This is a genomic window from Devosia limi DSM 17137 (assembly GCF_900128975.1).
Lineage (GTDB): Bacteria > Pseudomonadota > Alphaproteobacteria > Rhizobiales > Devosiaceae > Devosia > Devosia limi.
The window spans coordinates 513,776-569,300 of sequence record NZ_FQVC01000001.1 but is presented as its reverse complement, the minus strand read 5'-3'; the positions used below and the strand labels follow the sequence as shown (position 1 = coordinate 569,300).

The 55,525-nt window shown below is 63.2% G+C and carries 56 protein-coding genes and 2 tRNA genes (2 of these 58 cut by a window edge); 34 read left to right on the top strand and 24 right to left on the bottom strand.

Going from position 1 to position 55,525, the window contains the following annotated elements; all coding sequences use genetic code 11:
- The 3 genes from BUA69_RS02590 to BUA69_RS02580 all read left to right on the top strand — a co-directional run.
- Positions 1-1,239, top strand: partial view of an NAD(P)/FAD-dependent oxidoreductase gene (locus tag BUA69_RS02590; RefSeq protein ID WP_244468800.1) — the 3' portion only. 30 nt of this gene lie to the left of the window's left edge; 1,239 of the gene's 1,269 nt are visible here — the last part of the coding sequence; its start codon lies beyond the left edge, outside the window; its stop codon occupies positions 1,237-1,239.
- A gap of 145 nt (positions 1,240-1,384) precedes the next feature.
- The gene (locus BUA69_RS02585) at positions 1,385-2,104 is read left to right on the top strand and encodes a GntR family transcriptional regulator (protein ID WP_046136424.1); all 720 of its coding nucleotides are present in this window, start codon (positions 1,385-1,387) and stop codon (positions 2,102-2,104) included.
- Positions 2,105-2,126: 22 nt separating this feature from the next.
- A complete protein-coding gene (locus BUA69_RS02580; RefSeq protein ID WP_046136425.1) occupies positions 2,127-2,516 on the top strand; it encodes a RidA family protein in 390 nt (129 codons plus the stop codon).
- Between the two features lie 109 nt (positions 2,517-2,625).
- On the opposite strand, the gene BUA69_RS02575 is transcribed toward BUA69_RS02580, so the two are convergent.
- Complete coding sequence (locus tag BUA69_RS02575) at positions 2,626-3,015, bottom strand: RidA family protein (RefSeq protein WP_046136426.1); 390 nt, start codon at positions 3,013-3,015, stop codon at positions 2,626-2,628.
- A gap of 87 nt (positions 3,016-3,102) precedes the next feature.
- Between BUA69_RS02575 and BUA69_RS02570 the strand changes: the two genes are divergently transcribed.
- The 5 genes from BUA69_RS02570 (at position 3,103) to BUA69_RS02550 (ending at position 7,970) form a co-directional block, all read left to right on the top strand.
- Positions 3,103-3,912, top strand: a complete 810-nt coding sequence (locus tag BUA69_RS02570; protein WP_046136427.1) for an ABC transporter ATP-binding protein — start codon at positions 3,103-3,105, stop codon at positions 3,910-3,912.
- Complete coding sequence (locus BUA69_RS02565; RefSeq protein ID WP_046136428.1) at positions 3,909-4,640, top strand: ABC transporter ATP-binding protein; 732 nt, start codon at positions 3,909-3,911, stop codon at positions 4,638-4,640. Before BUA69_RS02570 ends, BUA69_RS02565 begins: the two co-directional genes overlap by 4 nt.
- On the top strand, positions 4,640-5,548 hold the full coding sequence (locus BUA69_RS02560; protein WP_052950703.1) for a branched-chain amino acid ABC transporter permease: 909 nt from the start codon (positions 4,640-4,642) through the stop codon (positions 5,546-5,548). Before BUA69_RS02565 ends, BUA69_RS02560 begins: the two co-directional genes overlap by 1 nt.
- Complete coding sequence (locus BUA69_RS02555; protein ID WP_046136430.1) at positions 5,545-6,495, top strand: branched-chain amino acid ABC transporter permease; 951 nt, start codon at positions 5,545-5,547, stop codon at positions 6,493-6,495. Before BUA69_RS02560 ends, BUA69_RS02555 begins: the two co-directional genes overlap by 4 nt.
- 203 nt (positions 6,496-6,698) lie before the next feature.
- A complete protein-coding gene (locus BUA69_RS02550; RefSeq protein ID WP_046136431.1) occupies positions 6,699-7,970 on the top strand; it encodes an ABC transporter substrate-binding protein in 1,272 nt (423 codons plus the stop codon).
- Here BUA69_RS02550 and BUA69_RS02545 read toward each other — a convergent pair.
- Positions 7,967-8,794, bottom strand: a complete 828-nt coding sequence (locus BUA69_RS02545) for an alpha/beta hydrolase (protein WP_052950704.1) — start codon at positions 8,792-8,794, stop codon at positions 7,967-7,969. The two genes, BUA69_RS02550 and BUA69_RS02545, sit on opposite strands and share 4 nt — an antisense overlap.
- A gap of 174 nt (positions 8,795-8,968) precedes the next feature.
- Here BUA69_RS02545 and BUA69_RS02540 point away from each other — a divergent pair, with 174 nt between their 5' ends.
- The 6 genes from BUA69_RS02540 to BUA69_RS02515 all read left to right on the top strand — a co-directional run bounded on the left by BUA69_RS02540 (position 8,969) and on the right by BUA69_RS02515 (position 14,962).
- On the top strand, positions 8,969-10,138 hold the full coding sequence (locus BUA69_RS02540) for a pyridoxal phosphate-dependent aminotransferase (protein WP_046136432.1): 1,170 nt from the start codon (positions 8,969-8,971) through the stop codon (positions 10,136-10,138).
- A 99-nt stretch (positions 10,139-10,237) separates the two neighbouring features.
- A complete protein-coding gene (locus BUA69_RS02535) occupies positions 10,238-10,933 on the top strand; it encodes a GntR family transcriptional regulator (RefSeq protein ID WP_046136488.1) in 696 nt (231 codons plus the stop codon).
- A 111-nt stretch (positions 10,934-11,044) separates the two neighbouring features.
- Positions 11,045-13,351, top strand: coding sequence for a bifunctional salicylyl-CoA 5-hydroxylase/oxidoreductase (locus tag BUA69_RS02530; protein WP_046136433.1), 2,307 nt, complete (start codon positions 11,045-11,047; stop codon positions 13,349-13,351).
- Positions 13,348-14,139, top strand: a complete 792-nt coding sequence (locus BUA69_RS02525) for an SDR family NAD(P)-dependent oxidoreductase (RefSeq protein ID WP_046136434.1) — start codon at positions 13,348-13,350, stop codon at positions 14,137-14,139. The genes BUA69_RS02530 and BUA69_RS02525 overlap by 4 nt, the downstream gene beginning before the upstream one ends.
- Before the next feature lie 14 nt (positions 14,140-14,153).
- Positions 14,154-14,567 (top strand): acyl-CoA thioesterase, encoded by a 414-nt coding sequence (locus BUA69_RS02520; protein WP_046136435.1) that lies wholly within the window; start codon positions 14,154-14,156, stop codon positions 14,565-14,567.
- Positions 14,564-14,962, top strand: a complete 399-nt coding sequence (locus BUA69_RS02515; protein WP_046136436.1) for a RidA family protein — start codon at positions 14,564-14,566, stop codon at positions 14,960-14,962. Before BUA69_RS02520 ends, BUA69_RS02515 begins: the two co-directional genes overlap by 4 nt.
- Here the strand turns inward: BUA69_RS02515 and BUA69_RS02510 are convergent, their stop codons facing one another.
- The gene (locus BUA69_RS02510; protein ID WP_046136437.1) at positions 14,963-15,463 is read right to left on the bottom strand and encodes a MarR family winged helix-turn-helix transcriptional regulator; all 501 of its coding nucleotides are present in this window, start codon (positions 15,461-15,463) and stop codon (positions 14,963-14,965) included. It abuts the gene before it with no gap.
- A gap of 153 nt (positions 15,464-15,616) precedes the next feature.
- Between BUA69_RS02510 and BUA69_RS02505 the strand changes: the two genes are divergently transcribed.
- Genes BUA69_RS02505 through BUA69_RS02495 form a run of 3 tightly spaced genes read left to right on the top strand, consistent with a single transcriptional unit; the run spans position 15,617 to position 17,680 of the window.
- Positions 15,617-16,042, top strand: a complete 426-nt coding sequence (locus tag BUA69_RS02505) for a cupin domain-containing protein (RefSeq protein ID WP_046136438.1) — start codon at positions 15,617-15,619, stop codon at positions 16,040-16,042.
- 3 nt (positions 16,043-16,045) lie between these two features.
- Positions 16,046-16,894 carry a fumarylacetoacetate hydrolase family protein gene (locus tag BUA69_RS02500; protein ID WP_046136439.1) on the top strand — a complete coding sequence of 283 codons (849 nt, stop codon included), beginning with the start codon at positions 16,046-16,048 and terminating at the stop codon, positions 16,892-16,894.
- A gap of 3 nt (positions 16,895-16,897) precedes the next feature.
- Positions 16,898-17,680 carry an SDR family NAD(P)-dependent oxidoreductase gene (locus BUA69_RS02495; RefSeq protein WP_046136440.1) on the top strand — a complete coding sequence of 261 codons (783 nt, stop codon included), beginning with the start codon at positions 16,898-16,900 and terminating at the stop codon, positions 17,678-17,680.
- Between the two features lie 158 nt (positions 17,681-17,838).
- Here the strand turns inward: BUA69_RS02495 and BUA69_RS02490 are convergent, their stop codons facing one another.
- The 5 genes from BUA69_RS02490 to BUA69_RS02470 are packed head-to-tail and all read right to left on the bottom strand — an operon-like array spanning position 17,839 to position 22,985.
- Positions 17,839-18,654, bottom strand: a complete 816-nt coding sequence (locus BUA69_RS02490; protein ID WP_046136441.1) for an ATP-binding cassette domain-containing protein — start codon at positions 18,652-18,654, stop codon at positions 17,839-17,841.
- Positions 18,647-19,519 (bottom strand): ABC transporter ATP-binding protein, encoded by an 873-nt coding sequence (locus BUA69_RS02485; protein ID WP_046136442.1) that lies wholly within the window; start codon positions 19,517-19,519, stop codon positions 18,647-18,649. The genes BUA69_RS02490 and BUA69_RS02485 overlap by 8 nt, the downstream gene beginning before the upstream one ends.
- Positions 19,516-20,403: an ABC transporter permease gene (locus BUA69_RS02480; RefSeq protein ID WP_082093932.1), complete on the bottom strand. Its 888-nt coding sequence runs from the start codon at positions 20,401-20,403 to the stop codon at positions 19,516-19,518. Before BUA69_RS02480 ends, BUA69_RS02485 begins: the two co-directional genes overlap by 4 nt.
- Complete coding sequence (locus BUA69_RS02475) at positions 20,396-21,400, bottom strand: ABC transporter permease (RefSeq protein WP_046136443.1); 1,005 nt, start codon at positions 21,398-21,400, stop codon at positions 20,396-20,398. Before BUA69_RS02475 ends, BUA69_RS02480 begins: the two co-directional genes overlap by 8 nt.
- Positions 21,401-21,455: 55 nt before the next feature.
- A complete protein-coding gene (locus BUA69_RS02470; RefSeq protein WP_143154384.1) occupies positions 21,456-22,985 on the bottom strand; it encodes an ABC transporter substrate-binding protein in 1,530 nt (509 codons plus the stop codon).
- Positions 22,986-23,344: 359 nt separating this feature from the next.
- On the opposite strand from BUA69_RS02470, the gene BUA69_RS02465 reads away from it, so the two are divergent.
- Both BUA69_RS02465 and BUA69_RS02460 read left to right on the top strand, forming a co-directional pair.
- Positions 23,345-25,498 (top strand): ferredoxin family protein, encoded by a 2,154-nt coding sequence (locus tag BUA69_RS02465; protein WP_046136491.1) that lies wholly within the window; start codon positions 23,345-23,347, stop codon positions 25,496-25,498.
- 7 nt (positions 25,499-25,505) lie between these two features.
- The gene (locus BUA69_RS02460) at positions 25,506-27,032 is read left to right on the top strand and encodes an indolepyruvate oxidoreductase subunit beta family protein (protein ID WP_046136444.1); all 1,527 of its coding nucleotides are present in this window, start codon (positions 25,506-25,508) and stop codon (positions 27,030-27,032) included.
- Here BUA69_RS02460 and BUA69_RS02455 read toward each other — a convergent pair.
- The 3 genes from BUA69_RS02455 to BUA69_RS02445 are packed head-to-tail and all read right to left on the bottom strand — an operon-like array spanning position 27,029 to position 29,998.
- Positions 27,029-27,574 carry a MarR family winged helix-turn-helix transcriptional regulator gene (locus tag BUA69_RS02455; protein WP_052950707.1) on the bottom strand — a complete coding sequence of 182 codons (546 nt, stop codon included), beginning with the start codon at positions 27,572-27,574 and terminating at the stop codon, positions 27,029-27,031. The two genes, BUA69_RS02460 and BUA69_RS02455, sit on opposite strands and share 4 nt — an antisense overlap.
- A 36-nt stretch (positions 27,575-27,610) precedes the next feature.
- Positions 27,611-29,191, bottom strand: a complete 1,581-nt coding sequence (locus BUA69_RS02450) for a phytoene desaturase family protein (protein ID WP_046136446.1) — start codon at positions 29,189-29,191, stop codon at positions 27,611-27,613.
- A 15-nt stretch (positions 29,192-29,206) separates the two neighbouring features.
- On the bottom strand, positions 29,207-29,998 hold the full coding sequence (locus BUA69_RS02445; RefSeq protein ID WP_046136447.1) for a cyclase family protein: 792 nt from the start codon (positions 29,996-29,998) through the stop codon (positions 29,207-29,209).
- A gap of 201 nt (positions 29,999-30,199) precedes the next feature.
- Between BUA69_RS02445 and BUA69_RS02440 the strand changes: the two genes are divergently transcribed.
- The gene (locus tag BUA69_RS02440) at positions 30,200-31,765 is read left to right on the top strand and encodes a phytoene desaturase family protein (protein WP_046136448.1); all 1,566 of its coding nucleotides are present in this window, start codon (positions 30,200-30,202) and stop codon (positions 31,763-31,765) included.
- Here BUA69_RS02440 and BUA69_RS02435 read toward each other — a convergent pair.
- From BUA69_RS02435 to BUA69_RS20690, 6 genes are all read right to left on the bottom strand, one after another.
- Entirely contained in the window at positions 31,762-33,006 is a 1,245-nt protein-coding gene (locus tag BUA69_RS02435; RefSeq protein ID WP_244468801.1) for a cysteine desulfurase-like protein, read from the bottom strand. The two genes, BUA69_RS02440 and BUA69_RS02435, sit on opposite strands and share 4 nt — an antisense overlap.
- Before the next feature lie 12 nt (positions 33,007-33,018).
- Entirely contained in the window at positions 33,019-33,768 is a 750-nt protein-coding gene (locus BUA69_RS02430; RefSeq protein WP_046136450.1) for an amino acid ABC transporter ATP-binding protein, read from the bottom strand.
- 16 nt (positions 33,769-33,784) lie between these two features.
- A complete protein-coding gene (locus BUA69_RS02425) occupies positions 33,785-34,459 on the bottom strand; it encodes an amino acid ABC transporter permease (protein WP_046136451.1) in 675 nt (224 codons plus the stop codon).
- 91 nt (positions 34,460-34,550) lie between these two features.
- Positions 34,551-35,357 carry an ABC transporter substrate-binding protein gene (locus tag BUA69_RS02420; protein ID WP_046136452.1) on the bottom strand — a complete coding sequence of 269 codons (807 nt, stop codon included), beginning with the start codon at positions 35,355-35,357 and terminating at the stop codon, positions 34,551-34,553.
- A gap of 55 nt (positions 35,358-35,412) precedes the next feature.
- On the bottom strand, positions 35,413-36,534 hold the full coding sequence (locus tag BUA69_RS02415; protein WP_046136453.1) for an aminotransferase class V-fold PLP-dependent enzyme: 1,122 nt from the start codon (positions 36,532-36,534) through the stop codon (positions 35,413-35,415).
- Between the two features lie 49 nt (positions 36,535-36,583).
- Positions 36,584-36,874, bottom strand: coding sequence for a hypothetical protein (locus BUA69_RS20690; RefSeq protein ID WP_143154382.1), 291 nt, complete (start codon positions 36,872-36,874; stop codon positions 36,584-36,586).
- Positions 36,875-37,112: 238 nt separating this feature from the next.
- Between BUA69_RS20690 and BUA69_RS02410 the strand changes: the two genes are divergently transcribed.
- From BUA69_RS02410 to BUA69_RS02385, 6 genes are all read left to right on the top strand, one after another.
- Positions 37,113-38,132: a substrate-binding domain-containing protein gene (locus tag BUA69_RS02410; protein WP_046136454.1), complete on the top strand. Its 1,020-nt coding sequence runs from the start codon at positions 37,113-37,115 to the stop codon at positions 38,130-38,132.
- 147 nt (positions 38,133-38,279) lie between these two features.
- Positions 38,280-39,779, top strand: coding sequence for a sugar ABC transporter ATP-binding protein (locus tag BUA69_RS02405; protein ID WP_046136455.1), 1,500 nt, complete (start codon positions 38,280-38,282; stop codon positions 39,777-39,779).
- Positions 39,776-40,711, top strand: a complete 936-nt coding sequence (locus BUA69_RS02400; RefSeq protein WP_046136456.1) for an ABC transporter permease — start codon at positions 39,776-39,778, stop codon at positions 40,709-40,711. The genes BUA69_RS02405 and BUA69_RS02400 overlap by 4 nt, the downstream gene beginning before the upstream one ends.
- Before the next feature lie 11 nt (positions 40,712-40,722).
- Positions 40,723-41,679 (top strand): ABC transporter permease, encoded by a 957-nt coding sequence (locus tag BUA69_RS02395; protein ID WP_046136457.1) that lies wholly within the window; start codon positions 40,723-40,725, stop codon positions 41,677-41,679.
- 7 nt (positions 41,680-41,686) lie between these two features.
- Positions 41,687-42,691, top strand: a complete 1,005-nt coding sequence (locus BUA69_RS02390) for a LacI family DNA-binding transcriptional regulator (RefSeq protein WP_046136458.1) — start codon at positions 41,687-41,689, stop codon at positions 42,689-42,691.
- A 4-nt stretch (positions 42,692-42,695) separates the two neighbouring features.
- Positions 42,696-43,949 (top strand): Gfo/Idh/MocA family protein, encoded by a 1,254-nt coding sequence (locus BUA69_RS02385; RefSeq protein WP_046136459.1) that lies wholly within the window; start codon positions 42,696-42,698, stop codon positions 43,947-43,949.
- 241 nt (positions 43,950-44,190) lie between these two features.
- Here the strand turns inward: BUA69_RS02385 and BUA69_RS02380 are convergent.
- Positions 44,191-44,265 (bottom strand) — tRNA-Gln (locus BUA69_RS02380).
- 180 nt (positions 44,266-44,445) lie between these two features.
- Here BUA69_RS02380 and BUA69_RS02375 point away from each other — a divergent pair.
- Positions 44,446-44,522, top strand: a tRNA-Pro gene (locus tag BUA69_RS02375).
- 100 nt (positions 44,523-44,622) lie between these two features.
- Positions 44,623-44,982, top strand: coding sequence for a DUF6481 family protein (locus BUA69_RS02370; protein WP_046136460.1), 360 nt, complete (start codon positions 44,623-44,625; stop codon positions 44,980-44,982).
- A 108-nt stretch (positions 44,983-45,090) separates the two neighbouring features.
- Here BUA69_RS02370 and BUA69_RS02365 read toward each other — a convergent pair whose 3' ends face one another.
- On the bottom strand, positions 45,091-45,705 hold the full coding sequence (locus BUA69_RS02365; RefSeq protein WP_046136461.1) for a biotin transporter BioY: 615 nt from the start codon (positions 45,703-45,705) through the stop codon (positions 45,091-45,093).
- A gap of 96 nt (positions 45,706-45,801) precedes the next feature.
- Here BUA69_RS02365 and BUA69_RS02360 point away from each other — a divergent pair, with 96 nt between their 5' ends.
- Positions 45,802-46,716, top strand: a complete 915-nt coding sequence (locus BUA69_RS02360; protein ID WP_046136462.1) for an MBL fold metallo-hydrolase — start codon at positions 45,802-45,804, stop codon at positions 46,714-46,716.
- 140 nt (positions 46,717-46,856) lie between these two features.
- Here BUA69_RS02360 and BUA69_RS02355 read toward each other — a convergent pair whose 3' ends face one another.
- The 4 genes from BUA69_RS02355 to pdxH all read right to left on the bottom strand — a co-directional run bounded on the left by BUA69_RS02355 (position 46,857) and on the right by pdxH (position 51,001).
- On the bottom strand, positions 46,857-47,681 hold the full coding sequence (locus BUA69_RS02355) for a DUF1499 domain-containing protein (RefSeq protein WP_046136463.1): 825 nt from the start codon (positions 47,679-47,681) through the stop codon (positions 46,857-46,859).
- Between the two features lie 82 nt (positions 47,682-47,763).
- Entirely contained in the window at positions 47,764-48,909 is a 1,146-nt protein-coding gene (locus BUA69_RS02350) for a M48 family metallopeptidase (RefSeq protein ID WP_143154381.1), read from the bottom strand.
- Positions 48,909-50,114, bottom strand: coding sequence for a DUF898 family protein (locus BUA69_RS02345; RefSeq protein ID WP_160300150.1), 1,206 nt, complete (start codon positions 50,112-50,114; stop codon positions 48,909-48,911). Before BUA69_RS02345 ends, BUA69_RS02350 begins: the two co-directional genes overlap by 1 nt.
- Before the next feature lie 257 nt (positions 50,115-50,371).
- Positions 50,372-51,001 (bottom strand): pyridoxamine 5'-phosphate oxidase, encoded by a 630-nt coding sequence (gene pdxH / locus BUA69_RS02340; protein WP_046136465.1) that lies wholly within the window; start codon positions 50,999-51,001, stop codon positions 50,372-50,374.
- Between the two features lie 123 nt (positions 51,002-51,124).
- Here pdxH and BUA69_RS02335 point away from each other — a divergent pair, with 123 nt between their 5' ends.
- Positions 51,125-52,066 carry a DnaJ C-terminal domain-containing protein gene (locus BUA69_RS02335; protein ID WP_046136466.1) on the top strand — a complete coding sequence of 314 codons (942 nt, stop codon included), beginning with the start codon at positions 51,125-51,127 and terminating at the stop codon, positions 52,064-52,066.
- Between the two features lie 256 nt (positions 52,067-52,322).
- Here BUA69_RS02335 and BUA69_RS02330 read toward each other — a convergent pair whose 3' ends face one another.
- Complete coding sequence (locus BUA69_RS02330) at positions 52,323-53,276, bottom strand: L-threonylcarbamoyladenylate synthase (RefSeq protein WP_046136467.1); 954 nt, start codon at positions 53,274-53,276, stop codon at positions 52,323-52,325.
- Between the two features lie 66 nt (positions 53,277-53,342).
- Between BUA69_RS02330 and BUA69_RS02325 the strand changes: the two genes are divergently transcribed.
- From BUA69_RS02325 to BUA69_RS02310, 4 genes are all read left to right on the top strand, one after another.
- A complete protein-coding gene (locus tag BUA69_RS02325; RefSeq protein WP_046136468.1) occupies positions 53,343-54,290 on the top strand; it encodes a histone deacetylase family protein in 948 nt (315 codons plus the stop codon).
- 12 nt (positions 54,291-54,302) lie between these two features.
- Positions 54,303-54,551 carry an exodeoxyribonuclease VII small subunit gene (locus tag BUA69_RS02320; protein WP_046136469.1) on the top strand — a complete coding sequence of 83 codons (249 nt, stop codon included), beginning with the start codon at positions 54,303-54,305 and terminating at the stop codon, positions 54,549-54,551.
- A 101-nt stretch (positions 54,552-54,652) separates the two neighbouring features.
- The gene (locus tag BUA69_RS02315) at positions 54,653-55,255 is read left to right on the top strand and encodes an SCO family protein (RefSeq protein WP_072866444.1); all 603 of its coding nucleotides are present in this window, start codon (positions 54,653-54,655) and stop codon (positions 55,253-55,255) included.
- A protein-coding gene (locus tag BUA69_RS02310; RefSeq protein WP_046136284.1) for a TlyA family RNA methyltransferase crosses the window boundary here: on the top strand, positions 55,252-55,525 show its beginning. 461 nt of this gene lie beyond the right edge of the window; 274 of the gene's 735 nt are visible here — the first part of the coding sequence; the start codon lies at positions 55,252-55,254; its stop codon lies beyond the right edge, outside the window. The genes BUA69_RS02315 and BUA69_RS02310 overlap by 4 nt, the downstream gene beginning before the upstream one ends.

Sequence of the window (55,525 nt, the reverse complement as noted above, 5' to 3'; positions counted from 1 at the left end):
AACCGGGTGCAGTCGGACCGCGCCATACCAAGCAAGGTCGACGTCGCTATCATTGGTGGTGGCTTCACCGGCATGACGGCGGCACGCGAACTGCTCGGTGCCGGCTATTCCGTCGCCGTATTGGAGGCCGGCAAGATCGGCGCCGGGGCCAGCGGCATGAATGCCGGCTTCGTCGTTCCCAACTTTGCCAAGGCCGATCCTGTGGCCGTTCGCGCCAAGCTGGGTGAAGAGCGCGGCAACGCATTGTTGCGACTGGTCGGAGACGGCGCCAATGCGGTGTTTCGCGCGATCGAAGAGGACGGCATCAGTTGCGATGCCCGCCAGACCGGCTGGCTCAATCCTGCCTATGGCGCCGCCGGCGCCGAAATGTTGCAGAAGCGCGCCGCGCTGTGGCGTGACCTGGGGCGCCCGGTTTCGTTCATCGGTGCGGATGAGGTGCGCGAGCAAACCGGCATGGATATCTATTCCGGCGCGCTGCTCGACGCCGAGGGCGGCACGATCCATCCTCTCGACTATCTGCGCGGGCTTGCCCTTGGCGTGCAGCGGCGCGGCGGCACCGTGCATGAAGACCAGTGCGTCGACGGCGTCGCCAAAGACGACGGTCGCTGGCGGCTTGCCCTGCGTTCCGGAGCCAGCCTCAGCGCTAATAAGGTCCTGCTGTGCACCAATGCGTTCACCATGGGCGCTGCGTCACGGATGGGGCGCTCGGCCGTGCCGTTGCGGGTCTATCAGATCGCCACGACGCCCACCGACCCCACCATTGTTCAGCGCATTGCGCCCGATGCCCGGCCCGTCGGAGATACCCGCCAGAACCTCTTCACCTATCGGCTCGACCGTGACAATCGCCTCATCAGTGGCGGCATGGCGATTGTTCCGTTCGGCGCATTCGCGCGCCTGGGAACCAGCGTCGCCGAGCGCCTCAGCACCGAACTCCATCTGCCCCAGGCAGTGAGCCCGGAGATCGTCTGGACCGGCACCGCTGCCATGACGCCCGACTTCCTGCCGCGTCTGTATCAATTCGGCGAAGGCTGGTTTGGCGGCATAGGCTGCAATGGCCGCGGCATTGCCATGACCGCCCAACTCGGTCGGGTGCTGGCGCGGGCAGCCATGGGCGAGGCCATCGATAAACTGCCGATCCCGCTGCGGCCACTGCGCCCGCTGCCCTTCCACCGGTTCACGCCCATTGTCGCGTCGGCGGCCCTACTGCAGGCGCGGCTCAAGGACAGGTTCGCCAAATGAGCGGGCCGCTCCGCGTGACCATCGCCATCAGACTGCTGCGCCAAAATAACATGGGCGTCACGCCCGACCATATATTGCCGATCGTCAGCTTTGATCATACTAGCAATTGGCGTGGACATACCCGTAGCAACGCAAGGACAGTCAATTGCTCGACAGCAAGTTCTCGACTGGCGACTTAAAGCCCGTCTCTTCGCGCAAGACCGTTCATGACCTGGTGTATGAGCAGTTGCGCGATGCATTGATGTCGGGGGCCTTTGAGGCTCGCAAGACCTTCACCATTGCCTCACTGTCGGAGCGCTTCCAAACCTCGCATATGCCGGTACGCGAGGCCCTGCGACGGCTGGCCTCGGAAAACGCGCTGAGCATTTCGGCGGCCGGCACGGCCTATGTCCCGGCGATCACCGCCGACGAACTGCAAGACATCAGCCGGGCCCGTATCATTGTCGAAGGCGCCACGGCGCGGATCGCCGGGCCGCGACTGACCTCCGATGATGTTGCGGCGCTGGAACAGATCCTCGCCCATCATCGCGCCAGTGCCACCGCCGGCAACTCGACAGAGATGACGGCGGCCAACCGGGCATTTCACTTCCATATCTACCGCGCCGCCGGCAGCCCGGTTCTGATGAGCCAGATCGAGAACCTCTGGCTGCGGTCCGGCCCCTATGTGCGCTTCCTGTCCGACCGAATGAGCGGCCTGCTCAAGGCCGGGCATAAGGCTGGGTTCACCGATCAGCACGCAGCCATGGTGGAGGCCATTCGGGATGCCGATTGGGCTGCACTCGCTGCGGCCTGCGAGGCTGATATTCGCTCCTCCCAAGACCTGCTTCTCGACATCCTTGCGTCGGAAGACGACGTCTCAACCTAACCTCCAACGTGCAGGTGCGCGCATGTCGACGAAACGCCGGGCGATTTCCTCGGGCTCGAAATTCGAAAAGCTCGCGGGCTATTCCAGGGCCGTCGTTGATGGCGAGTGGGTGTTCGTCTCGGGCACGGCCGGGCATAGGGCCGACGGTTCGATCTCCGGCGATCCTGAAGAGCAGACACGTCAATCGCTGCGGACCATCGCGCATGCGCTGGAGCAGGCCGACGCGAGCCTGGCCGACATCGTCCGCCTCAATGTCTATATCGCCGACCGCGGGGATGTGATGACCGTGTCAAAAGTGCTGGGCGAGACCTTCAGCGATCCGCGTCCGACCAACACCACCATCATCTGCGGTTTTCCCGTCGAGGACATCAAGGTGGAGATCGAAGTCACGGCGCTGAAACGCCGCGATTGAGCGCTCCCCGACGCCGCCAGGATAGTCGCGTCAAAAGGATCGCCCCTGCACTGATCTGGATCGGTGGGCGCGATGTTGCGCGCCCATCGACAGGTCAGGCCATTAGGCGCTAGCGCCGCTTCAGTGCCGTCACTTCCAGTTCGACCTTCATTTCTTCCATCGCGAAGCCACAGATGATGGTCGTGTTGGTCGGACGCGGATCGCTGAAGGTTTCGCCCAGAACCGCCGACACCCCCATCACGTCTTTGCGGTCAGCAACGTAGACGCGGACGCGCACGATATCGGAAAGGCTGGCACCCGCTTCTGTCAGCGCATGCGCAATTGTCTTCAGCGACTGGCGCGTTTGTTCGGCCGCATCGTCAGAGATCGAGCCGTCGGCGAAGTTGTAGCCGGCTGTTCCCGATACGAAAACCCATTCCCCATCGATCACTGCCCGGGAATAGCCCGCCATTTTCTCGAACTTCGACCCCGAAGAGATGGTCCAGCGCGCATCCGACATTATTTTACTCCTAAAGGATATTGATTTGATCACATGATCACGAATATGCTCTTTCTTCAATCAGGGTGAGAGGGGCGCTGGAACAATATGCACAACACGACGCCGCCAACAGGCGCTGCGACAGCCCAAGCCAGGGGCGCACTGCAGATCAAGGATGCAGTCAAGAGTTTTGGGGCCAACCGCGCTGTCGACGGCGTGAGCTTTGTGGCCGAGGCAAGCAAGATCACGGGGCTGATCGGACCGAATGGTGCCGGCAAGACTACGCTGTTCAACGCGATTGCGGGGGAAGGCCCAATCGATAGCGGCTCGATCACCCTGGATGGGACACGCATTGATGAATTGAAGCCGCACCGCGTCTTTTCCAACGGGCTGGCGCGGACTTTTCAAATTCCCCGTCCGTTCGGAAAGATGAGCGTCCTGGAGAACGTCATGCTGGTGCCCGAGCGGCAGGCGGGCGAGAAATTCTGGAACAGCTGGCTGCGTCCCGGCCTGGTGGCGCGCCAGGAGCGCGAAAACCTGGAAAAGGCGCGCTCGATTATCGAGTTCTGCGGCCTCACGCCGGTGGAACGGCAACTCGCCGGCGCCATTTCCGGTGGGCAACAAAAGCTGGTCGAACTGGCCCGGGCACTGATGGCCGACCCCAAGATCATCCTGCTTGATGAGCCGGGCGCAGGCGTCAATCCAGCCCTGCTCGACACTATCGTCGATCGGATCGTTGCCCTCAACAAGCAGGGCATCACCTTCCTCATCATCGAGCACAATATGGATCTGGTTATGTCGCTCTGCGACCGCATCGTGGTCATGGCCACCGGTCAGGTCATCGCCGAGGGCGATGCAGCCACCATTATCGCCGACACCCGCGTCGTAGACGCCTATCTGGGAGGGGCGCACGCATGAGCGGCCACTTATTCCAGGCCAACAACGTCGTTGCCGGATATCGCCCAGACCTGCCGATCATCCATGGGGTGAGCATGCATGTCGATGCGGCCGAGATGGTTACGATCATCGGCCCCAATGGCGCTGGCAAGTCGACCATGATCAAGGCCATTGCCGGCGTGCTGCCGATTTCGTCCGGCAGCGTAACCCTGGCAGGAAAAGACATTACCCGCCTGCCTACTCATGGCATGGCAGCGGCGTCCATTGCCTATGTGCCGCAGACGGACAATGTCTTTACCACACTGACCATCAACGAGAATCTGCTGCTGGGCGCCTCGTCATTGCCCAAGGCCAAGGCGCTGGAACAGGTCGGCAAGGCCTATGACAAGTTCCCCGCGCTCAAGCAATATCGCGACAAGAAAGCAAAGGTGCTTTCGGGCGGCCAGCGGCAAATGCTCGCCGTCGCGCGCGCCCTTTTGACCGATCCGCACCTGATCATGCTGGACGAGCCCAGCGCGGGGCTGTCGCCCCTGATGGTCTCGGACGTGTTTGCGCGGCTGCGTGAACTGGTCGAGAGCGGCGTCTCGGTGCTGATGGTTGAGCAGAATGCCAAGGCGGCCATGGCCGTCTCGCACCGCACCTATGTGCTGGCCGAAGGCCGCAACCGCGTCGAAGGCGTCTCGTCCGCCTTGGCGCAAGATCCCGAAGTCATTGCAATCTATCTTGGCGCCGGGGGGCGCAAACGCTGATGTTACAGGCGCTCGCAGACGGCATCCTGACTGGCTCGATCATTGCGCTGGGCGCGATCGGCCTCACGCTCACCATGGGCATCCTTCGTTTCGCCAATTTCGCCCATGCCGAAATGATCACCTGGGGCGCCTATATGGCGCTCGGCGCGCTGGCCTTGATGGGACCATTCATGGCCCCGCTCGGCGCGTTGTCGTTTGGCCTGCCGCTGATCATCGCCATGGTCATCGCTGCGGTGCTAACGTCACTGCTGGCGTTGATGATCGATCACCTGGTGTTCCGGCCACTCCATGGCCGCCCCAATGACATGACCATCGTCTTCAGCTCGTTCGGCGTTTCGCTGCTGGTGCGCATGGTGGTGCTGCTGATTTTCGGCGGCAGTGCGCAGTATTATTCCAATACGCTGCAGATCGCGGTGCCGGTTGCACCTGGCCTGCGCATCCTGCCCGACCAGCTCTTCGTGCTGGGCTTCACCATCGTTACGGTCATATCCCTGCACTTCTTCCTGCAGCGGACACGGCTGGGCCTGGCCATGCGTGCGCTGGCGGAGAACCCGACACTGGCCCGCGTCAACGGCATCGACACGCGCGTCGTGATCCGCTGGACCTGGGTCATCGGTGCGTCCTTGGCCGCAGTGGCAGGCGTGCTTTACGGGCTGACCGTGCAATTGCGCCCGGAAATCGGGTTCCATCTGCTGCTGCCGCTGTTTGCAGCCGTCATTATCGGCGGCGTGGGCAATGTGTTCGGCGCCGTGGTCGGGGGATTGATCGTTGGCCTGGCTGAGTCGCTGTCGGTCTTCATCATCCCGCCCAGCTACAAGCTGGCCGTCCCCTTCATCATCCTGCTCATCGTCCTCTATGTGCGCCCGACAGGCATTTTCGGCAGCGCCCACCATGCAGGTGCCAAATGACCGGCTTTGCTGCCTATCTGGTTTTCTTTCTGATCATCGCGCTGACCTATTCGATCGTTGTCATGGGTCTGAACCTGCAATGGGGGTTCACAGGCCTGTTCAACGCCGGTGTCGTTGGCTTCTTTGCCGTCGGGGCCTACGGCACTGCCGTCCTCATCGGTCCGGAACGCGCCGGGGCAATTGGCGGGTTTGGCTTGCCCTTCCCCATCGGCGTATTGGGGGGTGCGGCACTGGCTGCGCTGGCAGCATTGATCGTCGGTCTCGCGACACTCCGGCTGCGCGAGGAATACCTGGCCATCGCCACCTTCGGCATCGCCATCAGCATTCAGCTGATCGCGCTCAATTTTGAAGCCCTGACCGGTGGCGCCATGGGCCTTATCAGCCTGCCGCGCCCGATGCTCGATGTGTTCAGTTCACCGGCGCATTACAACCTCTTCTATCTCGGTGTCGTCGCCATCCTGGCGCTGGTGGTCTATCTCGCACTCGAGCGGGCAGTGACCTCGCCCTGGGGCCGCGTGCTGAAGGCGGTCCGCGAGGACGAAACGGCAGCCCGCTCGCTCGGCAAGAACCCGGTACTGATCCGGCTCCAGTCCTTCGTGCTGGGCTGCACCTTGATCGGGTTTGCCGGCGGCCTCTATGTCGGCTTTATCGGCTATGTCAGCCCGCTCGATTTCCTGCCCATTCTCACCTTCCAGATCTGGGCCATGCTGATCGTAGGCGGCTCCGGCAATAACCGCGGCGCCATCGCCGGTGCCATCGGCGTGTGGGGCTTGTGGACCATGAGCGGCCTGCTCATCAGCCAGGTTCTGCCGGTGCAGTTCCAATCGCAGGGCGGCGCCATTCAGGTGATCCTGATCGGCCTGCTGATCGTGCTGACCTTGCTGTTCCGCCCGCGCGGCCTGATCGGAGAACGCGAGACGGTCTCCAAGCACGCGGGGCCACGCTAAATGGGCGGCCCGGGTCATGACCGGCGCATCGGGGGCGTATCCGGTCAATCGGCAGGATCCTTGGCCCGGGCCGTCCCCATTCCATTTGAGCTTTTCGCAGCAGCGACCCCACCGGCAGTTTCGGCCTGGGGAAGCTCGGCGACAGGAAAGCGGCTGTCTGACGCAGCGCCGTGACAACACCATGCGTCGAGGGAACGAAAACCATGAATTTGAAGCTCATTGTGCTAGGGGGCGCTATGGTCGCCGGCCTTCAGGTTGGGACGGCTACTACAGCGAGTGCCCAGGACTGCCAGGTCTCGATCGGAGCGGTGCTGTCCATCACCGGATCCATGGCGGCTATCGGTTCGGCGATTGGGGATGCCGGGCAGTTGGCTGTCGATCAGTTCAACGAAGCGGGTGGCGTCAATGGCTGCCAGATCCGCTACGTGCTGCGTGACGATCAGGGCTCGCCCAACGTCGGGGTGGACGCCGCCAAGACGCTTGTCGAAATCGAAAACGTGCCGGTCGTGCTCGGCGCGATCCAGTCGGGCGTATCGCTGCCGGTGCTGACTTCGGTCACTGTTCCGGCCAAGGTGACGCAGATCTCGTGCTGCTCCAGCGCCCCATCCTTCACCGACCTGGCCGCGAGCGGCGGCACGGATGGCTACTGGTTCCGCACCTTGCCGACCGATCGTCCGCAGGCCGTGGTCATGGCCAATATCGCGCGCGAAAAGGGCTACAAGAACATCGCCGTCATCTATGTGAACTCGGACTATGGCGTGAGCCTGTCGCGCCAGTTCAAGGCTGCGACCGAAGCCCTGGGTGGTCAAGTCGCCAGCATGACTGCCTACAACCAGGAGCAGGCCTCCTATCGCGCCGAAGTCAATTCGGCCCTGCAGGGTGAACCCGACGCGTTGTTCCTGATCGCCTTCCCGGCAGATGGCGCAACGGCGGCACGCGAATGGATCTCGTTCGGCGGCACGCAAAACATGCTGCTGAGCAACGCCCTGCGCGCCGACGAGTTCGTCGACGCCGTGGGCGCCCAGTATCTGAGCAATGCCGTCGGCATTGACAATGCGCAGGTTGAAGGGCCGTCGGTTGATGCGTTCAACACCGCCTGGTCGGCCAAGTTCGGCAGCGCGCCAAACGGCCCGGGCCTGCACACCATGTATGACGCCGCCGCCGTGGCCCTGCTCGCCATGGAACAGGGGGGCGAAGCCAATGGCACAGTGGTGCGCGACTCTATCCGCCTCATCACCGGTGGCGAGGGCGAAGTGGTCAATCCAGGCGTGGAGGGCTTCAAGCGCGCCAAGGAACTGATCGCCCAGGGCAAGCCTGTGCGGTATGTCGGCGCCACCGGCCCGATCACTTTCGATGCCAATGGCGACGTCACCGGTCCCTACCTGATCTGGGGCGTCAAGGACGACGCCCTGACAACCCTCGACACCTGGGATAGCGCACGCGTCGACGCCGCTATTGCAGAGATCGACGGCTAATCAGCCAACAGGCCCATTTGGCGGCGGACCGCTCTATTGAGGTCCGCCGCCGGATCGGCCAGCCCGTCAAGGACAATGGTGATATGATCCAGCCCCGGTACGATCAACGGCTCGACGCCACATTGATGGGCAAAGTCGGTCGTTTGCTGCCTGAATATTTCGGTTTCCATGCCGCCCGCCGCCACGATCAGCGGGGCCGTGATATCGAGGGCGCGCGCTGCGGGGCTAAAGTCGGCGATTTCCTCTGGCGTCAGCATCAGACTGTCGTTCTGAAAGGAACGACTGACCGGCTCGAGATCGAAGATGCCGCTGAGGGCCGCGCCGCCCCTTATGCCTGTGCCGGCTCTGTCCAGCAGTTCAGCCACCAGGTGCCCGCCGGCAGAATTTCCCGAAATGAAGATGCGGTCGGGATCACCGCCATAGCGGGCAATATTTCCCGCCACCCATTCTACCGCCAATCCGGCAGCCCCAACGACATCGACCATCCGGGCCCTGGGCATGAGGGGATAGTCGATGACCACCAGAGTAGCGCCGAATGGCACAAAGCCCGACGCCAGAAAGCTGAAGAGGTCAGCATCAAGCGATCGCCAGAACCCGCCGTGGATAAAGAGCTGCACCGGACTCGGTCCGCTGGTGTTCCGTGCTGGAAAGATGTTGAGCCGATGCGCCGCATGGGGGCCGTAGGGAACGGCGCTCACATAGTCAAAGTTCGCCCTGCCAAATCGGGCGGCCTCGGCACGGCGCGCAAAAACCTGTTCGATATCCTCAATGCGATCGAGCGAAAATTGCTCGTCCAGCCAGACCCGATCAATGCCGTCGCTCATCCCTGTCTCCTTCCACATGCAAGCCCATTGCCTGCACCCGATATCCGGTTCACTACCTGAATTTCGTATTTGATCAAATGCGCAAACTGTCTTAGAGCCTTAGTAAAATCGTTTCTGCGCCCTGCCTTCGCCCCTAACCGCGTTGCGATAGGCACCAAACAAAAGAGAACACGCATGTCCCGCTTCGCCAGACGCATCACCCAGACTTCTGAAAAAAGCTACGGCATGTTTCAGAAGGCCGCAGCCAAGTCGGCAACGGGTGCTGACCTGATCCATCTCGAACTGGGGCGGCCCTGCCACGACACGCCGGACCACATCAAGCAGGCGACCATAAAGGCGCTGCTCGATGGCAAGGTGCACTACAGCGACCTGCAGGGCGAACTGCCCCTGCGCCAGGCGCTGCAGAAAAAGCTGTTCGAATACAACAACATCGACGTTACGGCCGGAGAGATTCTCGTCACCAACGGCCTGACTCAGGCGTCCTATGCCGCCTTCATGGCGCTGCTGGATGAGGGTGACGAAGCCATTCTGCTCGAGCCCTTCTACCCCCAGCACGTCAACAAGATCGAGATGACCGGCGCCAAGGTGGTGCTGGCGCCGCTGGATCGCGAAAACGGGTTCCGCATCCGCAGAGACCTGATCGAGGCCAAGATCACCCAGCGGACGCGCATGATCGTGCTGGTTAATCCCTGCAATCCCACCGGCCGCGTTTACACGCGCGAGGAACTACAGGAACTGGCCGATCTGGCGATCAAGTATGACCTGATCATCGTATCGGACGAGGTCTATGAGCAGATCCTGTTCCAGGGCGCGGAGCACACCAGCATCGCCTCCCTGCCTGGCATGAAGGAGCGGACCATCACCATGTTCGCCTTCACCAAGGCCTATGCGATGGACGGCTGGCGCCTGGGCTATCTGGCCGCAGATGCGGCACTGATGCCGGGCCTGATGAAGATCACGATGAACGAAGTGACCCATGTCAATACGTTCATCCAGGATGGTGCGCTGGCTGCGGTTACCGGGCCAGCCTCGGTGCTGCAGGATATGGTCGATGATGACCAGAAGAAGCGGGATCTGGTCGTGCAGCGACTGAACCAGATGCCCGGCGTCACCTGCGCGATGCCCGAAGGCACCATCTACGCATTCCCCGACATCAGCGGTACGGGCCTCTCATCGCAGGAAGTGGCCGACGCATTGCTGGAAAAGGCCCATGTCGTAGTTGAGGCTGGCGGCTTTTACGGCGCGCTGGGCGACAGTCACATTCGTGTCTGCTTCGGCTCGCAAAGCTATGAGCGGATCGAAGAGGGCATGGATCGCATGGCGGGCTTCTTCAACGCGCTTTAAAAAGCGTTGGGTCTTCGGCAATGGCAGAATACAAGACAACTCGAAATCAGGCGGCCCCATCCCGATGGGGCTGCCGCTGCAGGAGTTGTGCCCATGTCCATGGCTGGTGAATTAGCCCCGATATCGTCGCGGATGACCATTGCCGATGGCGTGTACCAGCAATTGCGCGACGCCCTGATGGTGGGCCATTTCGATCCAGGTCAAACTCTGACCATTTCAGCGCTGGCGACCACATTTGGCACGAGCCATATGCCTGTCCGTGAAGCCTTGCGGCGTCTGGCGGCCGAGAATGCGCTGGAAGTTTCCTCTGGCGGATCGGCGCGAGTGCCGGCCGTGTCGGTTGATCGTCTGGATGACCTCTGCCGTGCCCGCGTAGTCGTCGAAGGGCTGGCGACCGAGCTGGCCACAGCGCGGATGAACAGCGCTGCGCTGTTGGAACTCAAGACCATCGTGGCCGAACATGAGGCGCTTAGCGACGAGAAGCACGTCTATGACATGCTCGACCGCAACCGCGCCTTCCATTTCGCCGTGTACCGGCAATCCGGTTCGGAAGTGCTGCTGCAGATCATCGACAGCCTGTGGCTGCGCTACGGGCCGTATATGCGCATGCTCTCCACCTATATCGCGCCCCTGCTCAGCACCGGCATGCACGAGCCCTTCACGCTCCACCACCACGAGATCATCAACGCCATGGAGCGCGGCGATGGCGCTGCAGCCAAGGCGGCCATGGTTGCCGACATCAACGATACGCTGGGACTCTTGCGCCAATTGTGCGAGCGCCACCTAAGCAGCTGACCTGCCAGCTGCAGGCCGGACTGGCCGAAAAACACTTTAGGTCTTGACTATTTGGGTTGGGGATTTAGTTTATATCTAAACTAATGCCGCATTTCCAAAGGATCACGGTTCATGCGTATTGTCTGCATCGGCGGCGGCCCCGCAGGGCTCTATTTCGCTCTCCTGATGAAGAAGAATCACCCCGAGCACAGCCTGGTCGTTGTGGAGCGCAACAAGCCCTATGACACCTTTGGCTGGGGGGTGGTGTTCTCGGACGCCACCATGTCCGCCATGGTGGAATGGGACCCGGAAAGCGCGGCGGAAATCCAGGATGCATTCAATCACTGGGATGATATCGAGGTCCTGTTCAAGGGCACGCGCCAGCGCACTTCGGGTCATGGTTTCGTCGGCATCGGCCGCAAGAAGCTGCTCAACATCCTGCAGCGGCGCTGCGAGGAGCTCGGCGTCGAGCTGGTTTTCGAGACCGATGCCTCAGGCGATCTCGATTTCCCCGACGCCGACCTGATCATCGCCTCGGACGGCTTCAACTCGAAGGTCCGCAACGCCTATCAGGACGTCTTCAAGCCCGATCTCGCCGTGCGGCCAAACCGCTATATCTGGCTGGGCACCAACAAGCTTTTCGACGCCTTCACCTTCGATTTCCGCAAGACCGAGCATGGCTGGTTCCAGGCTCACATCTACAAGTTCGACGAGAACACCTCCACCTGCATCGTGGAGACGACCGAGGAAGCCTATCTGGCCCATGGTCTGGACCAGGTCGACCAGCAGGCGTCTATCGACTTCTGCCAGGACCTGTTCGGCGAAGTGCTGGAAGGCCAGCCGCTGATGACCAATGCGCGCCACATGCGCGGCTCGGCATGGCTCAACTTCAACCGCCTGATTTGCGGCAAGTGGAGCCATTTCAATGGCAATTCCCACGTCGTACTGATGGGCGATGCGGCTCATACGGCGCATTTTGCCATCGGCTCCGGCACCAAGCTGGCTATCGAAGACGCGATCGAGCTGACCCGTCAGTTCAATATTCACGGTCACGACAAGTCGGCCATTCCGGCCGTCCTGCACGACTATGAGGAAATCCGTCGCGTCGACGTGGCACGCATCCAGAATGCGGCGCGCAATGCCATGGAATGGTTTGAGGTTGTCGGCCGGCGTTATGCCGATCAGCTCAGCCCCGAGCAGTTCATGTATTCCATGCTGACCCGCTCGCAACGTATCAGCCATGAGAACCTGCGCCTGCGCGATGCGACCTGGCTTGAGGGCTATGAGCGCTGGTTTGCCGCCGATGCCGGGCTCAATGTCGAGCCGGACAAGCGCAGCCTGCCCCCGATGCTGACCCCGTTCACCGTTCGCGGCGTCACCCTGCAAAACCGCATCGTGGTGTCGCCAATGGCGATGTATTCGGCCGCCGATGGGTTGATCGACGATTTCCACATGGTCCATCTCGGCGCGCGCGCCATGGGCGGGGCCGCACTGGTCTTTGCCGAGATGACCTGCGTTTCCCCTGATGCGCGCATTACCCCCGGATGCCTTGGCCTCTGGAACGAACAACAGGCGGAGGGCTGGAAGCGGCTGGCCGATTTCGTCCACGCCAATAGCGGCGCCAAGCTCGGCATCCAGCTTGGCCATGCCGGCCGCAAGGGCTCGACCAAACTGGCCTGGGATGGCATCGACCAGCCCCTCGAAGAGGGTGCATGGCCGCTGATCTCAGCTTCGCCCCTGCCCTATCTCCCACATGGCCAGGTGCCCAAGGCGATGGATCGTGCCGATATGGACCGGGTGCGCGACGACCACGTCGCGGCAGCACGCCGTGCGGCGGCGGTCGGGGTTGACTGGCTCGAACTGCACTGCGCCCATGGCTATCTGCTGTCGAGCTTCCTCAGCCCGCTGACCAACCAGCGCAATGACGAATATGGCGGCAGCCACGAGAACCGCGCCCGCTTCCCGCTCGAAGTGTTCGAGGCCGTTCGCGCCGTCTGGCCGCAGGACAAGCCGATATCGGTTCGCCTGTCGTGCAATGACTGGTTCGAGGGTGGCAACACGCCGGACGATGCCGCTATCTTTGCCCAGATGTTCAAGGATGCCGGCGCCGATGTGATTGACTGCTCCTCGGGGCAGGTCTGGAAAGAGGAAAAGCCGGTCTATGGCCGCCTGTTCCAGACGCCGTTCTCGGACAAGATCCGCAACGAGGTGGGTATCCCCACTATCGCCGTGGGCGCCATTTCCGAAGCCGACCATGCCAATTCGATCATTGCAGCTGGCCGTGCCGACCTCTGCGCAGTGGCTCGTCCGCACCTGGCCGATCCCAGCTGGCTGTTGCACGAAACCGCAAAGATCGGCATCAAGTCGGTGGCCTGGCCAAAGCAGTATTACTCCGCCAAGGCGCAGTACGAAAACAATCTGGCGCGGGCAGGTAAATGAGTTCAGACAACACGCTGACCGGTCGCCATGCCCTGGTGACCGGCGCTTCGGGCGGGATCGGACAGGCAATTGTCCGCAAGCTGATCGGCAAAGGCGCATTGGTGACCCTTGCCGGGCGCCAGCGCGAACGCCTCGAGGCTTTCGCGGCCACCCTGCCCGCCGCGCAGGTCAAAATCGTTGATGGTTTCGACGTTACCGACGCCGCCAGGATCGCTGCCGGTGTGGCGGCGACCCGTCAGGGCTTTGGGCCAGTCGATATCCTGATCAACAATGCCGGCGAGGCGCCTAGCGCTCCGTTCGACAAGATGACCCCGGACTTCTGGAACAAGGTCATCGCCACCGACCTGACCAGCGTTTTCCTCGTCACCCAGGCCGTTCTCGACGACATCCGGGCCTATGGCACCGGCGGCCGCATCATCAACATCGCCTCCACTGCCGGGCTGATCGGCTATCGCTATGTCAGCGCCTATGCCGCTGCCAAGCATGGGGTGATCGGCCTGACCCGCTCGCTGGCGCTGGAAATGGCCCGCACCGGCATCACCGTCAATGCGGTCTGCCCGGGCTTTACCGATACGCCACTGATCGCACGGGCCGTCGACGCCATTGCCGGCAAGACCGGGCGCAGCGAGAGCGAAACGCGGGCGGAGCTGGCCAAAGCCAATCCCCAGGGGCGCCTGGTCGACCCAGAGGAGGTAGCTGATACCGTGCTCTGGCTCGCCCTGCCCAGCGCATCCGCCATTACCGGCCAGTCCATTGCGGTGGCTGGCGGCGAAGTTATGACCGGCTAGAAAGCGGAGTTTTCATGCCCTTTACCCAATCCAAGCCCTTGCGCTTCGGCGACTGCGACCTGAGCGGCATCGCCTATCACCCGGCCTATTTTTCCATGCTGGTCGACGTCAACGAAGCCATGTTCGCCTCGTTCGGCGTGACCTGGAAAGAGCTGATGTTTGACCGCAAGATGGGCCTGCCCACGGTCACTATGAATGTCGAGTTCAAGCGCCCGTCCACCTATGGCGACGTCCTGGATTTCGCCGTGCATGTGCGGGCCATCGGCCGTGCATCGCTCGATCTGGAAACCGTCGTCACCGTTCGTGGCGAGGTGATCTGGACCATCAAGCAGCGCATCGTCGCCACCTCGACCGTCGATCACAAATCACACCCATGGCCGGATGATGTCCGTGCCGGCCTTACGCGTTATCTGGAGCCAGTAGCATGACCCATCAGATCATCCAGCCTGAAGGCTGGGCCAAGCCCATCGGCTATTCCAACGGCATTTCGACCCGTGGCCGCATCGTACAGGTGGGCGGCCAGGTTGGCTGGGACGAGAATTGCGAGTTCCAGTCGGACGATTTTGTCGACCAGGTCCGCCAGACGCTCAAGAACGTCGTCGAAGTGCTGAAGGCCGCCGAGGCCGGCCCCGAACACATCATCCAGATGACGTGGTATTTCACCGACCGCCACGCTTATAAGTCGCGCATGAAGGAAGTCGGCGCGGCCTATCGCGAAACCATTGGTCGGCATTTCCCGCCCATGGCCGCGGTCCAGGTCGTGGCGCTGATGGAAGATCGCGCCAAGATCGAAATTCAGGTGCTCGCAGTCGTTCCCGACTGATCAGCCCAAGGCCCGGCGGACGGACGTCTTGAGCTTTTGTAAAAGAGCCTGGAGTGAACGGATGTCCGCCGGTGTCAGATCCTTGGTCAGATCGCGAATCCAGGCCTCGTTGGCCTCGGCCATCTCGGCGAATTTGGCCCGCCCCTCGGCAGTCATCTGCACGATGTTTTCCCGGCGATCATCGGGATTTTGAGTCCGCACGATCAGGCCATCTTCCATCAGCCGCTTGATCACAGACGTGATGTTGCCCGGCGAAACCATGAGCCGCTGCGACAATTCCCCCAGAATCAGCCCGTCGGGCACGCGATAGAGCTGCGACAGAATGTCAAAGCGCGGAAACGTCACGTCGAACTGGCTTTGCAGCTTGCTGCGGACGTCGTTTTCGATCAGCCGGGTGACGCTGAAGAGGCGCAGCCAAAGCCGCAATTCTTCATGATGATCCTCGGGCGCATCGGTAATCTTGGTCTCGGCATCGATCCAGATTCGGGATTGTTCGCTCACGGCTGGGGCTCCCTTGTTACCCTCTGTGTTATGCTAGCAATGGGCCCGCCGCAAGGATGCCGAACGGCCTAGATTACTTGACACCTAAACTAAAACAACCGATACCAGATGGGTGGCGAGAGCGAGCTCGCCGAACACATTGGAGGATGCATCATGGCCGATCAGGTCAAAGCTGTTGTGACGCGCAAGGGGCAGGAACATACCGGTACTGGACAGTCCGGCGGTTGCGTCCGTGTCACCGGCGTCGGGCCCCAGATCACCCCGGCCACCAAGATCTGGTTCGGCAAGGTGAGCAATGATCCGGGCTATCGCTCCCTCCCCCACCATCACGGCGAGGCCGAAACCGGCGGCTATGTGCTCCGCGGCAAGGCACGCATCTATTTCGGCGAAAACTACAGCGAATATTTCGACATGGAAGAGGGCGACTTCGTCTTCGTGCCGCCGCATTGGCCGCATGTGGAAGTCAATATGTCGACCACCGAGGACCTGGTCTGGCTGACCACCCGCACCCCCGAGAACATCGTGGTCAACCTGCCCGATGTCGATGATGCGAGCCTTGTCGGCTATCGGCGCGCATAGACCATGAAACTGTTGCGATACGGCCCCAAGGGCTCTGAAAAGCCAGCGCTGCTCGATGCGAGCGGCGTCATCCGCGACCTGAGCGGCATCATCGATGATGTCGCTGGCGTGGCCCTGTCGCCGGAGGGTTTGGCGCGCATCGCCGCGCTCGATCCGGCGACCCTGCCGGCTCTCCCCGATGGCCGGATCGGCGCCTGCGTGGGCGCCGTCGGCAAGTTCATCTGCGTCGGCCTCAACTACGCCGACCATGCAAGGGAAACCGGCAAGGCACCGCCCGACGAACCCATCCTGTTCATGAAGGCCACCACGGCCATCAATGGTCCCAATGACCCGGTGGAAATCCCGCGCGGCTCAAAGAAGGCTGACTGGGAAGTGGAACTGGGCGTCGTCATCGGCAGTCGCGCCAAATATGTCAGCGAGGCCGATGCGCTCGCCCATGTTGCTGGCTATTGCCTCGTGAACGATGTGTCCGAGCGCGCCTTTCAGTCCGAACGTGGCGGTCAATGGACCAAGGGCAAGAGCCACGACACCTTCGGGCCGATCGGTCCCTGGCTGGTGACGGCAGACGAGATTGCCGATCCGCAGAATCTGGGTCTTTGGCTCGATGTCGATGGCGTGCGCCGCCAGACCGGCAATACCAATACGATGATCTTCAGCGTGGCGCATCTGGTCAGCCATATCAGCCAGTTCATGACCCTTGAGCCGGGCGATGTGATCGCCACCGGCACCCCGCCGGGCGTCGGCATGGGGATCAAGCCCGAGCCGATTTTCCTGCGCGAAGGCCAGGTCATGACATTGGGTATCGACGGGCTGGGCAGCCAGCGCCAAGTCACCATTGCGGCGGGAGCATAAGCGATGAACAAGCTCGACGGTAAACTTGCGATCGTTACGGGCGGTGCCCGCGGACAGGGCGAGGCCGAAGCCCGGCTGCTGGCACGCTCCGGCGCCGCCGTTATCATCGCCGACGTGCTCGATGCCGAAGGCGTGGCGCTGGCTCAGGCCCTGACCGAGGAAGGTCTCGCGGCCAGGTTCATCCACCTGGATGTGACGAGCGAGGAGAGCTGGGCCGCAACCGTCGCACTGGCGCGCGACTGGCAGGGCCGCATCGACATCCTGGTCAACAATGCCGGCATCATCAATCGCACCACGGTCCAAGACACCGCGCTCGACGCCTGGGAACGCGTGCTCAAGGTCAACCTGACCGGCTCGTTTCTGGGCATTCAGGCGGTCAGCGGGCTGATGGCCGAGAACGGTGGCGGCGCCATCGTCAATATCTCATCCAATAGCGGCTTTTCGGGCCATTACGACCCGGCCTACACCGCCAGCAAGTGGGGCCTGCGCGGCCTGACCCGCAGCGCGGCGATGGAATATGTCGGCAAGGGCATCCGCGTCAACGCCATCTGCCCGGGCCTGGTGGTGACTGGCCTCAATGCCAATAGCCCGCACCTGCAGCCGATGATCGGCATCACGCCGATGAAGCGCAGCGGCAAGCCGGAAGAGATTGCCGAACTGGTGCTGTTCCTGGTTTCGGATACGTCCAGCTTCATCACCGGCGAAGACTTTGTCATCGACGGCGGCTTCACTGCCGGCGCTGCCTATCGGCATGTCGCGAGCGAAACCGGCATCTACAAGGACTGACTGTGGGCGCCTGTGGCTCCCACCACCCCACCCTCATTCCCTCCCCATCGAGGGGAGGGAGGCCCAGACCAAAGCTCTCGGTTCCATCGTCTCCCTCCCCCTTGCGGGGAGGGATCAAGGGTTGGGGTCGGTCAGGGGCAAGGACGTAGTTCTTACCCTTACGCCGCCAGCCAGCCGGTCCCGACGACGGGCAGCGGAATGGCATCGATCAATGCGCGCGTATAGGCGTGCTGGGGCGCAGCGAACACGGTTTCGCAGGGCCCTTCCTCCACCACGACACCACCATTGAGCACATAGACCCGATTGCAGAGCGCGCGGATGACCGAGAGGTCATGGCTGATGAACGCCAGCGACATGCCGATCTCGGCGCAGAGTTCCCTGAGCAGCACCAGTACACGCGCCTGAGTGGACACGTCCTGCCCCGAGACGATCTCGTCCGCCAGCACGAACCGGGGCCGCAACATCACGGCGCGGGCAATGCCGACACGCTGGCGCTGGCCGCCCGACAGTTCATGGGGATAGCGCGCAAGCACTGCCAGCGGCAGCCCCACCCGGTCCAGCACCGCCGCTACCGTCGCATCGGCAGCAGCCTGGCTGGTGGCGACGCGATGCAGCAGCATCGGCCGGGTCAGAATGGTGCGGATGGTGTGCCGCGGATTGAGTGAACTCATCGGATCCTGGAAGATCATCTGCATCTGCCGCCGGAGCGACAAGGCGCCCTCCGGCTGCGCATCGAGCGGATGGCCCGCATAGAGCACTTCGCCTTCCGTTGCCGGCACCAGACCCAGCAGGGCCCGACCGAGGGTCGATTTCCCCGACCCGGACTCCCCGACAATCCCGACGATTTCGCCGGTATCGATATGCAGGTCCACGCCACGCAGCACGCGGGTCGCATCATTGGCCGGGCCCCAGAGCGAGCGCCGCGCCGCATAGTCCACGACGAGGCCGCGCGTTTCCACCAAAGTCTCAGGCATGCTGGGCTCCATCGAATTGGGCAACCTCGGCGCGGCAGGCGGCAATCACCGCGTCATCGATCGGATTGAGTCCGGCCGCCGGATCGTCATAGCGCGGGCTCGCTGCCAGAAGAGCACGGGTATAGGCGTGGCTCGGAGTATTGAAGATCGTCTCGGCCGTCCCCTGCTCCATGACCTTGCCCTGGAACAGCAGGGTTACCGCATCACAGATCTGCGCCACGACGCCGAGATCGTGGGTAACGAACACCACGGCGGTGCCATGCTCGGCCTGCAGCCGCTTGAGCAATTGCAGCACCTGCTTTTGCACCGTCGCATCCAGCGCCGTGGTCGGCTCATCGGCGATCAGCAGTTTGGGCTCGATGGCAAAAGCCGCCGCGATCAACACGCGCTGGCGCATTCCGCCTGACAGATGGTGCGGAAACAGCCCCATGACCCGCTGGGGATCGCGGATAGCGACGTGGTCGAGCAGTTCGAGACCGCGCGCCCAGGCCGCCTTGTGGCCCATGCCCTTCCACATGCGCAGGCTATCGGTCAGCTGGTCGCCGATGCGGCGTCCCGGATTGAGCGCTGTCAGCGGATCCTGCGGGATCAGCGCCATTTGCGATCCGATCAGCACGCGCTTTTCGCGCTCGGGCATCCGCACGAGATCGTTGGCACCGAGCATGACGCTGCCCGATGTCACCACCACGCCGCCCGAGACGATGCCCAGGATGATCTTGCTGATGGTGGATTTACCCGCGCCGCTTTCCCCGACCAGTCCATGGATGGTGCCGCTGTCGACGTGCAGTGACACATTCCGCAGGATGGGCTTGCCGTCGCGCCGCGACACGGCGCTGAGGTTGTCGATGGATAAAAGCGGGCTCATCGCTGCATCACCGGATCGAGGCTGCGGCGCAGACCCGCGCCCAGCTGATTGAACGCAAGAACGGTTGCCAATAGCCCCGCCAGCGGCAGGGCGAACACCCACCACGCCTGATAGATGATGCCGCGGCCTTGAGCGATCATGCCGCCCCAGGTCGGCGTATCGGAGGAAACCGACAGTCCGACAAAGGAAAGGATCGCCTCGATGACAACGGCGAGGCCAAGCTCGAGCGTGAATAGCCCCAGCACGACCCAAAGAACATTGGGCAGGATTTCTCCGGCCAGAATGCCCAGCCGCGAAAAGCCCAGCACCTGGCCGGCAGTCACATAGTCGGTCTGACGCTGCGCCATGGTCTCGGCCCGCACGACGCGAGCGAACCGCGTCCAGTCGATGATCGCAATGGCGAAGATGACCGAGTGCACGCCCGAGCCGAGGATGGCAACGATGAGAATGGACAATAGCACGGCGGGGAATGCCATCCAGATTTCGATCAGGCGCGAGACGACCGCATCGACCCAGCCGCCGAAATAGCCGGCCAGCAGGCCCACAAAGGTGCCGACCACGGCAGCGATGGTTGCGGCAATAAAGGCCACGGTCAGCGCGGTGCGCGTGCCATGGATGAAGCGGGACAGCACATCGCGGCCGAGGTCATCGGTTCCCAGCCAATAGCCGGGCTCGGCGCCGGCCATGCCTACGGGCGGCAGCGATCCCAGCATCAGATCCTGTGCCAGCGGATCATGGGGCGCGAGCAAGTCGGCCCCCAGGGCCAGAACGATGAGAAAAGCAATGAAGCCGCCACCGACGAGGACTTTGGGGTCGCCAAGGGCGGCGCGCAGTGCGGGCTGCCAGCTGCGGTGCGGCGTTTGCGCCAGGCTGGTATCAACCATGACGGAGCCGGGGATTGAAGGCGACAACGGCAAAATCCACGATGAGGTTGATGAGAATGAAGATCACGCCGAACATCAGCACGAGACCTTGAATGAGCGGAAAGTCCCGGTTGATCACGGCATCGATCGCCATGTTGCCCAGGCCTGGATAGGAGAAGATCTTCTCGACGATCACTGTGCCGCCGATCAGGAAGGTGAACTGCACGCCGGTCAGCGCGAGGGTCGGACCGACGGCATTGCGCATGGCCTCGGAGAGAATGAGGCGCAGTTCGCTCATGCCCTTGACCCGCGCCAGCGTCACATAATCCTGCATCATGGCCTCGCCCAGGGCTTCGCGCAGCACGCGGGCGATAATCCCCGCCAGTGGCAGCGCCAGCGCCAGCACCGGCATGGCCATGTGCCGCGCCAGATCGAGCGCCAGATCGAAACGCAGGGTAAGCAGCGCTTCCAGCAGATAGAAGCCGGTCTTGAAGTCGGTCGGCAGCGATGGATTGATGCGTCCGGACAGCGGCAATACGGGAAGCGCGACGCCGAGCACCAGCACCAGCGCCAGCGCCCAGACGAATTCGGGGATCGCCAGCAGCAGTCCATTGACGCCATCAACCGCGCCGACCGACCAATGCCGGCGCCAGAGCGTGCCGATGATGGCAATAAAGCCCCCCAGAACGATGGCGACCAATAGCGCCATTATGGCCAGTTCGATGGTCGCGGGCAGGCGTTCGAGCAGCAATTGGCCGACGCCGACCCGACGCGAAATCGAGGTGCCGAAATCGCCTTGGACGAGGCTCCCGAGCCAGATCCAGAATTGGTTGAACAGCGACTGATCCAGCCCATAGCTGGCGCGCAACCGCACAATATCCTCGGCCGTGGCGCCGGGGCCGATCATCATGGCAATAGGATCGCCCGGCGCGACGCGCAGCAGCACGAACACAACCACCGCCACCCCAAAAAGGGTGATGGCCGCCATCCCTGCCCTTTTGGCAACAAGCTCGATCATAGATAGTCCTCCGGCCCTGTGGGGCGCAGCGCAAAGCCGCGCCCCACAGCCAAGATCATTGCTTGGAGATCAAAGACGGCTGCAGCGCCCCGGAGGTATTGGGCGTCACCGAGAGCGACGACTTGAACAGGATCGGCTGTGCGTATTGCAGCAGCGGGATCACATAGCCTTCCTCGGCGATATACTTGTCGACGGCCTTCCAGCCGGCGACGCGGGCCGCTTCGTCCTTTTCCGTCCACAGCGGCGCGATCATCGCGTCGAGGTCATCGGTATCCCACACGGAGTGTGGCGACGGTCCGAACATGGCAAAGCCGGTGGATGCCGATGCATCGCCAATGGCGTCGCCCCAGTTGTAGAAAGCGGCTGGTGCGAGCTGATCGGCGGCGCGCAGCTCATAATGCTTGGCGATCTCGTAGACCTCGATCTCGGCCTCGATCCCCACCTTGCGCCACATGCCGACAATCGCCTGGACCATCTCATAGTCCTTGGGCTTGAGCCCGCGCGTGGTCTGGATGGCAAAGCGCACCGGATTGGAGGTCGAGAAACCGCTGGCAGCGAGCAGTTCGATCGCCTTGGCTTCGTCATAGCCGACCTTGATCGAGGCATCGAAGGCTTCGTATTCGGGCGCCTGCAGCGTGTCGATCGCCACGCCATAACCACGCAGCAGCCGGTCGATAATAGCCTGCTTGTTGATGGCGTGGTGCGCCGCAAGGCGGACGTTCTTGTCGAGCATCGGCCCGATATTGTTGAGGAAGATCATGCCGATATCGGAAATCGGCACGGCAACGCCATCCAGACCTTCCGATCCCTTGAGGCGGTCGTAATCCTCGTAGGACACTTCCAGCGTCACATCGGACGCGCCGCTTTCGATTTCGGCCGCGCGGCTGGTCGCGTCGGTGACGAACTTGAAAATCACCGTCTCGAAATTCGGCTTGGCACCCCAATAGTCGGGGTTTGCCTTGAGGCGCAGGAAGGCGTTGCTCTCGAACGCATCGACCTTATAGGGGCCAGTGCCGATCGGCGCCTGGTTGAACGCCTCGGCGCCGACCTTCTCGAAATAGGCCTTGGGCAATACATAGCCGGTCAGGAAGGCCATCCACTTAAAGATGGTCGGATCGAACGCCACCACATCGCCGTCGATACGATTGCCGTCGATGGTGAAATTGCCGATCGAGGCCCAGACATTGGACACCGGATTGCCATTGGCGGGATCGCCGGCGCGCTCAAGCGACCACACGACATCCTCGGGCGTCAGCGGCGTGCCGTCATGCCAGAGAACGCCCTCGCGGACAGTCATCGACACCTTGGTCTTGTCGTCGTTGAAGCCCCATTCGGTCAGCAGGCCCGGCTCGAAGCTCAGGTCAGGCGCCTGCCCGACATACTGATCGAACACGGTGCGGTAGATCGCCTGAATGGTCGGATTGACCGCAGACGCTCCGGTTGTCGGATCGAAGCTGGGCAGATTGACGTTAAAGGCGATCGTCAGCGTATCGCCATCCTGGCCAAGCGCTGGAAGCGTGCCAGCCAAGGCGGCGGCAACGATGCCGGCCGAGCCGGCAGCAAGAAATGTTCGACGTGTAAGCATGATTGCGCGGTCCCTCTCTGCGTTCCCATTGATGTCTCCGCGCTCCACTCCCGCGATATGAGACGTCAATAGTTTATACCTAAACATATTGCATGGCATGTATCTAGTGGGATTTTTCAAGCCGCTTTTGCGAGCCGAACGCCCAAACAATAAGCAGTATGAGCATGATCCCGGCAAAGCCGGAGCCTGATATTCTATGCGGACAATCCATAAATGCCCGCAGGCCGACGCAAAGATGGGCCCGCCCGACCGGCACGATTTGACAGCGCCCAGGTTTTGGATAAATATGCAAATGCATATATATTGCCGACGGGTTGAGTCAGGATTTCCTGCTCTGTCGCAATGGCTGGGGGGACCGCATGGCCGAACGTTCATTTGCCCGCGAAGTGGAAGATCTCAAGCTCGGCGAGGGCGATATCTTTCGCGGCGAGGGAATTCTGGCCATTACCAAGGCCCTGCTGCAGTCAGGTGTGGCCTATGTTGGGGGCTATCAGGGTTCGCCGATTTCCCATCTGATGGACGTGCTGGCTGATGCCAAGCCGGTTCTTGATGAGCTCGGCGTGCATTTCGAATCATCTGCGTCGGAAGCCACGGCGGCAGCCATGCTGGCCGCTTCGGTCAATTATCCGCTGCGCGGCGCGGTGACCTGGAAGTCCACCGCCGGCACCAATGTGGCGTCCGACGCCCTGACCAATTTGGCATCGAGCGGCGTCAAGGGCGGCGCGCTGATCATCCTGGGCGAGGACTATGGCGAAGGCTCGTCCATCCCCCAGGAGCGCAGCCATGCCTTTGCGATGAAATCGCAGATGTGGCTGCTCGATCCCCGGCCAAATCTGGAGTCGATCGTCAAGTCGGTGGAAGATGGCTTTGCCCTGTCAGAAGCCTCCAACACCCCGGTCATGCTGACGGTCCGCATTCGCGCCTGTCACGTGCACGGCCAGTTCGTCGCCAAGGACAACAAGCGTCCTGCCTATTCGATGAAGGAAGCGCTGGAGAACCCGGTGCGTGACCTCAGCCGCATCGTGCTCCCGCCGGTCTCGATCACCGTGCACGACAAGGAAAAGCTGAACAAGCGCTGGCCAGCGGCTGTCGACTTCATCCGCGACCAGCAGCTCAACGAATTCTTCGGCCCCGATGAAGGCCCGGTGGGCATCGTGCTGCAGGGCGGCATGTATAATTCGGTGATCCGCGGCCTGCAGCTGCTCGGTCTGGCCGATAGCTATGGCACGACCTCCATTCCGCTCTACGTGCTCAATGTCACCTACCCATTGGTGGACGATGAACTGGCTAAGTTCTGCCAGGGCAAGAGCGCCATCCTGACGGTGGAAGAAGGCCATCCCGACTATATCGAGCAGGCCGTCAATACGGCACTGCGCCGCCGCGATATCCAGACCCGCGTTGCCGGCAAGGATCGCCTGCCCATGGGCGGCGACTATACTGCGGCCGTGATGATGAACGGCATCCAGTCGTTCCTCGCCGAGTTTGCCCCGCCCCTGCTCGGCAACCAGCCACCGGTACCAAGCGCCGATGATGTGCTGGCCAGCCCCGAGATCGCAGCCCTTGGCGACGTCGTCCCTGCCCGTCCCGCCGGCTTCTGCACCGGCTGCCCCGAGCGTCCGATCTTTGCGGCCATGAAGCTGGTCGAGAAGGAACTGGGCACCCATCACATCTCGGCCGATATCGGCTGCCACCTGTTCTCCATCCTGCCGCCCTTCAATATTGGCGGCAGCACCATGGGCTATGGCCTGGGGCCGGCATCCGCATCGGCGTTCAATGTCGATGCCGACAAGCGCCCGATCTCGGTGATGGGCGATGGCGGCTTCTGGCACAATGGCCTGTCGTCCAGCGTCGGCAATGCCGTCTATAACAAGCATCCCGGCGTCATCATGATCGTCGACAACCACTACGCGGCCGCGACCGGCGGCCAGGACATCCTCTCCTCGCGCGCCAACAATCCGCTGCGCTCGACCAACAATTCCATCACCAAGGCCGTCAAGGGCATTGGCGCCAAATGGGTGCGCCAGATCGACCGCACCTATGATGTCGGCAAGATGCGCGACACGCTCAAGGCCGCCCTGACCTCGAATGAGGAAGGCCCCAAGGTCATCGTCGCCTCGTCGGAATGCATGCTCAACAAGCAGCGCCGCGAGAAGCCGCTATTCTCCAAATCGGTCAAGGACGGCAAGCGCATGGTGCGCGAGCGGTTCGGCGTCGACGAGGATACCTGCACCGGCGACCATGCCTGCATCCGCCTGTCCGGCTGCCCCTCGCTGTCGCTCAAGCATCTGGATGACCCGCTGCGCGACGATCCGGTGGCGGCAATCGACAATTCCTGCGTCGGTTGCGGCAATTGCGGCGAAGTTTCCGAAGCCGCAGTGCTCTGCCCATCGTTCTATCGCGCCGACATCATCTACAATCCATCGCGCACCGACCTTTTCATGGCCCGTGTCCGCTCCGCCGTCATCGGCTTTTTCCAGAAGCGGCGTCATGCGCGCCGCGTGAGCTTTGTCTGATTTCGCCATGAACACATATGAACGACCGATCACGCTGGCAATTCTGGCCATGGGCGGCCAGGGTGGCGGCGTCCTGGCAGACTGGGTTGTCTCGATGGCCGAGGCCCAAGGCTGGGTCGCCCAATCGACCTCAGTCCCCGGCGTAGCCCAGCGCACCGGCGCGACGATCTATTACGTCGAGATGCTCAAGCCTCGCGACGGCCGCTCGCCGGTCCTGTCGCTGATGCCGACACCCGGTGACGTCGATATCGTGCTGGCCGCCGAATTCATGGAAGCCGGCCGCTCCATGCTGCGCGGCCTGGTCACGCCTGACCGGACCACCCTGATCGCCTCGACCCACCGTTCCTATGCCGTGGGCGAAAAGGAAGTGCCCGGTGATGGCATTGGCGATCCCAAGGTCGTGGTGGCAGCTGCCGGCATCGCCGCCAAGCACACGATTGCCTTCGATATGCAGAAACTGGCCGAGAAAAACGGCAGCGTCATTTCCTCGGCGCTGTTCGGGGCTTTGGCGGGCGCCAAGGTCCTGCCCTTCGAGCGCGAGGCGTTCGAAGCGGCCGTCCGCGCTGGCGGCAAGGGCGTCGAAGCAAGCCTGCGCGCCTTTGGCGCCGCCCATGATCGTGCCCAGACCGGTCAAACCGAAACGGTCGAGCGCCGCGTCGACAACACCGCAAACATGCCGCCACTCTCCGTCGGCCAGCGCCAGCTCGATGCCCTGCTGACCCGCCTACACGGCAAGCTGCCCGAGGCGATCCGCCCGATGGCCTATGCTGGTCTCAGCAAGGTCGTCGACTGGCAGGACACGCGCTATGGCGACGAATATCTCGACCGGCTCGAGGCACTCCATTTGCTCGATCAGGAAGCGGGCGGCGCGGCACATGGCTTCGCCTTCACCGATACGGCGGCCAAGTACCTGGCCAATGCCATGACCTATGACGACGTCGTCCGGGTTGCCGATCTCAAGACCCGCGCCAGCCGCTTCGAGCGCGTCCGCAAGGAAGTCGGCGCGCGTGACGAGCAGCTGGTCTACACCACCGAATACATGCATCCGCGCATGGAAGAAGTTGTCGGCACCATGCCCAAGGGCATGGGTCTGTGGCTGCAGGGCAATAAGCGCCTCTATGACGGGCTCGACCGCTTCGTCAACAAAGGCCGCCGCGTCCGCACCGGCACTGTGTTCTGGTTCATGGGCCTCTACATGCTGTCGGCCCTCAAGCCGATGCGTCGCGGCATGCTGCGCCATGGCGTCGAAATGGAGCACATTGCCCATTGGCTCGATATCGCCAAGGGGCAATTGCCGTCCAATTACGCACTGGCAGTGCAGGTGCTGGCGACACGGCGGCTGGTCAAGGGCTATTCCGACACCCATAGCCGCGGCGAAGCCAAGTTCGACCGCGTGCTGTCGGCCGTGCCGCTGCTGGCAGATCGCGCTGACGGCGGTGAATGGCTGGCCCGCCTGGTACAGGCCGCATTGGCGGATGAAGAAGGCAAGTCGCTCGAAGGCGCGCTCGGCACCGTCCGCAGTCTCGGCAATTAGGGTTGAGGCTGGTCGGCGGCCTCGGGTTCCTCCAACCCGGTTTCCCCTTCGATACGCCGGTGCATGTTGCGCAGCACCTTATGCAGCGTATCGATGAAGCGATCATATTCGTCGGCATCAACGCCGACGAATAGATCGGCATAGAGCCCGTAGAGCAGCGGCCAGGACTCCGAAAACGCCGTGCGGCCCAGTTCGGTGATGTAGAGTTCGCGCACCCGCATATCGTCGCTACGAGACTGGCGACGCACCAGGCCCTGCCCCACCAACGCATCCAGCGTGCGGCTCATGGTGGATTGCTCGACAACGGCCAGATAGGCGAGCTCGTTGACGGTCAGCCCCGGCGAGATGGTCAGGATGGACAGCGCCCGCATCTTGGCGGTCGTCATGCCATTGTCCTTGAGCACATCCTGCAAATGGGCGTTGTAGCTCGCGGACAGGCGATTGATGAGATAGGGCGCGAACTGGTTGAGCCCGATTTCTCCCAGGCTAGGCAACCGTCCCTCGCCTGTCTGACGCAACGAGCCGATAAAGTACTTCGCCACCGACCGCACCTTTGTGAAACGCGTTGTTAGGCTTGTCTAGCTCAGAGCCTTGCCGACAAGAAAACCAGAACCGCCCCCCAGGCCGGGGCCCGGATGACTGGCCGCGCCAATGTGATAGAGGCCACGGACATGAGTAGTGTGATTGACTGAGGTCTTCAAGGGACGCCAAACGAAGAACTGGTCGATGCCGCAATAGCCGCCATAGGGGTCGCCGCCGACGAGATTGACGTTCATGCGCTCCAGATCGGCCGGTGAGAAACAGGCCCGCTTGATGACGGCCATATCGAAATTGGCGATGTGCTGACGCAGGATCGCCTCAACCCGGTCGGCATAGGCCTCGCGGATCGCCGGGGTCCAGCGTCCATCGGCGCCAATCTCGATTTCCCCGGCGGCATCGCCCTTGATGTGACGCGGCGCCTCCGGCAATTGCAGCCACAGAATGGCTGCGCCATCGGGCGCACGGCTTGGGTCGAGCGCTGTTGGCTGACCGACGCAAATCGTTGGTACGGCCGGCAACAGGCCACGCTCGGCCTCATTGGAGGCGCGCGACACGCCATCCAGTCCCGGCGTCAGATGGATCAGCGCCACCTTTTCCAACCCCTCGGCAATCCATTGCGGCGGCTCGCGCAGCGCGTAGTGGATCTGCATGTCACCCTTGCCATAGCGGAAATTGGCGACGCCTTCGGTGACTTCGGCAGGCTTTGGCTGATCTGCGAGGAACCGGTCATAAAGCTGGCTCGGCGCCACCGAGGCGATAACGCCCTTCTTCGCCCGCAACACGGTTCCATCGACCAGTTTGACGCCGCAAGCAGCGCCCTTGTCATCCAGAATGACCGAAGCGACATCGGCATTGGTGCGGATCTCACCGCCCTGCTCGGCGATCAGTCCGGCAAAGGCATTCACCGCATTGACCGCGCCACCTTTGACGATGGGCGCACCGGCCGCTTCCAGCGCAAAGCCGATAACCTTGAGCATCTGGCCAGAATAAGTGCTGTCGGGATTAAGTCCGCAATGCAGCACCCAGGGCGCAAACAGCGCCTGAACGGCCTCGGAGCGATAGCGGGTTTCCAGATAAGCCCGCGCCGGGATCAGCGCTTCGCCGGCAAAGGTTGCCAGGCCCCGCGCACCGCGTTTCCAGAGTTCCTTGCCCATCATGCGCAGCGTATCGAGCGACCAGAGACGGCCGCCGAGCAGGCCGAATACGAAGCCCATATCGCCGCCGAAGCGGTCCATCTCGCGCTGGAAACTGGCTCCATCGGCTGGATCGGCTGCTGCGAACGCCGCAAGATTGCGGGCGCGATCCGTGGTCAGCACCAGGCTGGAATTGTCTGGCCGGACCACGGCAGTCGGCGCGTCGGCATGGCAGAATTCGAGCCCATGCCGGCCCAGATCGGGGGCGAGAGCCGCATAGGCCGGTGAGGTGATGAACAGCACGAAGGTCGTCGCCATGATGTCATGGCGGAAACCCGGTTCGGTCACCTCCTCGGTGCGCAGGCACCCCCCCGCAACCGCCTCGCGCTCCAGCACCAGAATGCGATTGTTTTTCTTGCCCAGCATGGCGGCCGCGACCAGCGCGTTGATGCCACTGCCAACGATGATGTAGTCAGCGTCCGCCATAGCTGGATTCCGATCTTAGCGGCGTGGAACGATAGCGAAGGCGCGCACCGGGCTACCCGTGCCGCCAACGATCTTGAGCGGCGCAACGACCAGCATGGCACCGGTTGGCGGCAGCTTGTCGAGGTTGGTCAGGCTGGCAAGGCCGTAGCGGCCGACACCGAGCAGCAGGTTATGCGCCGGGAATGGCGGGTTGAACGTCGCGGCAGCACCGGCATCGGTACCAACGCATTCACTGCCAAAGCCCAGAGCGCCTTTGGCCACCAGATATTCGACGCAATCGACACTCGGCCCCGGCGTGTGCGGGCCGTTCTCGTCGGCATTGAGGAAGGCCTCGGTGCTGGTATTACGGTGATACCAGTCCGACCGCAGCACCACCCAGGTGCCCGACTTGATCTCGCCATGCTCGGCTTCCCAGGCCTTGACGCGCTCGGCGGTCAGCAGGAAGTCGGGGTCCTTGGCAACGTCGGCGGCACAATCGATCACCGCGACCGGCGCGACGAAGTTGCCGACCGGCACGGTGTCGGTGGTATTTTCGGGCAGGTCCTTGCCGGAAACCCAGTGCGACGGCGCATCGAAATGGGTGCCGGTATGCTCGCCCAGTTCCATCCAGCCCCAGGCCCACCACGGACCATTTTGGTCGTATGCCGAGATCTCATGCATCTTGAAGCTGGGGGTATTCTTGGCAAAGTCCGGCGGCAGATAGAGCACCGGGGTATCGGGGCCAAGCGGCGCGGTAAGGTCGACGACCTCGATGCTGCCATCGGCCAAGGCCAGGGCCAGATTGGCCAGTGTATTCTGTGCGCTCATAATCGTCTCCTACACACGTTTTTCGCTGCGGCGTTGGCTCGCCGGCATCTCACTCACCAACGAAGGTTACGGCAACTGCATGGACATGCAAGAGGCAGGAACGCCTAATTTGCACAGTTTGGAAGATATTTTAGGTTCAAAATATTGGCAGCTGCATATTCTTGGGTGAGTATAGAGACTGGCATTGGCGGGGGAGCAGACATGTCCGAATATGATGCAATCGTGGTGGGTGCAGGCGTCAATGGATTGGCATCTGCCGTGCACCTCAGCCAACGCGGCTGGAGGGTGCTGGTGCTGGAGCGCGCCGCGAAAGCGGGTGGCGCCGTGCGCACCGAGGAGATCACCCTGCCCGGCTATCGGCACGATCTGTATGCGATGAACCTCTCGATGTTTGCCGGCTCGGCCTTCTATGCCGAACACAAGGCGGCGCTCGACGCACAGGGACTGGCATTCGCACCCGCCAGCGACAGTTTTGCCAGCCCGTTTCCCGATGGATCCTGGCTCGGCGTCAGCACCGATCTCGAAACCACCGCTGCCCGCATCGCAGCGATTTCCCCGGCCGATGCCGCCACGTGGCGGCAGATGTCCGCCGATTTCGCGTCCGAAGCGCCGTTCATTGGCGGCATTATGGGTCAGCCCATGCCGTCATTCGGTGCGGTGCGCCTATTGACCAAGGCGCTGCGCGAAAAGGGTCTGGACTGGGTGCGCGAGATGGTTCGGCTATTGCTGGCATCGCCGCGTAACTATCTCGACCCGCGCTTTGAGAGCCCACAGGTCCGCGCGCTCATGGCGGCGTGGGGGCTGCATCTCGATTTCGGCCCCGACGTTGCCGGCGGCGCGGTCTTTCCCTATCTCGAATCCATGGCCAATCAGAATTTCGGCATGGTGATCGGCCAGGGTGGCGCCGATACCATCATCAAGGCGATGGTCGGCGTCATCGAGGCGGCAGGCGGCGCGGTGCGGTGCAATGCCGAGGTCGCAGAGATCGTCCAGAGCGATGGCCGCGCGTCCGGCGTGACCCTGACCGATGGCTCAAAGCTAACGGCCAAGCGCGCCGTGATCGCCAATACCCACCCTTCGCTGCTGGCCAACAGGCTCGTGCCGGGCATCAACCCACGCTTTGCCAAGGCGGCCCGCAATTTCCGGGCAGGCCCCGGCGCCATGATGATCCATCTGGCGCTCGACAGCCTGCCGGACTGGTCGGCCGGAGCCGATCTGCAGCGCTTTGCCTATGTGCATCTGGCGCCCAGCTATGACGTGATGAGCGCCGTTTATCACGAGGCCATGGCGGGCCTGCTCCCACGCGAGCCCGTTCTGGTAGTCGGTCAGCCGACCGCACTCGATCCAAGCCGCGCCCCGGATGGCAAGCATGTGCTCTGGGTGCAGGTGCGCGTCGTGCCCTATGCGATATCAGGCGATGCGAGCGGTACCATCACCGCGCGCAATTGGGACGAAGCCAAAGGGCCCTATAGCGAACGTGTGCTGGACCTGATCGAGCGCTATGCGCCGGGACTGCGCAGCAAGATCCTCGCCAGCTCGGTCATCTCGCCACTCGATCTGGAGCGCGCCAATCCCAATCTGGTGCGCGGCGACTCCCTCTCGGGCAGCCACCATCTGGATCAGAACTTCCTGTTCCGGCCGGCGGGCGGCTGGTCGCGGTATCGTACGCCGGTCAAGGACCTCTACATGGTCGGCGCCAGCACCTGGCCCGGCGCCGGCACGGGTGTCGGCTCGGGCTACATGCTGGGCAAGATGCTGGCGCGCTAGGCGCCCTGCAGGATCTCGGAGAGCGCCCGGTCCAGCCGGGCGACTTCCTCAAGCGTATTGTAATGCACGAGAGAAATGCGCGCGGCGCCGCTGGCCATGGTCAGGCCGAGCCGCGCCATCAGGCGGGGCGCAAACATGTGGCCATCGCGCACGCCGATATCCTGATCGGCGAGCTTCTGCGCCAGCTCTGCCGGCGCCATCGCGGCAAAGTTGAAGCTGATGGTGGGCACCCGCCCCTGCGCAGTGTCGGCAATGCCGTAAACAGTCGCGCCATGGCGATGCAACACATCGAGCAGCGCCTGCGACAGGATCATCTCATAGCGCTGGATCGCGTCCATCGCCCCTACAATGGCGTCACGTCGCGACAGTTGCGCACCGCCGGCAAGGTCCTGACCCAGCTGTTCGAGATAACGCACCGCGCCATCCATGCCGGCGACGTTCTCGTAGACGAAGGTGCCGACCTCGATCTTGTGCGGCGGCTCATTCGGAATGAAGTCTTCGCGGAAGGTCGGCAGCGCCCGCAACAGGTCCAGCCTGCCCCACAGAAAGCCCATATGCGGCGAGAAGGTCTTGTAGCCCGAGCACACCAGATAGTCGCAATCCCAGTCTTGCACGTCGACCAAGGCATGGGGGGTGTAATGGACACAATCGACGAAAATCTCGGCGCCGGCGTCGTGGGCCAGTTTGCCGGCGGCCTTCACATCGACCAGCGTGCCCAAGGCATGGGACGCAGCCGCGCAGGCGAGCAGACGGGTCCGCTCACTGAGCAGCGGCACCAGATCTTCGACATGCAGCTTGCCATCGTCGCGCATCTTCCAGAACACGCATTTCGCGCCCATCGGCTCCAGTGCCAGCCAGGTCGAAACATTGGCGTCGTGATCGAGGTCGGTGACGATGATCTCGTTGCGCGCGCCCAGCGTCTGGCCGATCCCCAGGCTCACCAAGCGGATGAACGAGGTCGCATTCATGCCAAACGAGATTTCGGCGGGATCATAGGCATTGACCAGCAGCGCCACGCTCTGCCGCGCCGCCGCGATCGCAGCATCGACAGAGCGGCTGAGGCCATATCTGGCCCCGCGCTGCACATTGTGGGTCAGCAGGTGTTCATGCACGGCGGTCAGCGCCAGGTCGGGCAGCTGCGCGCCCGCGGCATTGTCGAAGTAGAGATGGTTGGCGTTATGCGCCAGCGCGGGAAAGCGCGCCCGGACGGCCGCGACTGGAAACTGCGTGTCTGATGACAAGATGGAAACGTCCTAGTGGATGAGCTGGCTCAGGAAGACGCGGGCGCGCTCGTTCTTGGGCGCCTTGAAGAACTCTTCCGGCGGGGCGCTCTCGCAGATCTCGCCCCGATCCATGAAGATGACGCGATCGGCAACCTTGCGCGCAAAGCCCATTTCGTGGGTCACCACCACCATGGTCATGCCATCACGCGCCAGCGACACCATGGTCTCTAGCACTTCATGGACCATTTCCGGATCCAGCGCCGAAGTTGGCTCATCGAACAGCATCAGGGTGGGCTGCATGCAGAGCGACCGGGCAATCGCGACGCGCTGCTGCTGCCCACCCGACAATTGGCTGGGAAACTTGCGTGCCTGCTCGGCAATGTGGATGCGCGACAGATAGCTCATCGCCATCTCCTCGGCCTCCTTGCGCGGCGTCTTGCGCACGGTCATCGGGGCGATGACGCAGTTTTCCAGCACGGTGAGATGGGGAAACAGATTGAAGTGCTGGAACACCATGCCGACATCCTGCCGGATGGCGTTCAGCTGCTTGATATCGCCGGTCAGCGTCACGCCATTGACGGCAATCGTGCCGCTATTGTGCTGCTCAAGCTGATTGATGCAGCGGATCATGGTGGATTTGCCGGAGCCCGAGGGCCCGCAGACCACGATACGTTCACCGCGCGTCACCTCGAGATTGATCGAGCGCAGCGCGTGGTACTCATTGTACCACTTGTTGACGTCGATCATCTGTGCGGCAAGTGGAGCTTTTTGCGAAGCCATAGTGGAAAGCCCTTTGCTAGCGGGTCGTGGCGCGCTGGTTGCGCGCTTCAAGGTAGCCAACCAGGCGCACCATTGGCCACAGGATGGCCAGATAGATCAGCGCTGCACCGACCAGTGGCGTTGGATTGGCCATCATGGCCTGGGCATCGTTGGCCTGCTTGAGCAGGTCCGGCATGGCGACCACCGATGCCAGAGCGGTATCCTTGAACACCGAGATCGAATTGCTGGTCAGCGGCGGAATGATGACCTTGATGGCCTGCGGCAGGATGATCTTGCGCATGGACTGCCAGAACGGCATGCCCAGGCTCGCCGCAGCCTCGAACTGCCCCTTGGGAACGTTCTGGATACCGGCGCGGCAAACCTCGGCGGTGAATGCCGCCAGCACCATGGACAGGGCCAGCGTGGCCGAGGTGAAGGAGTCAAACCGGATGCCGACAAAGGGCAGCGCGTAATAGACCAGGATCAGCAGCACCAGGATCGGCAAGGCGCGGAACACGTCGATATAGACGATGGCCAGCAGCTGGATGGGACGAATGGCGTAAAGCCGCACCAGGCACAACAGCAGTCCCGCCGTAGTGCCGATGACGATGGTCACGCATCCCAGCATCAAGGTGTAGCCAAGCCCGCGCAGCAGGATCGGGAAGGCGCGTACCAGCACTTCCCAGTTGAAGAAGGTATTGATCAGATCCATGTCACCGGCCCGGCCCGTGCGCGCCCGCAGGCGACGCACTCAGTGAGATAAAATGATCCGGCGGCAGGGGCCGCCGGATCGTGGCAACCTGTTACTCGGCGGCCGGCAGCGGCATCACGGTGACCGTGCTGGTGCCAGCATCCGGGGCAACACCAAACCACTTCTCGTGGATGGCGGCCAGGGTGCCGTCTTCCTTCATGGCCGAGATCGCGTCGTTGATTTCGCCCAGGATCGGCAGATCCTTCTTGGCCATCATGGCGAAACGCTCACCGGTCGGAATACGAACCAGGATCTTCAGGGCCGGGATCTTGCTGATGGCATACTGGAAGCCGGCCAGTTCGCCCGCGCCGCCTTCGATACGGCCGTTCTGCACGTCGAGCAGCAGGTCCTGCTGGGCGGCATAGCTGCGCACTTCGGCAATGCCGAGTGCTTCGGCGTTCTCATTGGCCCAGGCTTCGCCGGTGGTCGCGGCGACAACGCCGATAACCTTGCCCTTGAGATCTTCAAGCGTTGTGACCGGAGACGCTGCGAGGCCGACAATGGTGCCGTCGCTGTCGTAATAGGGCTGGGTGAACGACTGGCTCTGCAGGCGATCATTGTTGATCGAGATCGACGAAATCGCGAAATCGATGCGGCCCGAGCTGGTCGCGGCAAACAGGGCCTGGAAACCCAGTTCCTGGAATTCGACTTCCTTGCCGATGCGCTTGGCCGCTTCGGTGGCGACGTCGACTTCAAAGCCCTCGAAGGCGCCGGAATCGTTCTTGAATTCCCATGGCGGGTTGGCGGCATAGGCGCCGACGATGATCTTGTCCTGCGCAAAGGCTGGGGTGGCGAATGCCGCGAGTGCGGCAAGCGTCAGCATTGCAATATGCTTCTTCACGTTTGTTCTCCTTGTCATGCCTGCGGCATGATCCCTGACGACACGTCTAGCCCTGCTCGTACAGGGCACCGGCTCACGCCGGAATCAGCTCGCCCAATGCTTCGCACAGGGCCGAAATATCCTCGCTCTGGGTCACCGCGCCTGGCGACAGCCGCAGCGTCGCGCCGCGCGCGTCGCAATAGAGCTTGCGCGCCCGCAATTGACCAACCAGTTCGGCCGGGCTCACGGTCTCCGGCAGACGCAGCATGATGCTGCCGCCCCGCTGGGCCGCCATTTCCGGCGAGGCAAGGCGCAGGCCCTTCCCCTTCGCCCAATCGACCAGTTGCTCACCCATGGCACGGTTCTGCGCTGCGATGGCGGCGATGCCGGTCTGCTCGACCCAGAGCAATCCCGGCAGCGAGGCAATGCTGGCCAGAATGGCTGGCGTGCCATGGTCGAAGCGGCGCGCATCGGGCGCATAGGAAAAGGCATCGAGGTCCCAGGAGAACGGGTTTGGCTGGCTGAACCAGCCGCGCAGCTCCGGCGCGCAGCGGCCCATAAGTTCCGGCCTCACATAGAGAATGCCGGCCCCGGAGGTGCCGCACAGCCACTTCAGCGATGTGGACACGACGAAATCGGGATCGAGCGTCGCCACCGAAAACGGCACCACGCCAACGCCCTGCGTGATATCGACACCCACCAGCGATCCCATGCGACGGCCATGTGCCACCAGCAGTTCCAGATCGCAGCGATAAGAGGCCGTCGAGGTCACCTGGGTCAGCAGCGCCAGCGCCACATCCGGCTGCCAGCGGGCGATCACGTCCTCGTCCCGAACCCAGGTTTCGCCGCTGCGCAGCGGCACGGTATCCAGGGTGAAGCCGAAGCGATGGGCGAGCCCCGACAACAGGAAATGCAGGCTGGGAAAACAATCGCCGGCAACCAGGATACGACGCCCGGCGAGCGTTCCATCCGGCAAGGCGCCAAGCAGGCTGTAAAGGCCGCTGGTCACATTCTCAGTCGTGGTCAGGGTGCCGGCGCCAGCATCGATCTGGCGTTCCCAGGCGGCAATGAATGCCTGACGCTGCTGCAAGGCAGCGGGCCATTGCCCGTCGTCTTCGGCCGACCATATTTCTGCAAACGCGCCCAGCGCGGATGCGACCGCCTTGGCCTTGCCAGGAAACGTGCCGATCGAATGGTACAGGAAATAGCCGCTCATATATGCTCCCACCAGTGAGCGCCTGTCCCCACAGGCATCTCATCCGTATTTACTTTAGACTTAAACAAATCACGGTCGAAAACAAGATATTTTGATCAAATCCCGCAACGCCATCCATCGCGGGACTATTGCCCATATTTTTCAATGACCTGATTGAACCGGGCGCCAACAGGAAGCTAGCCACCCGCGTCGCGATGATTGATTTGATCACAGAAATCGCCATGGTCCCGCGCGCTGAAGCGGCTGCCCATCGCCCCTGCCGATGCAGATGCCAGCGCCGCGCTGAACTCCGTTCGCCGAACAGCGCCGCGCAAAACGGGCTAGCGCTGTCGGGCGCCACATCGGTGGTCCCTGCAATGCCCATTCGAGACTACCGGCCCCGCCCCGCGCCGACAACAGCGTCATACCCTAGCACAATTGCCGCTCCGGCGCGGAGACAGCCCCTCATCCGTACAACGGATTTCCGCCTGGAATTTCCGCTTGACTCATAATGTAACCGGTTACATCTTCTAGTCCAGCGTGCTGCTTAAAGGCACGACGGAGCCGGAATAGGCCCGGCTCATTCGGAGGAGATCACTATGAACAAGACCTTGGTTCTTGCCGCTGCCGCGCTCGCACTGATGAGCGGCACCGCTTTCGCAGAAACATACAAGATCGGCCTCAGCAATGGCTGGGTCGGGTCTGAGTGGCGCACTCAGATGATCGAAGAAGCGCAGGCTGCCGCGGCCGCCTGGAAGGAAAAAGGCGTCGATATCGAACTGGTGATCCAGAGCTCGGACGTCGACGTGCAGGGCCAGATCGGCGCCGTGCGCAACATGATCAATGAAGGCGTCAATGCCATCATCATCAACCCCAACAGCCCCACCGCCTTCGACCCGATCTTCTCGCAGGCCAAGGAAGCCGGCATTCTGGTGATCGCGACCGACGCCGAAGTGTCCTCGCCCGACGCGATTTATGTCGGCATCGACCAGACCGATTACGGCCGCAAGGGTTGCCAGTGGCTGGCCGACACCCTTGAGGGCAAGGGCAATGTTGTCACCATCAACGGCGTTGCCGGCCATCCGGCCAATGAAATGCGCGCCAGTGGCTGCAACGAAATCCTGGCCAAGTATCCGGACATCAAGATCGTCAACGCCGCCAATGCCAATTGGGATCAGGCCCAGGGTCAGCAGACCATGCAGAACCTGCTCGCCACCTATCCCGACATCAATGGCGTCTACGTACAGGACGGCATGGCAGCCGGCGCCTGGCGCGCCATCGAGGCCGCTGGCAAGACTGCCGACATCGCTGCAACGGGCGAAGTGCGCAAGGACTTCCTCGACATCTGGTCGGCTGGCAAGTTCAACTCGGCCGCTTCGGTGAACCCACCCGGCGTGATGGCCTCGGCCCTCAATGTCGCCGTGCTGGAACTGCAGGGCAACGAGTTCAAGGACGGCATCTTCGGTGGCGTCTATGGCAATGCCATCTTCCTGGACATTCCGTTCATCGACAACAGCAATCTTGCTGACGCTCTGACTGCCGCCGAAGGCAAGCCCGGCCATTGGTCGGTCACCCAGGAGCTGTCGGCTGACGACGCCAAGGCTCGCTTCTTCAAGTAAGAGCGGGCTTCTCCCGAGGACCGGGGCATTCCCTCCCCGGTCCTCACCCCATTTCCGAAGCCTCGCTACAGGGGCATCGATTGGCATGCTTGCGCGACACTCTCGGCGCACGGCCCGACATTCCATGACATCAACGCGGACCTGACCATGAGCCCCGTTCTTGAAGCCCGAAACATCACCAAGCGTTTCGGCGCGGTCACGGCGCTGTCCGACGGCAGCCTGACCGTCGAACCCGGCGAAATCCATGCATTGCTGGGCGCCAATGGCTGCGGGAAGTCGACGCTGTCCAAGGTGATCGCTGGCACGGTCGCGCCCAATTCCGGCGTGCTGCGCTTCAATGGCAGCGATATTGCGCCCAGGAGCCCGCGTGACGCCGAGGCCCTGGGCATCGCCCTGTTCTATCAAGAGCTGTCGCTGGTGCCGCAATTGTCGGTGGCCGACAACATTTTCCTCGGCCATGAGCGCAGGACGGCCGCCGGCTTCATCGACGCCAAACAGCTGCGCCACGATACCGAGGCGCTGCTCCAACGATTTGCTGGCGTGGCCGGTGACGGCTTTTCCGCCGATGCGCCGGTCTCCACCCTGGCGCCGGATCAGCGCCAGATTGTCGAAATCCTCAAGGTGCTGGCGCGCAAGCCCAGACTGATCATCTTCGATGAATCCACCGCTGCGCTGGATCGTCGGCAGGTCGAGGTGTTTTTCGATATCCTGCGAAGCCTCAAGGCCGATGGGGTATCGAGCATCTTCATCTCCCACCGCATGGACGAGATTTTCGCCATCTGCGACCGGATCACCGTAATGCGCAACGGCGTGACGGTGACGACGCTGACCACCGCCGAAACCGATCGCGACACCGTGGTCCATGCCATGGTGGGCGAACTGGCCGTACCGCAGCGTTTTGCCCGGAATTCGGCCGTCGCCGCCGAACCGCGTCTGGTGGTCAGCCAGCTATCGAGCCGGCGCCTGGACAGTGTCAGCTTCGATGCCCGCCCCGGCGAAATCCTTGGCCTGGGCGGCCTGCAGGGGCAAGGCCAGTCGGCCGTCCTGCGCAGTCTGTTCGGCGCCGAGCCCCTCACCGACGGCAGCGTGGTTCTGGACGGCAAGACCCTTACCCTGCGCAAACCGGCGGATGCCATCCGCGCCGGCCTCGCCTATGTGTCGGGCGATCGCGGCCGCGACGCCGCCTTTCATGGCCGATCGATCTTTGAGAACATCGCTGCGGCCAGTCTGGTGAAAGAGCGTCGCCGCCTGGTCTGGCCGAACCAGCTCAAGCAGCGCTTCATCGATGCCGCCGCCGCGCTCAACACCAAATATGACGGGCTCGACGCCCCCATCGGCTCGCTCTCGGGCGGCAATCAGCAGAAGATCTTCATTTCGCGCTGGCTGGCGACGAACTCCCAGGTGCTGCTGTTCGACGACCCGACCAAGGGCATTGACCTGGCGGCAAAGGCCGATTTCTTCACCCTGGCGCGCGGCCTCGCCGATCAAGGCGCCAGCATCATCTTCTATGCGTCCGAGGACAGCGAGCTGCTCAGCCTCTGCGACCGCATCCTGGTGTTCAACAGCGGTGCCATCGCGGCCGAGCTGACCGGCGACACCCTCACCGCATTCCATCTGACCAATGCAGCATATGGGAAAGCGGCATGACCCTTTTGCGCAACCGCCTCTGGCTCGTCACTCTTACCGCCCTCATCGCGCTGTTCGTGGTGAACTGGATCCTGCAGCCCAATCTGGTCACGCCGAATGTGCTGAAATCCAACCTCACGGTGTTTCTGCCCATTGTCCTGGTCGCCATCGGCCAGACCTATGTGGTGCTGGGTGGGGATATCGACCTGTCGGTCGGCTCTGTCGTGGCCCTGGTCAACGTCGTCACCGTTTCCGTGATTGCCGCGCTCGGCGGCGGGCCCGGCGGGGTCATGCTGGGCATGGGCGCGGGTCTGTTGACCGGCGCACTCTGCGGCATGGTCAATGGCCTGCTGATTTCCGGCCTGCGGTTCCAGCCGATTGTCACCACCTTTGCCACCGGCATCATCTTTGGCGGCCTGGCCCTGCTGGTGCTGCCCACTGCGGGCCTGCCGGTTCCGGCCGAATACTGGCGGACCTATGGCGGTTATGCGCTTGGCCTGCCGGTCGTGTTGTGGATTTTCATCGGCGCCCTGATCGCCATTGCCATCATCAGCCGCCGCGCCTTCTTCAAGCACCTCTCGGCCGCTGGCGGGCAACGCACCGCCGCCTTCCAGACCGGCCTCAAGGTCGGCCAGATCCGCATCATGGCCTATGTGCTGTGCGGGCTGTTCGCCGCTGTCGCCGCGCTGTGCCTGACCGGGGAAACCGCCAGCGGTGACCCGCTGATGGGGCGCATGCTGGCCCTGTCCTCGATCTCGGCGGTGGTGCTGGGCGGCACGGCGCTTTCGGGTGGCTCGGGCAGCGCCTTCGGCTCGGTACTCGGCGCGCTCGTGCTGGGCATGATCGGCAATGTCATCTTCTTTGCCGGCCTGCCGTTCGACTACCAGACACTGATCCAGGGCCTCATCACCCTGCTCGCATTGGCGGGCGGCGTGCTGGTCTCGCGTCGCTGAAGGAGCTCAGCATGAACCGCGCCACACTCCTTTTGACCAACCCGCTCGTATTGGCGACGCTGTCGATCCTGGCACTGTTGGCCGTGGGCGAAACCCTCTCGCCCGGCTTCGCCCGGGGTGACCAGATCATCCGCCTGCTCACCGTGTCGGCCATTCTCGGCATGGTGGCGGCGGGACAAAGCCTTGTCGTCATCGGCGGCCGGGAAGGCATCGACCTGTCGGTGGGCGCCATGATCTCGCTGGGAGCCGTGCTGGCCGGCAATGTGATGGCCGGCAGCGATGGCGGGATCGTGCCCGCCATTCTGGTGGCGGGTGGCGCAACGTTTGTCGTCGGCCTGGTCAACGGGCTCGGCGTGACCTTCCTGCGCATTCCACCGCTGGTGATGACCCTGGGCATGACCGGCGTCGTACAGGGCGGCCTCATCGTGCTGTCGCGCGGTATTCCCTCTGGCAATGCCGCGCCATCGCTGATGAGCTTTGTCAACCGGCCGCTCCTGCTGGGCGTGCCGGGTATTCTCTGGCTCTGGGCACTGGTGGGCATCGCCATGTGGTTCCTGCTGCGCCGCACCCAATTGGGCTATGCCATCTATGCCATGGGCTCCAATGAACGGGCCGCCGAACTGACCGGCCTGCCCGTCCGCCTGATCCGCACACTGCTCTATGGCTTGTCGGGGCTGATGGCGGGGATCACCGGCGTCGTGGTGATTGGCTATACCGGCAACAGCTTTGTCTCGGTCGGCGATCAATATGTGCTGCCATCGGTGATTGCGGTGGTGATCGGCGGCATCTCGCTGGCGGGCGGCTCGGGCAATTATTTCGGCGTCATGCTCGGCGCCATTGCCCTGACCCTGCTGCAGAGCGTGCTGATTACCCTGCAGATGGAATTCTGGGGCCGGCAACTGATCTTTGGCGGCGTATTGCTGCTGTTGATGCTGCTTTACGGCCGCACCAAGCAGCTGCGCGTTTGATCCGGCGATGACCACGATACGCAAGGTTGCCGAGCTGGCGGGCGTTTCCACCGCCACGGTCTCGCGAACACTCGCGCACCCCGACCAGGTGCGCAAGGAAACCCGCGACCTCGTGCTCGATGCGATCCGGACTGTGGGCTTCGTGCCCAATCGGCAAGCCGTCGACTTCCGCCGCCGCTCCACCAAGAACGTGGTGCTGCTGGTGCGCGACATCACCAACCCGTTCTATCTGGAAATCTATCGCGGCATTGAGGAACTGGCCTTCGCCAACGGCTATCGCGTGCTGATGGGGGACGCCCGCGGCGATAATGAGCGGGTGCTGCGCTATGTGGACATGGTGCGCAATCGCCAGGCCGACGGGCTGATCCTGATGATGGGCTGGCTGCCGGCAGAGCTGACCGATGCCAATATGCCCACCACGGTGGTCGCGCTGGAGATGCTTGCCGACTACAATTTTCCTGCCGTCGCCGTGGACAACCGCAAAGGGGCCCGGATTGCCGTCGAGCACCTGCTGGCGCTCGGCCATCGCCGCATCGCCTATGTCGGTGGCCCGGCCCGGCTACAGATGTCGACCGACCGCTATCAGGGCTATGTCGATGCCCTTGTGGCTGCCGGGATCGCGCCGGACGCCGATCTCACGCTTCCCGGCGACTTCCACCTCGCCGCCGGACGCGCCGCCGTGCGCCATCTGCACGAGCGCCAGATCGACTACACGGCGATCTTTCTGAGCAATGACGAAATGGCGGTCGGGGCAGTCAATGAATTGCGTAGCCTTGGCAGGCGCGTTCCAGACGATGTCTCGGTCATCGGCTTCGACGACGTCGATTTCGCCCTGTCGTCGGACCCTCCCCTGACCTCGGTGCGCCAGCCGCGCCTGGAGGTAGGCCGTCGCGCCATGCAGATGATGGTCGATCTGCTGTCGGGCAAAAAACTCACCACTCGGCTCTACGAGGCCGATGTCGAGCTTGTCGTGCGGTCCAGTACCGCTCCTGTTAGTACCAAGAAGGCATAGAAGAATGAGCAGCAGCTTCCCCCGCAAGACCCTCCGTATCGGCTTTATCGGATCGGGCTTTATCGCCCATTTCCACCTCAAGTCCCTGCTTGGCGTGCGCAATGTCGAAGTGACGGCGGTCTATTCGCCGACCCCGGCCAAGCGGCAGGCCTTTGCCGATGAAGTCGCCCGGCTCAATCTGGGTGAATGCACCGCCTATGCCAGCCTGGAAGACATGCTCGCGGCCAACAATCTTGACGCCGTCTGGCTGTTGTCGCCCAATCACACGCGCCTGGACACCATGCGGGTGATCGCTGGGGCGGTGCGCGACGGGCGCTCCGGGGTATTCGCCATTGCCTGCGAAAAGCCCCTCGCCCGCACCTTGCGCGATGCCCGCGAAATGCTCTCGCTGGTTGAAGATGCCGGGCTCAATCACGGTTATCTCGAGAACCAGCTGTTCTCGACGGCCGTCCTGCGCGGCAAGGACATCATCTGGCGCCGCGCGGTCCCGGCAACCGGTCGCCCCTATATTGCCCGGGCGGCAGAGGAACATGCCGGCCCCCACGAGCCATGGTTCTGGCAAGGCCATCAGCAGGGCGGCGGCGTGCTTCTCGACATGATGTGCCACTCGGTCGAAGTCGGCCGCTTCCTGCTGACGGCGCCGGGCGCCCCCCGCGACAGCCTCAAGTTCAAGAGCGCCACGGGCTCCGTCGCCACCCTCAAATGGGCCCGCAAGCACTATGCGCAGGACCTCTCGGCCCGCATGGGCAAGGAGGTGGACTATACCAGCCGTCCATCGGAGGACTTTGCCCGGGGGCTGCTGACCTTCGAGGATGCCGAGGGCAATGAAGTCGTGGTGGAGGCGACGACCTCCTGGGCCTATGTCGGACCGGGTCTGCGAATCGAGCTGGAAGTGCTTGGCCCGGAATATGCGATGGAGTTCTCCTCGCTTTCGACCGGCCTGAAGGTCTTCATGTCCCGCGCCGTGACGGGCGATGTGGGCGAAGACCTGGTGGAAAAACAGAATGCCGAGCAGGGCCTGATGCCGGTGCTGGAAGATGAAGCCGGGGTCTATGGCTATACCGACGAGAACCGCCACATGGTCGAAGCCTTCCGCAAGGGCGAAGCCCCGCTCGAGACCTTCCACGATGGCGTTGCCGTCGTCGAATTCCTGATGGCGCTCTACAAGTCAGCCGAAGAAGGCCGCACCATCCACATCGCCGACGAGGATCTGAACGACTACGTCCCCGTCGTGGCCCGCACCGCCCTGCCGGCATAACATAGAGCCCAGCCAGCCGCGCTTGCACCGGCTGGCTGGGTGCTCGATCGACTTGGGGGGTGCCCGGGTCGAACGGCGCCGACCGCCTTGCCCGCGCCCCCATCGATACATTCGGCACCCCACCGACAATGCTGCGACAGCGCGCGCGGGCGCCAGGGACCACGGCCCCGCAATCCAGCTGAGCAGCGCATCCGCGCCGGATGCCACAAAAGCATCCCATTTCAATGATTTAAAAGATGACTGGCTGGGGTGCTAGGATTCGAACCTAGGAATGCCGGTACCAAAAACCGGTGCCTTACCACTTGGCGACACCCCAACTCGCGCGGTTCCTACACGGTTTGTTGGCGCTTCGCAATAATAGCGCGATGCAAGAAATTCGCATATCGAAGGCGCTTGAATGCGGCGGGAAGCGCAGCTATAAAGCGCCGCATCGCGACATGGCGTGGCTCAACCATATCTGAGCCAACATGCCAGATCCCGTCGTCGCGAATCATGACGGAGTATAGCGCAGCCTGGTAGCGCACCTGCTTCGGGAGCAGGGGGTCGAGTGTTCGAATCACTCTACTCCGACCAATCAAAACCGGACCTCTTTCACGGGGGGCCGGTTTTTTCTTTCCGGCAGACGGCATGGCCAGATTGCCGCTGCAACGCACCATCGTGCAAGGAACACTGAGTGAAGCAACCCAAAGAAAGCGGCTTTGCAGAACGCCGCAAGACCGCTGACGAAGCCAAGAAACGCCTGCTGCAGAAATTTGCCGCCGCCCCAAAGGTCGACGATCCGGAAATGATCGCCAAGCGGGCCGAGCGTGAAGCCGCGGCGATTGCCCGCGCCGAGCGCCAGGCCGAACGCGACCGCGAAAAAGCGGCAGCCCGCGAAGCCGCCAAGATTGCCAAGGCCGAAGCGGAGGCCGCCGCCGCCGCCGATGCCCTGGCGCGCGCGGCTGCCGCAGAGCAGCAAAAAGAGCTGTCGGCCGAAGAACGCAAGGCCGAGCGCGACCGTCGCTATGCCGCCCGCAAGGCCCGGCAGCGCTAAGGCGCCGCCACCGGCCCTGCCGCCTGCAGCGGCGACGGCAATGGCGCAAAACCAAACAAAAAGGCCGGTCCAATGGACCGGCCTTTTATCATTCTTGTGCGGCGGGGATTAGCGCTTGGCGCGCATCATCCCCCAGATGCCGGTAACGGTCAGCGCGGCCAGGGCCATCTTGAGCACGTCCCAGATGATGAAGGGCTGCACGGCCTTGGCAAATGCCGACGCCACGACATTGGACTGGTCGATCCAGCCGGCCTGACCCGACAGGGTCAGCAGCCAGACAAAGCCCAGGGCCAGCAGCACGGCTTCGCCGACCAGCATGGCGCCGAACAGGGTCAGCGGCTTGGACGAAGCCCCCTTGTCGGCGGCGTAGCCGATGATCGCAGCCATGGCGAGGAAGCCGAGCAGGAAACCGCCGGTCGGGCCCATCAGGTAGGGCAAGCCGCCGCCAACGGCAAAAACGGGCAGGCCCATGGCACCCTGGAACAGGTAGAGCGCGACGGTTGCCACGCCGATGCGCCAGCCAAAGGCTGCGGCAAGACCGGCAATGGCAAAGCTCTGGAGGGTGACCGGAACAGGCCAGACCGGCACGTTGATCTTGGCCGCGATGGTGATGAGCAGGCTGCCCAGCACCACGGTGGCGAGGTTGGACGCCAGTTTGGCGACATCGCCCTTGGGCTGGAATGCTCCGAGGAGCGTGTTGGGCGTGGTCAAAGTCACGGCCATTTCATACCTTCCATGCTTGGATGAACCGGCAGCCCCTCTCGGGATGCATCTCGATTCAAGTCCTGAACTTCTTAATCACTCGGCAAAGTGAGTGCAATGGTATCGCCTGCCCCCGCCCTGGTCTTCAATACGACGTTCGATGCGCAAGCGGGCCAGGCTATCGCCGTAGCGCCCGGCCTGATGCGGATTACCGCGCCCAATGGTGGCCCCTATACCTTTACCGGTACCAACAGTTTTCTCCTCGGCCATGACAGTGTCGCGCTGATCGATCCAGGCCCGGCGGATGCCGGCCATCTCGCCGCGTTGCATACCGCCATTGCCGGGCGCAGGGTCGAGGCCATCCTGCTGACCCACACCCACCGCGACCACAGTGCGAGCGCCGCGCGGCTGGCGGCGGAACTGGGCGTTCCGCTCTGGTTCGGCGGGCGGCACCGCCTGTCGCGACCGCTACGCCGATTCGAGGTCAATCCGATCCGAAATTCCTGCGACTGGGACCTGGTGCCCGACCGTGTGCTGAGCGATGGCGAAACCATCGGCATCGGCGGCGTCGAGCTCACCGTCCACGCCACGCCCGGCCATTGCGCCAATCATCTGGCGTTCGGGCTGACCGGCACCGATACGCTGCTCACCGGCGATCACATCATGGGCTGGAATTCGACACTTGTGTCAGTGCCCGATGGCTCGATGGCCGACTATCTGGCCTCGCTCGAGCGCGTATTGGCCCTGCCCTATCGGCGCTATGTGCCCGCCCATGGCGGACCGATCGCGGATGGCCCCACCTATACCAAAGCCCTCAAGGCGCATCGGGAGAGCCGCAATAGCCAGATCGTGGCCGCCGTCGCCGGTGGCGCGCACACCATCGGCGCCGTGGTCGGGGTGATCTATCCCAACATCACCCTGCCCGTCCGTCCAGCCGCTACAATGACGGTTACGGCGCATGTGGAATATCTGGAAGGGCTGGGGCGCATCCGCGTCCGCCGCGGGATTTTCGGGGCGCGGCTGAGCGTTTAGACGCCTCACCCTGATCAACCAACCTCACCCACCCGCCACGCTGTCCCCGGACTTGATCCGGGGACCACTCGCCGCTCATACCGCGTTGAGAATGGCCCACGGATCAAGTCCGTGGGCAGCCCGGTGCAGGAACGAAGCACCTAATTCCCGCCGGCAACCGGGTCCACCGGCGCTTCTGGCTCGGCCTCCACCGGCTGGTTGGCATTGGGGTTGTCGCGCAGCAGCACGGTGATCTCGTTGTCGAGCGCCATCATGAACGCCTCGATCCGCTCGCCATTGGAGCCGAAGTCATAAAGGGCATTGAGCGAGGCCGAGCGCATGTCGACGCTGGCGCCTTCGGGGCCGCCGGCGATGCGCAGCACCGCCTCTTCGCGCCAGCCGGGCAGCGTCACCACCTGCGCATTGATCCGGCCGATGCTGGTCCCGGTCGCCGGGGGCCGCTGCAGGCGGATGTCCCAGCCCCGCTCCTCGATCATGCGCAGCACGATCGCATAGGTCTGCTGGGCATCGAGCGGATAGGTACGGGTCTTGGCATTGGGATAGCGGGCCTCGATATCGGCCGCAGAGAGCAGCTTGGGCGGCGGCATGTCGGCCGTGCCCGGCTCGAACACCAGCGGCATCAGCCCGCGCTCGGCGGTGGCAATATCGGTCACTGCGGGCGTGGTCGCGCCGAGATAGCCATACCAGCCGAACGGAGCCAGGCAGAGCAGGCCCAGGAAGAGCCCGGCAAAGGCCTTGCCCCAGCCTAGGTCGCCGGTGCGCCAGAGCCGGCCCAGCGCCACGATGGCGACGAACACTGCCGCGAGCGCCAGCAGTGCCGCAATGGCCATGACCGTGCTGAAAGTCGCGCTGGCCAACAGGCGCTCGCGGTGCAGCAAAATGGGGATGACCGTCATGGGCACGGCAAAGCTGCCGAGCCGTCGCGCCCAGATCGCCCATTTCGATGTCCGGATGAGTATGCGCACGCCGCCGCTTCCCCTTATGCCGTCAGACTATCGGCAAGGTATTGCTCTAGTTTGAATAAAATCGATGATCCGCAGAGATAGCTCACCTGGTTTTGGTTTTGCCCGCTGGATGGCGCTCGCACATGGTGCGGATCGCCACCCATTCGGCCAGCGTGAAAGGCGGCTCCACATCGCCGGGGCGTTCGCGGGTCAGGTCCACCAGCGCGGCGCGCCGCTCATCGGTCAGCGGGTGCGTATTCAGCAGGGCAAAGGCCTTGGTGAAATCATCGTCCTCGCCCACCCGGTCGAGCAGGTCGGCCAGTCCCGCCGGCTGGAAATCCATGCGCTTGGCGACATCGGCTGCAAAGCGGTCGGCCTGCCGCTCGGCATCGCGCGAGAAGCGGCTGTCGATCAGCGTGGCTCCCAGGCCCGCGGCCACCGACACGCCGGTCATGTCGCCGAGGATAAAACCGATCAGCGCGCCAGTACCGGCGGTGGAAATCAGCTGCTCCATGCCATGGCGATGCGCCACATGGCCGATTTCATGCGCCAGAACCCCGGCAAACTCATCGGGCGTCTGCGCCCGCTCCAGCAGGGCCGAGAAAAAATACACCTTGCCGCCCGGCAGGGCGAAGGCGTTGGGCACGTCGGTGCGCACCACGGTGATATCCAGATCGAACGGCGAGCCGGATCCGGCCAGCGCTGCCGCGCCAAAGCGGGCAATGGCGCGATTGGCGGCGCTATCGGGGTCGGGATCGCAGACCTCGAAGCCGGCCTCGGCCGCAAGGCTCGCCTCCATCTGCCTGGCGACGGTATCGCCGAGGCTGCGTTCCCAAGCGATCGGCACCAGGTTGACGATGCGGCTGGCCAGGAGCGGCACGCCATAGAGGTAGGCAACGATGACCGAGGCCAGGGCCGCCGTCGCCAGCGCCGCAAGCCGCAGCTGGCGGCCGGTCTCGGCGCGGCGCTTCTCGGCCAGGATCGGCAGGGTGGCGCGGATACGGGCGATATCGCGATCCCCCGAGATCACCAGCCGTGCGCCGTCCGTGTGTCCGCTGGCGCCCAGCCGTAACTCGCCCTGGCGGCCATGCACGGCAAAGATATCGCTGCTGGTCCAGCGCGCCATCTCGGCGCGCGTCGCAGCATCGCGGATGATGACGGCGCCGACCGCGCCCTGCCGCTCATAGTCGAGCCCGACAGCATGCACCTCGGCCGTCTGGCCATCGTGGTAACGGGCGGCAATTGCCATCAATAGCCCCCCACATTGAGCGCATCGGCCAGCCCTTCGCCGACCAGCGCCTTGTCTTCGTCGCGCGCCCGCACCGAAGCCAGCGTTTCGAGCCCGTAAACCCTGGTCCCGCTGGCCACGAGCTTCCAATAGCCCAGCCCCAGGAACAGCTCGCTCATCAGCGTGAACGCGGCAAAAATCAGCAGATAGCCGGTAATCAACGCCAGGATGGTTGCCGCGCTGCCGCGCAGATGCGCCAGCAGCACTGCCGGCTGGAATTGCCCATCGGCAAAGGCATCGGGGGCCACGGTGTTGAGCACCACAAAGCCACCAATGGCCAGCACGATATAAGCCCCCGCCAGCGCCAGCCCGAACCTGACATACTGCCCCAGAAGGCCCAGCGCCTCGACCTTGACCGCCAGCGCCGCTGCGCCCAATCGCACCGCCGAAAACATCCGGCTCATCTCGCGGGCCTGATAATTGATGATGATGATGCCGACGGCCACCGCGCCCAGCAGCAGGACCAGCACTGCCCGCGCCGATGGGAAACCGCCCTTGAATGCACCCAGAGCGGCGGCAGAACCCAGCGCCAGCGCGGCACTTGCAATCACCAGCAGATAGGCAAGGTAATAGGGCTTGGCGACACTCTTCCATGAGCCGGTGAAGCCGAACTGCCGATCGCCGTACCAGCTATTGGCATAGCGGTAGCGCCAGAGACTGCCTGCCATGAACGGATAGACCAGCCCGGCCGTCACCAGCATCAATATGCTCCAGCCAAAGCGGCGGAAGGCATAGCCCCAGGCGCTGCCGCCCTGATCGAAGCGGATGCCGCGCCACAGCGTGCGCGACAGACGAAAATCGCGGGCGCGATAGATTGCATAGCCCGCGAGAAACCACAGACCCACGGCAATGGCGCCATAGCCGATCACCGCCGTGGTGCTGGACTGGGTGGACAGATAGAAAAACACGCTATAGAGCGGAATGAAGATGGCCAGCGCCTGCAGAAAGCCGAGCAGCAGCTGCATGGCATTGCCGGTATATTCCAGCGCCTCGCCACCTATTTCGGTATTGGACCAATAAAAGCGCCGCTTCCAGGTGGTCAGCCAGAACCGGTAAATGCCGATCGAGAGGACCATCAGCAGATAGCCGCGCAGCAAGATCGCGCCCAGTTCACGCCGCGTGCCGGTAAACGCCACCGGCTGCCCCTGCCCGTTCATCCCATCCATGCGCCGCCCCAAGCCTTCAGGCATTTTTAGGCGAGACGAAGACCTTTTGCCAGATGGCCCGTCTCAAGCCGCAAGCGCCCCCGACGCTCAAACCACCCCGGCGCCAAAACCACCCACCGGGTCATTCCCGCGCAGGCGGGAATCCATTCGTCTCTTCGAGCCCGAGCGTCACCCAATGAAGAGTGGATTCCCGCCTGCGCGGGAATGACCCTGTGATTGCCCCGGAATATCCGGTGCGCGCTTTGTTGCCTGGCCCCCTATGGATACAACCGCGCACTCACCCAAGCTGCATCCGGCGTGTCGCGCGTAAACCGCACCCGGTCATGCAGGCGGAACTCTCCGTCCTTCCAGAATTCGATGCTTGTCGGCACGATGCGGAAACCCGACCAATGCGGTGGCCGCACCACGTCACCCTCGCCGATCCGGCTCTCCAGCGCCGCGACTTCATCGATCAGCGTCTGGCGCGCATCGAGCGGCCGCGACTGGCGCGAGGCCGAGGAGGCAATCTGGCTGCCCTTGGGCCGGCTGGCGAAATATTCGTCGGCCTCTTGCGGCGTTACCACCTGCACCGGGCCGCGCACCCGCACCTGCCGGCGCAGCGATTTCCAGTGCATTACCATCGCCGCCTTGGGGTGGTCATGCAACTGATGCCCCTTGTCGCTTTCAAAATTAGTGAAGAAGGTGAACCCGCGCGCATCACGCGCGTTGAGGAGCACCATGCGCACATCGGGCATGCCATCGTCATCGACGCTGGCCAGCGCCAGGGCATGGGGATCGTTGGGTTCGGCCTCTTTGGCCAGGGCAAACCACTCCTCGAAAACCGCGAACGGATCGAGATCGGTGCGATCACTGTCATCGAAGAGGCGTTCGGTCAGGGTCTGCAACATGGCTGGTCATCCCAAAGCATAATGGCCCGCCAAGCGGCGCAAAACTGGACAAGGCGGGGAGCGCTCGCCATATAGGACATGAAACCCGGGCGAAGCAACGCCCAGACCAACTGATTGGACACGATGCGCGATCCATATACCGTGCTTGGGGTGCCCCGCTCGGCGAGCGAGAAGGATATCAAGTCCGCATATCGCAAGCTGGCCAAGAAATACCACCCCGACCAGAATCCGGAAGACCCGGGCGCCCACGAGAAGTTCGCGGAGGCGACCCATTCCTATGACCTGCTGACCGACAAGAACAAGCGCGGCCAGTTCGACCGTGGCGAAATCGACGCCGAGGGCAATCCCCGCTTTGCCGGCTTCAATCCGGGGGCGGCTGGCGCCGGCGCCCGGGGCGGTCGTAACACGGCCGGCGGGTTCTCGGCCGAGGATATCCTCAAGGAGTTCATGAGCGGCTTTGGCGGCCAGCCCCGTGGCGGTGCTCGTCCGCAGGGCGGGGCCCAATGGGACCCGTTTGCGGGAGCCGCCCAGGGGGGCGCTGCGCCGCGTGGCAAGGGCGAAGACATTGTCGTCAATGCCACCATCTCGCTCGAGGATGCCCATAAGGCGGCCTCGATCCAGGTGCGTATGCCCACTGGTAAGGTCTTGTCGGTCAAGCTGCCCGAAAAGGTCGAGGAGGGTCAGCAGATCCGCCTCAAGGGCCAGGGCAGTTCCAGCCCCTATGGCGGCGAGCCGGGCGATGCCCTGGTGACGGTGCGATTCGAAAAGTCCAAGCAGTTCCGCCGCGACGGTTCGGACCTGCGCACCGATGTGCCGATTGCGCTTTACGAAGCCGTGCTGGGCACCAAGGTCCGCGTGCCGACGCTGGATGGCTCGGTCGAACTCAACCTGCCCCCGGGCGTCGATACCGCCAAATCCCTCCGCCTCAAGGGCAAGGGCCTTTATGGCGACGGCGACCTCTACGTCAACCTCAAGGTCGTGCTGCCCCCCGGCGGTGACCCCGACCTGGAAAGCCTGATGCGCTTCTGGCGCGACCAGAAACCCTACAAGGTGCGCGACAACTAGGCATCGGCGGGATCAGCGCACCAAGCGCGATCCCTTCCTTCGTCGGAGAGCGATCCCGCCACACCGTCACCACCCGGCTTGTCCGGGTGGTCCATTGCCCCGCAAATACCGACAGACCCATTCCCCACGGGGTCATTCCCGCGCAGGCGGGAATCCATTCTTCCCGGTGTTGAAATCCCAAGAGTGGATTCCCGCCTGCGCGGGAATGACCCGGTGGGTAGCTGGAAACTCGGCGGTTCCGGCCGGCCCCAGCCGCCTACCCTCTTGGCGCCGCCGCCCGTTCCAGCCGGTCATTGATCGCCTCGCCCAATCCCTCGCCCGGGATCGGTGCCACCGCGATCGTCTCGGCCCCGCTCGCATCCAGCTCATGCAGCATCGCAAACAGGTTCCGCGCCGCTTCGTGCAGATCGCCCGATGGCGACAGGTTCCGCGTCGGCCCGTCAAACTCCGGAACCGCGCCAAACGCCAACCAGGCTTCGCCCGCCCGCGGGGTGGTATTGAGCCGCATCTGCGAACGCGGCGCATAGTGGCTGAGCAACATGCCCGGCGCGGCCACTGCCGCATCCTTTTCCGCCACGGCAATCGGCACGCCCAGCGCCAGCTCGATATCGGACCGCGCCAGCGCCCCGGCCCGCAATTGCACCAGCCGGTCGCCATCGACCCGGATAATGGTCGATTCCACGCCGGCCCGGCAGGGCCCGCCATCGATAACCGGCACGCGACCAGCAAAGCCAAGCCTTACCTGGTAAGCGCTGGTTGGCGACAGCCGCCCCGATGGGTTGGCCGACGGTGCCGCCAGCGGCCGGCCGACCGCTGCCAGCAGCTCCAGTGCCAGCGGATGATCGGGTATGCGCAGGGCGACCGTATCGAGCCCGGCCATGGCGATATCGGCCAGTCCATTGTTCGGCCTCGCCGGCAGCACCAGCGTCAGCGGCGCCGGCCAGAGCGCGGCAACCTGTTGAGCCAGCGGCGAAAATTCCGCCAGCGCCTCCGCCATCGCCAGATCGGCGCAATGAATGATCAGCGGATTGAAGCGTGGCCGTCCCTTGGTTTCGTAGATCGCCAGCACCGCGTCGGCATCGGTCGCGTCAGCGCCCAGGCCATAGACGGTTTCGGTGGGGAAGGCGCAGAGCTTGCCGGCGCGCAAGAGTGCAGCGGCCTCGGCGACCGTGGTCGGATCGGTAGCAAGAAATTCAGCATGCTGGGTCATAAGGGTTGTTTGACAACCACGCGGCGGCGCGTCAAGACGAACGTTAACGAGCGGAGAAGTGCTGTCGTGACCACCCTTCTCATCAGCCAAAAGAACTTTGCGGACCATGTGACCCCACAGGGCCATCCCGAGCGCGCCGATCGTATCCAGGCGGTCGAAGAGGCGCTGGCGCGCTCCCGCTTCGATGCATTATTGCGCCGCAACGCCCCCTCCAGCGACCTGACGCTGGCCGAATTAGTCCACGATACCAAATACTTGGCCCGCCTGCGCGATGCCCGCCCCGCCGAAGGCATCGGTCAGCTGGATGGCGACACGTTTATCGCCTCCGGCTCGCTCGACACCATCTCCACCGCCCTTGGCGGCGCCCTCTCGGCTCTCGACGCGGTGCTGCTGGGCGAGGTCGACAATGCCTTCTGCGCCATCCGACCGCCCGGCCACCACGCCGAAATCGCCACCCCGATGGGATTTTGCCTGATCAACACCGTCGCCATCCTCGCCCGCGAAGCCCAGCGCAAATATGGCGCCGAGCGCATCGCCATCGTCGATTTCGACGTGCATCACGGCAATGGCACGCAGGATATTTTCAAGGACGACCCGAGCGTTTTCTACGCTTCCAGCCACCAGATGCCGTTGTTTCCGGGCACCGGCAAGGCAACCGAAACCGGTGTCGGCAATATCACCAATACCCCGCTCAGTCCCCATACCGATGGCGAGACGATGCGCGAGGCCTATATCGGTCGCATCCTCCCGGCTCTGCTGGATTTTTCGCCCGATCTGCTGCTGATTTCAGCTGGGTTCGATGCCCATGAGCGCGATCCACTGGCCCAGCTCAACTGGGTGGGGGATGACTATGGCTGGCTCACGGGAAAGTTGATGGATGTGGCCGAGCGCAGCTGCGGCAACCGCATTGTGTCGCTGCTCGAAGGTGGCTATGACCTCAAGGGACTGGCGGCCGGTGCTTCGCATCACGTCGCCATGCTGATGGACGGCGCCACGGGCCGCTTGGATGATTGAAGGAGCGCCGCGATGGCCGAGACCACCAATGACGACGTAAAGGCCCTGAGCTTTGAGGCTGCCTTGAACCAGCTCGAGGAAATCGTTGGCAAGCTGGAAAGCGGCAAGGCGCCGCTGGCCGAGTCGATTGCCATCTATGAACGCGGCGAAGCCCTCAAGGCCCATTGCGAAACCCTGTTGCGCACCGCAGAAGCCCGCATCGAAAAAATCACCCTGTCGCGCGACGGCAAGCCCACGGGCACCGAGCCGCTGGACGCCTGACACCTGCGCCAGGGCCTCGCCTGATGGGACGAGGTCTGCCGCATCGCCGTGTTTTCTGGACCTCATGGTGAGCCCCACGAGGCCACGCTATAGAGTTCGAGATGAGCCAGAACCCCAAACTTCTCCGCAATTTCCGCATCGTGCTATGGAGCCTGGTGGTCATCGTCGCCGTCGGCGCCACTGCGCTCTATCTGTTCCGCCCGCCCACCCGCCCGCTGGGCGTCACCGGGCAGGAATTTGCGCTGGCCTCCACCGCCGGCGGCACTTTCACCCAGGCTGACCTGCGCGGCGCCCCCAGCATGGTGTTCTTCGGCTATACGTTCTGCCCGGACGTCTGCCCCACCACGCTGGCCGAAGCCACGGCCTTGCGCGCCCAACTCGGCCTCTCGCCCGAAGACCTGCGTATCATCTTCGTCACCGTCGATCCCGAGCGCGATCCGATTGATGTGCTCAAGGGCTATGTCGAAGGCTTCGACCCTTCGATCATCGGCCTTGTCGGCGACGAGGCCGAGACCGCCAATGTCAAAGCCGCCTTCAACGTCTTCTCGGAAAAGCGCGGCGAACCCGGCGATCCCTATTACCTCGTCGATCACACCGCACTGATCTATCTGATCAAGCCGGATGGCACCTTCCAGGGCACCATTTCCTACGAAGAATCCAAAGACATGGCGCTCGGCAAGCTCAAGCTGCTGGTGCAGAAGTGAGCGAACGCATTCGCCTCGATCTGGCGCTGGAACAGCGTGGCCTCGTTCCCAGCCGGGCTCGGGCGCGTGATGCGATCCTGCGTGGCACCGTCACGATCAATGGCGTGATTGCCGTCAAGCAGAACCAGATGGTCGGCCGCGACGACACGCTGGAACTGAGCGACCCGGCTGCAAATTACGTCTCGCGCGCTGCGCTCAAGCTGGTTGCCGGGCTCGATGCGGGCGCCATCGACGTCGCTGGAAAGGTCTGCGCCGATATCGGCGCCTCAA

What these genes read in the sequence shown, in the direction of transcription:
- BUA69_RS02345 (WP_160300150.1), bottom strand. Translation starts at nt 50,114, where the DNA reads ATGGATGGGATGAACGGGCAGGGGCAGCCGGTGGCGTTTACCGGCACG.
- BUA69_RS02565 (WP_046136428.1), top strand. Translation starts at nt 3,909, where the DNA reads ATGAGCGGCCACTTATTCCAGGCCAACAACGTCGTTGCCGGATATCGC.
- BUA69_RS02580 (WP_046136425.1), top strand. Translation starts at nt 2,127, where the DNA reads ATGTCGACGAAACGCCGGGCGATTTCCTCGGGCTCGAAATTCGAAAAG.
- BUA69_RS02570 (WP_046136427.1), top strand. Translation starts at nt 3,103, where the DNA reads ATGCACAACACGACGCCGCCAACAGGCGCTGCGACAGCCCAAGCCAGG.
- BUA69_RS02500 (WP_046136439.1), top strand. Translation starts at nt 16,046, where the DNA reads ATGAAACTGTTGCGATACGGCCCCAAGGGCTCTGAAAAGCCAGCGCTG.
- BUA69_RS02475 (WP_046136443.1), bottom strand. Translation starts at nt 21,400, where the DNA reads ATGATCGAGCTTGTTGCCAAAAGGGCAGGGATGGCGGCCATCACCCTT.
- BUA69_RS02365 (WP_046136461.1), bottom strand. Translation starts at nt 45,705, where the DNA reads ATGGCCGTGACTTTGACCACGCCCAACACGCTCCTCGGAGCATTCCAG.
- BUA69_RS02525 (WP_046136434.1), top strand. Translation starts at nt 13,348, where the DNA reads ATGAGTTCAGACAACACGCTGACCGGTCGCCATGCCCTGGTGACCGGC.
- BUA69_RS02470 (WP_143154384.1), bottom strand. Translation starts at nt 22,985, where the DNA reads ATGCTTACACGTCGAACATTTCTTGCTGCCGGCTCGGCCGGCATCGTT.
- BUA69_RS02415 (WP_046136453.1), bottom strand. Translation starts at nt 36,534, where the DNA reads ATGAGCGGCTATTTCCTGTACCATTCGATCGGCACGTTTCCTGGCAAG.
- BUA69_RS02400 (WP_046136456.1), top strand. Translation starts at nt 39,776, where the DNA reads ATGACCCTTTTGCGCAACCGCCTCTGGCTCGTCACTCTTACCGCCCTC.
- BUA69_RS02410 (WP_046136454.1), top strand. Translation starts at nt 37,113, where the DNA reads ATGAACAAGACCTTGGTTCTTGCCGCTGCCGCGCTCGCACTGATGAGC.
- BUA69_RS02560 (WP_052950703.1), top strand. Translation starts at nt 4,640, where the DNA reads ATGTTACAGGCGCTCGCAGACGGCATCCTGACTGGCTCGATCATTGCG.
- BUA69_RS02515 (WP_046136436.1), top strand. Translation starts at nt 14,564, where the DNA reads ATGACCCATCAGATCATCCAGCCTGAAGGCTGGGCCAAGCCCATCGGC.
- BUA69_RS02425 (WP_046136451.1), bottom strand. Translation starts at nt 34,459, where the DNA reads ATGGATCTGATCAATACCTTCTTCAACTGGGAAGTGCTGGTACGCGCC.
- BUA69_RS02555 (WP_046136430.1), top strand. Translation starts at nt 5,545, where the DNA reads ATGACCGGCTTTGCTGCCTATCTGGTTTTCTTTCTGATCATCGCGCTG.
- BUA69_RS02335 (WP_046136466.1), top strand. Translation starts at nt 51,125, where the DNA reads ATGCGCGATCCATATACCGTGCTTGGGGTGCCCCGCTCGGCGAGCGAG.
- BUA69_RS02485 (WP_046136442.1), bottom strand. Translation starts at nt 19,519, where the DNA reads ATGAGCCCGCTTTTATCCATCGACAACCTCAGCGCCGTGTCGCGGCGC.
- BUA69_RS02405 (WP_046136455.1), top strand. Translation starts at nt 38,280, where the DNA reads ATGAGCCCCGTTCTTGAAGCCCGAAACATCACCAAGCGTTTCGGCGCG.
- BUA69_RS02575 (WP_046136426.1), bottom strand. Translation starts at nt 3,015, where the DNA reads ATGTCGGATGCGCGCTGGACCATCTCTTCGGGGTCGAAGTTCGAGAAA.
- BUA69_RS02490 (WP_046136441.1), bottom strand. Translation starts at nt 18,654, where the DNA reads ATGCCTGAGACTTTGGTGGAAACGCGCGGCCTCGTCGTGGACTATGCG.
- BUA69_RS02315 (WP_072866444.1), top strand. Translation starts at nt 54,653, where the DNA reads ATGAGCCAGAACCCCAAACTTCTCCGCAATTTCCGCATCGTGCTATGG.
- BUA69_RS02505 (WP_046136438.1), top strand. Translation starts at nt 15,617, where the DNA reads ATGGCCGATCAGGTCAAAGCTGTTGTGACGCGCAAGGGGCAGGAACAT.
- BUA69_RS02540 (WP_046136432.1), top strand. Translation starts at nt 8,969, where the DNA reads ATGTCCCGCTTCGCCAGACGCATCACCCAGACTTCTGAAAAAAGCTAC.
- BUA69_RS02495 (WP_046136440.1), top strand. Translation starts at nt 16,898, where the DNA reads ATGAACAAGCTCGACGGTAAACTTGCGATCGTTACGGGCGGTGCCCGC.
- BUA69_RS02430 (WP_046136450.1), bottom strand. Translation starts at nt 33,768, where the DNA reads ATGGCTTCGCAAAAAGCTCCACTTGCCGCACAGATGATCGACGTCAAC.
- BUA69_RS02480 (WP_082093932.1), bottom strand. Translation starts at nt 20,403, where the DNA reads ATGGTTGATACCAGCCTGGCGCAAACGCCGCACCGCAGCTGGCAGCCC.
- BUA69_RS02545 (WP_052950704.1), bottom strand. Translation starts at nt 8,794, where the DNA reads ATGAGCGACGGCATTGATCGGGTCTGGCTGGACGAGCAATTTTCGCTC.
- BUA69_RS02420 (WP_046136452.1), bottom strand. Translation starts at nt 35,357, where the DNA reads ATGACAAGGAGAACAAACGTGAAGAAGCATATTGCAATGCTGACGCTT.
- BUA69_RS02440 (WP_046136448.1), top strand. Translation starts at nt 30,200, where the DNA reads ATGTCCGAATATGATGCAATCGTGGTGGGTGCAGGCGTCAATGGATTG.
- BUA69_RS02385 (WP_046136459.1), top strand. Translation starts at nt 42,696, where the DNA reads ATGAGCAGCAGCTTCCCCCGCAAGACCCTCCGTATCGGCTTTATCGGA.
- BUA69_RS02450 (WP_046136446.1), bottom strand. Translation starts at nt 29,191, where the DNA reads ATGGCGGACGCTGACTACATCATCGTTGGCAGTGGCATCAACGCGCTG.
- BUA69_RS02395 (WP_046136457.1), top strand. Translation starts at nt 40,723, where the DNA reads ATGAACCGCGCCACACTCCTTTTGACCAACCCGCTCGTATTGGCGACG.
- BUA69_RS02445 (WP_046136447.1), bottom strand. Translation starts at nt 29,998, where the DNA reads ATGAGCGCACAGAATACACTGGCCAATCTGGCCCTGGCCTTGGCCGAT.
- BUA69_RS02460 (WP_046136444.1), top strand. Translation starts at nt 25,506, where the DNA reads ATGAACACATATGAACGACCGATCACGCTGGCAATTCTGGCCATGGGC.
- BUA69_RS02550 (WP_046136431.1), top strand. Translation starts at nt 6,699, where the DNA reads ATGAATTTGAAGCTCATTGTGCTAGGGGGCGCTATGGTCGCCGGCCTT.
- BUA69_RS02330 (WP_046136467.1), bottom strand. Translation starts at nt 53,276, where the DNA reads ATGACCCAGCATGCTGAATTTCTTGCTACCGATCCGACCACGGTCGCC.
- BUA69_RS02360 (WP_046136462.1), top strand. Translation starts at nt 45,802, where the DNA reads ATGGTATCGCCTGCCCCCGCCCTGGTCTTCAATACGACGTTCGATGCG.
- BUA69_RS02535 (WP_046136488.1), top strand. Translation starts at nt 10,238, where the DNA reads ATGGCTGGTGAATTAGCCCCGATATCGTCGCGGATGACCATTGCCGAT.
- BUA69_RS02465 (WP_046136491.1), top strand. Translation starts at nt 23,345, where the DNA reads ATGGCCGAACGTTCATTTGCCCGCGAAGTGGAAGATCTCAAGCTCGGC.
- pdxH (WP_046136465.1), bottom strand. Translation starts at nt 51,001, where the DNA reads ATGTTGCAGACCCTGACCGAACGCCTCTTCGATGACAGTGATCGCACC.
- BUA69_RS02320 (WP_046136469.1), top strand. Translation starts at nt 54,303, where the DNA reads ATGGCCGAGACCACCAATGACGACGTAAAGGCCCTGAGCTTTGAGGCT.
- BUA69_RS02390 (WP_046136458.1), top strand. Translation starts at nt 41,687, where the DNA reads ATGACCACGATACGCAAGGTTGCCGAGCTGGCGGGCGTTTCCACCGCC.
- BUA69_RS02350 (WP_143154381.1), bottom strand. Translation starts at nt 48,909, where the DNA reads ATGGCAATTGCCGCCCGTTACCACGATGGCCAGACGGCCGAGGTGCAT.
- BUA69_RS02530 (WP_046136433.1), top strand. Translation starts at nt 11,045, where the DNA reads ATGCGTATTGTCTGCATCGGCGGCGGCCCCGCAGGGCTCTATTTCGCT.
- BUA69_RS02520 (WP_046136435.1), top strand. Translation starts at nt 14,154, where the DNA reads ATGCCCTTTACCCAATCCAAGCCCTTGCGCTTCGGCGACTGCGACCTG.